Here is a 57548-nt window from a genome sequence, read left to right as displayed (position 1 = left end):
TAGAAGCCCTTCAGCCAGTTCACACGGTCCTGATCGCCGGCGGCGATGGCATCCAGCTCGTCTTCCATCGCGGAGGTGAAGTCGTAGTCCACCAGCGCGCCGAAGTTCTGCTCCATCAGGCCGATCACGGCGAAAGCTACCCACGACGGCACCAGCGCGTTTCCGCGGGGCAGCACGTAGCCGCGGTCCTGAATGGTGCGGATGATGGAAGCGTAGGTCGACGGGCGGCCAATGCCCATCTCCTCCATCTTCTTCACCAGCGAGGCCTCCGTGTAGCGGGCCGGCGGGTTCGTCGAGTGGCCGTCGGCGGCCACGTCGCGCGCGTTCAGCTCGTCGCCCTTGGTCAGCTGCGGCAGACGCTTCTCCGCGTTATCGGCCACGTCGCGGCCATCGGCGGTGCGGCTGACCTCCACGTAGGCCTTCAGGAAGCCCGGGAAGGTCAGGGTGCGGCCGGTTGCGGTGAACTCGCAGGTCTCGCCCGACTTCGCGTCGCCGGCGACGGTGACCTTCATGGACTGGCCCTTCGCGTCGGCCATCTGGGAGGCCACGGTGCGCTGCCAGATCAGCTCATATAGCTTGAACTCCTCGGCATCCAGCTGGTTGCTTAGCTGGCCGGGGGTCTGGAAGGTCTCGCCCGCGGGGCGGATGGCCTCGTGGGCCTCCTGCGAGTTCTTGACCTTACGGGAGTACTGGCGCGGTCCGTCAGCCACGAACTTCGCACCGTAGAGCTCCTTGGCCTGCTTACGGGCGGCCTCGATACCGGCGGTCGACAGGGTGGTCGAGTCGGTACGCATATAGGTGATGTGGCCATTTTCGTACAGGCGCTGCGCAATGCGCATCGTGCGCTCCGAGGTGAAGCGGAGCTTGCGGCCGGCCTCCTGCTGCAAGGTGGAGGTCATAAACGGCGGGTACGGGCGGCGGGTGTAAGGCTTTTCTTCCACCGCGGTCACGGCGAACTCCTGACCCTGCAGCCCCTCTGCCAGGGACTCCGCCTTCGCCCCATCCAGCACGAACGTGTCCTTCGCGCTGGCCTTCAGCTTGCCATCATCACCAAAGTCACGTCCCTGAGCCACGCGCTTGCCAGCGACCGTTGCCAGCCGTGCTTCAAAGGAGTCCGGGGCGGCGTCATCAAGAGAAGAAGAAACAGCGTCGATCACACCAAACGTGGCGCTCAAGTCCCAGTACTCGGCGGCGATGAACTTCATGCGTTCGCGCTCGCGCTCGACGATCACGCGGGTGGCGACGGATTGCACGCGACCGGCGGACAGGCGCGGCATGACCTTCTTCCACAGCACCGGCGAGACCTCGTAGCCGTACAGGCGGTCCAGCACGCGGCGGGATTCCTGCGCATCAACCAGGTCGTAGTCGAGTTCGCGGGTGTTCTGCGCGGCTTCGAGGATGGCGTTCTTTGTGATCTCGTGGAACACCATACGGCGCACCGGCACCTTCGGCTTCAGCACCTCAAGCAGGTGCCACGCGATAGCCTCACCCTCACGGTCGGGGTCTGTCGCGAGGTAGAGCTCGTCAACCTGCTTGAGCTTGGCCTTGAGGTCGGAGACCTTCTTTTTCTTGTCCGGGCTGACGACGTAGAGCGCTTCGAAGTCCTTATCGACGTTGACGCCCAGACGCGCCCACGGTTCCTTCTTGTACTTGGCCGGAACGTCTGCAGCGCCCCGGGGAAGATCACGGATGTGCCCGACGGAAGCCTCGACGATGTAGTTCGGCCCCAGGATCGGGGCGATCTTCTTCGCCTTCGTCGCCGACTCAACGATCACTAGACGTTTGACGTCATCGTTTGCCATCGGTTGAACTCACACATCCTTCAAAAATCTAAAGCTTGCCGGGTGCCATTGTTATACAGATTTCCCACAACAGTTGCCCACTTACGCATTTCTAAGCGACACTACGCGGTCTTCGCAATTTATTTGCAACCGGGGTGGGCACCGGCATAATCGGCAAAGCCCCCGCCGGGCGCGAGGTGCACCGGGGGCGGGGGCCTGCTAAAACCCTGCGGGTTTAAAGAGCCGTGACGTTCTGAGCCTGCGGGCCCTTGGCGCCCTCGCCGATCTCGAACTCGACCTTCTGGTTCTCCTCGAGAGTGCGGAAGCCGCTGCCCTGGATCTCAGAGTAGTGGACGAAGACGTCGGAAGATCCGTCGTCCGGGGCGATGAAGCCAAAGCCCTTTTCCGCGTTGAACCACTTAACGGTTCCCTGTGCCATGAATTTACTACCTATCTTGTTGAAACTGACCGGCGCCAGTCTGCTTCGACCATCGAACGCCGAGGTCGGAACGTACGTCGTTTCCAACCCAATCGGCCCAAAACCCAGCGAAACCCGCCCTCACGCACGAGGCGAGCGGAAAAGTGCCGAGGATTTCAATAACCATTCGACAGTCTGCCACGTCACGGGATAAACGATCAGCCGAGAATGAAATATCCCAGACAATAACTTGTATCCACCCCCTAATGGGTCTAGAACAGACGGTGATGTCCGACCCCACGCCCCCTACTCCAGATTCTGCGCCAGGCTCTTCTGCGCGGTCTTTCGGCGAGGAACTCTTGGCCGATCTGACGCCCGAGTTTCCGCGTTCCACCGTCACCCACACACGCACCATTCCCGCCCGCCCGTCGCGGACGGCGCAGTGGCCGGAGTGGGCCGACGAGACTCTGGTGGAATACCTGCATAAACAGGGAATAAGCGCCCCGTGGTCGCACCAGGTAGAGACCGCCAACCACGCACATGCGGGGCGGGATGTGGTGGTTTCGACTGATACGGCGTCCGGAAAGAGCCTCGGCTACCAACTAGCGGCCTTGAGCGACCTGGCTACGGCGAGCACCGCGACGGCCCTTTATATTGCGCCGACGAAGGCGCTGGCGCAGGACCAGCGGACGGCGCTGGCGCGGATGTGCGCAGGCGCGGCGAACCTGCGCGACATCATGGTGGCCACCTACGACGGCGATACCCCGCCCGAGACGCGGCGGGTGATCCGCGACCAGGCGCGGGTGATCGTGACGAACCCGGACATGCTGCACGCCTCGATCCTGGGGAATCCGCAGTCGTGGAGCCGCCTGCTACGCACGCTGCGCTACGTGGTGATCGACGAATGCCACGTTTACCGCGGAGTTTTCGGCGCGCACGTGGCGATGGTGCTGCGGCGACTGCTGCGGCTGTGCGGGACGGCACCGACGATCGTGTTAGCCTCTGCGACCAGCGTGGACCCGGCGGCACACGCGCGCCGACTGACGGGGCGACCGAACGTGGTGGCGGTGACGCAGGACGGCGCACCCGCGGGCGAGCGGACCGTGGCGTTATGGGAGCCGGGTTTCCTACCCGAGGTAGAAGGCGAAAACGGCGCGCCGGTGCGACGGGCGGCGAACTCCGAAGCCGCGGATGTGATGGGGCTGGCGATAGCGCAGGGCGCGCGGACGCTGACCTTCGTGCGCTCCCGGCGCGGCGCGGAAGTCGTGTCCGTCGCCGCTGCGGAAAAGCTGGCGGCCATGGGGCGTAGCGCGGACGCGGTGCGGGTGGCGGCCTATCGCGCGGGCTACACCCCGGAGGATCGCCGCGAGCTGGAGCGTCGCTTCGATAACGGCGAGCTGCTGGGAATCGCCTCGACGAACGCCCTGGAGTTGGGCATCGACGTCGGCGGGCTGGACGTGGTTGTGACCAGCGGTTTCCCCGGCACGATCGCGAGCTTCCGGCAGCAGGCGGGGCGCGCGGGAAGGCGCGGCCAGGGCGCCCTGGTAGTGCTGGTCGGGGCGGATGATCCGATGGATACGTACCTTCTGCACCACCCGGAGGCCCTGCTGGACCGGCCCGTGGAGAACACCGTTTTCGACCCGACGAACCCCTATGTGCTGGCCGACCACGTGGTGTGTGCGGCGGCGGAAAAGCCGCTGTCCGAGGCAGAGGTGGCGCACTGGCGCGCGGAGCGTGTGGTGGAACACCTGCTGTGCCAAGGAGCGCTGAAGCGCAGACCGCGGGGCATTTTTGCTGACCTGAAGGTGGCGGAGCAGGTGCATTCGCAGGTATCGATCCGCGGCGGGGCGGCGGCTCAGGTGGCGATCGTGGAGGCCGATTCCGGCCGCCTTCTGGGCACCGTGGACCAGTCGCGTGCAACGTCGGACGTGCACACCGGGGCGGTGTACATGCACCAGGGCGAAACGTTTGTGGTGCAGTTGCTGGACCTGGAGGAATCCGTGGCGTGGGTGCGGCCTGAGTTCCCCGAGTACACCACCCAGGTGATCCGCGATACCGACATTGCGGTGCGGCGCACGCGGGGGACACGCAAGGTCTGCGACGGGGTGTGGTTGGCGGATGTGGACGTGGAGGTTTCGCATACCGTCAGCGGCTATCGGAAGCGTTTGCCTGGCGGCGAGATCCTGGAGACCGTCCCACTGGAGGTGCCGCCAGAATCGCTGCGCACCCGCGCGGTGGCGTACACCGTGGATCCCGATGTGTTGCTGGATCTGGGGTTGCCGGAGCCGACGTGGCCGGGGACGTTGCATGCCGCGGAGCATGCGGCGATTGGCCTGTTGCCGCTGATCGCGACGTGCGACCGTTGGGATATCGGTGGCGTGTCCACCGCCTTGCATGCCGATACGGGTCTGCCGACGGTGTTTGTGTACGACGGTTACGCAGGTGGTGCGGGCTTTGCGGAGCAGGGCTTCGCCCGCTTTGCCGAGTGGATGGCCGCCACCGCCGAGACCGTTGAGACCTGCGAGTGCGACTCTGGCTGCCCGTCGTGCGTGCAGTCCCCGAAGTGTGGCAACGGCAACGATCCGCTGTTCAAGGCGGGTGCGGTGGTGTTGTTGCGGGCGCTGGCTGATGCGGCGGCGGACGCTGGTTCTCGCTAACCCGGTCGGTGGGGCTCGCTGTTTTTCTTTTTATGACGCCTCCCGCCACAACCGGTGAAGGCATATACTTCCCCACATGAGGTCGTTTGTTGGAGAAAAGTATTTTGCTCGCCGGAGAGTCATAGCGGCAACCGCAGCTGCCTCCCTGTCGCTAGCAACACTGTCCGGCGTGGCTGGCGTGACTGACGGGGCCGGCGTGGCCGGCGTGGCCGCCGCGCAGTCCAGCGCCCCGAGCCTGCAGTCCAGCACCCCGAGCGTGCAGTCCAGCGCCCCGAGCGTGCAGTCCAGCGCCCCGAGCGTGGTGAACCGGGGTGTGCCGATGCGCACCCCGGCACCCTACGCAGGAAAGCCGGTGGATAGTGGGCTAAAGATTGGCGCTACTCCTGCCACGGCGGGCGTCCTGATGAACTCGGTTCCGCTGGATCCGTCGGTGGGATTGTCCGCAGCGGGGCAGCAGTTCCGCTTTAGTTACTCCACCACCAATCAACATGGAACCGTGTCCCCATCGACGGGTGCGGTGTTCTTCCCAAAGGGCAAGCTACCAGTCGGTGGTTGGCCTGTTTTGGCGTGGGCGCATGGAACGGTGGGGTTGGCTGATCAGTGCACTCCGTCGATGAACCCCCGTTCGCCGCGCGATGCGGATTATCTGAATCACTGGCTGAAGCAGGGTTATGCGATTGTGGCTAGCGACTATGCGGGCATGGGCACGGAAGGGCTGATGAGTTACCTCAACGGCAAGTCCACCGCCGCGAATGTGGTTGATTCCGTTATCGCAGCTCAGAGCCTTCCAGCCGTGAAACAGGGCGGGCAGGCACTGTCCAAGAAGTGGGCCGTCATCGGCCAGTCGCAAGGCGGTGGCGCTGCCTTGCACGTGGCGCTACGGGCAACGCAGCGCAGCAAGCAGGCTGGACTCAACTTCCTGGGCACGGTGGCGACCGGCGCTCCTGCCTATGTGGAGGAGATTGTTTTGGCGGGAAGCCCCTCGTTCCCACCCGTCCCTCTCCCCGCCGGGTTGAACACCTATGCGTTGTACATCCTGGCCGGGTTCCGCGAGGCTAACCCGAACGTAGATGTGGATTCCGCCCTCACCCCGGAGGGTAAGCGCATGGTGAAGGCCGCCGAGGAGTCCTGCCTCCCCGAGCTTTCGGAAAGCCTGAAAGGCACCAACGTAGCCCGGGCTTTCTCCAAGCCGTTGCGCACGGTTCCTGGCCTGGAGCCCGCTTTGCGCGCCTACATGCAAACCCCGGCCACGGGCTATGACAAGCCCGTGTTCCTGGGGCACGGTCTGCTAGATAAGGATGTTCCCACTCCCATCGGCATCATTTTGAATTCGGACATGTGGATTCACCAGTTCATCGGCGACATGCAGAAGCGAAACAAGCGGGTCGAGGTTCACTGGTACCCCACCGACCATGGCGGTACGGTGCCAGCATCCCAGCGGGATTCAACACCTTTCCTGGCTAACCTTTTCCGCCAGGGATAGCCTCTTCCTGTGCTACTCCGCAGGCCCCGCCGTGGCCTGCGCCTTCTGCGGAAGGATGCGCGAGTTTGATCCCATGCGAGTTGTGACGTTTACCGTCACAAACTCGCCCTTGACCTCGCAGTTCTCCACATCAGCACCGTTGGCAGCGGCGATACTTCGGGCAGTGCCGCAGGGCTCCCCCTCACCGGTTTGCAATACCATCGCCGCCGATAGTGCGGCCAGATCCGCGGCCGTACTGGCCTGCTCTTTGTGCCCCAGCATCGCGCTCCCCAGCGCCAGCAGAGACACCACCGACAGGATGCCTAGCGTGATCATCGCCCCGTAGACGGTGCTCATTAGCCAACCTCCACCTTCCCCATCCCTCTACTGTCTCTATTCCCCGTCCGGCTCCACCATCGTCACGGCCTCGCCGTGAACGTCAAAAAGAGCCCCGTCCTTGGTAACTTTCACCCGCACAAGAGGTGCATCCGCACCGCCTTCGTGGGAGGTAGAGACGGCGGCGGTGGCGTCAATTTCCCTGGCTAGCGCCACCCCATCGCCACCGCGCGCCTCGGCTCGGGCGACGGTCCGCGCCAGCGACTGCGCTGCGGCAGCCTGTGACATGGTGATCAATCCCGTGGCGGCTCCGCCGGCGACGAGGGTCATAGCGGTGAGGACGATGGCACCTTCGACTGTGTTCATGTTCGTTCCTGATTGCTGTTTTTTATTGACGTCCCCACGCGCCCGAACCGGGAAAGGTCAGGCGCGCGGAGCGCGGTGTGCAGTGGGCGTGGGACGTCCTGAGTCCCGGCCAGTTACTTGGTGTTCAGTGCCTTTTCGAAGATTCCACTGAGCGCCTGCTCTACGGTGTCCGAGGTGACGACCGTGTACAACAGTGCGCCGAGGGCCGCCGCCGCGACGCACCCTAGTGCGTATTCGATAGTGGACATTCCCCTATCGTCTGCATAACGACTGTAAATTGCTCCAATAATCTGATTCCACCAACAAGCAATTGGATGCTGGTCAGCGTATGTTTCTTCCGCTACACCGGAGGCCGGATCCGTCTCTATCGGGGCCGCCTTGAGTTGAATGTTTGCCATGGTCTGTGCGCAGGGCTCGTAGCTAGGCTGCGGGCTAACCGGCGCAGTCGTGATCGGTGCAGCCGTGGTCGGTGCAGCCGTGGTCGGTGCGGTCATAGTTGAAGTGGTCATGGTCAGAGTCCTTCCCGGGGCGCGAAGAGCGCGCCGCCGTGTCGTGTGAGTGATGAATAGATGTCGTGCGAAACTGCTCCGCCTCTGCTTCCTCTACCGTGTTCCGCGTGCCTCTACGGCGAGACCCCTACAGCGAGGCCATACCAATGGCCAGCGGAATCAAACCCACGAATACGAAGGCTGGGAGGAAGCAGAGGGTCAGCGGTGCAGCCAAAGCGATGAGAACCTTTTCGGCTCCCGCGGTTGCCTTATCAGCAGCGACCCGGCGCAGGTGCTCAGCTTGCTGGCGCATCCCATCGGCGAGCGATGTTCCGGCGCGGGTTTGCTGAGCTGCCTGGCGGGCGATGGGACCAAACAGTGGATGATCGGCTAATGCGAGCCAGGCCTGCTCTCCCCCACCTAAATGCAGAAGAGCGAGCGAGTGTTGAAGCAGATCCTGACCTTCGCTGGCTTCACTCCGATTACCCCGTGCTAACTGCCCTACCCCCAGTTCCCATGCAGGTAGCAGTGCCTTTCCGGCGTGCAGGGCTGCAGCAGTGACGTCGAGGGCACGGGCTGCGTCCAGAGGCCCCATGGGCGTGGGTGTGGCCGGACCGGCCCGCACGCCCACTCCTCCCAGCGGAGACGTAGTTAGAGACTCGCTGAGGTACTCCGTCCACAGAGTTCCCGCGCACACCAGGCCAACCCCGGCGAGGAAGAGCAGCACCCCGAGCACGTTGGTTATCAGAAAGTTTAGTGTCCCTAGCCCGCTGGCCTGCCCCAGCGCCACCGCGCCCACAGGTAGCGCCAGCAAAACCGTCACCGTCAGGCGTGCGCCCGCCGTCGCGGAGGTGGATTTCGAAATATGCGCCAGCTGCGCATCAATATCCGTCACATGCGCCCTCGCCAACCCAGCTAACCCCACGCCGTGACGGTGGGAAATGCCCCAGATCTGGAATAGGTGGGACAGGAGGCTAGGGGCGTCGCTGCTTTCCTCGTTTACGGGGCCAGCAGCCCCCGCACCAGCGCCAGCGCCGACAGCCCCTGCACCTGCGCCAGCGCCGACAGACCCTGCACCCGGCGCGGCGCCGAGGCGCACTCTTGCACACTCCACGTTCAGGGCACGGCGCAGCGCCTCAGTTTTCAGCCCCTCGGACGCACGCTCGACGGCGTCCAGGGAACGCCCACCGGCCATCACCTCGCGGGCAATGGCATCCACCACATCGCGCACCTCGCCCAGGAACTTCATCCGTCGACGAGTTTTCAGCACCCGACCAACCACGATCTTCAGGGTGAAAGTGACCATCAGAGCGGCAGCGGCGACCGCCAGTACGGAAATCATCAGCTCCCCATCAGCCCAGTTCATCACAGAACTCCTCGAACGCTTCGCGGTCCTCGGCAACCTCGCCACCCCCGCTGTCAATTCCGCCGCGCCACTGCCACAGCACTTCGATGCGAGCCCGCTCGTCTCCGACCAAGCGCCCGATATGGGTTAACCGTCGCCCCTGGTCTGTGCGCGAAACGTGCAACACCACGTCGATGCCGTCGATCACCTGGCGCGCCAGCGCCATCCGATCCAGGCCAGCCATTGCTCCGAGTGCTTCCAACCTCCCCGGCACACTCGCCGGATCGTTCGCATGGATCGTCCCTGCACTGCCCGCATGCCCGGTGTTGAGCGCAACCAGCAGATCGGCCACCTCTGGCCCGCGGATCTCCCCCACCACGATGCGGTCCGGTCGCATGCGCAGACTCTGCTTCACCAGCGTTGTCATGGTGATTGCGCCTGCTCCCTCCGCATTGCCTTCGCGGGTCGCCATCGAAACGACGTGAGGGTGGTCGATCAGCAGCTCCGGGGTATCCTCCACCACAATTAACCGCTGGTCGCGGGCCACTTCCGCCAGCAACGCAGCCAACAGCGTTGTCTTGCCCGCGCCCGTCCCACCACTGATCAGAATGTTTCGCCGCGCCCGCACTATTCGCCGCAGCACTTCGGCCATCTCCCTACTAGCCAGCCCGCCGGCCACCAGTGCGTCCAAAGAGTTCCTCTGCCCGGTAATCGCCCGCAGGCTTATGCAACTGCCGCCTGCCGCCGGGGGCGCCAGCAGCGTGTGCACACGAATCGCCTGCGCTGCTACGTCCGGAGGCAAATCGCGTAACACTCCGTCTGCGAAAGGGCGAGCCTCGTCCAATCTCTCGCCGCACATCGTCGCCATGCGCACCGCCAGATCCCGCGCGCTCTCGGCGCTGATCTTCACGCTATCCACGCGCTGCATCCCCGCACCCCGGTCCGCCCACACGTCGCCATCACCGTTGAGCACCACATCTGTCACCTGCGGATCCAGCAGCGGCCCGGCTAGCGGCCCCAGCCCGCTGAATTCCCTCTGCAGCGTGCGCACATTCTCCACGCTCGCCTCTCCAAGGAGGTGCAGGCTGCGCGAAAGATCGTGCTCATCCGGCCGACTGATCCCCTGTTCTGCCAGGTCGTCGCGCACAAGAGCCAGCAGCCCACGCTCTGGTTCCGGTTGGCTGCGCTCGGCCTTTTTTCTTCTTGACGCCACCACGGTCTCCCCCCTACTCCCAATTCCCTAGTTGCATCCCTTGTCAGTGCCCTATCCAGTCCCCGGACCCAGCCCCGGACCAAGCCCCTAGCTCGCCAGCGGAAGCGCGCAGTTGCCGATGATCCCCTGGATCTTCTCCCACACCTCACGCACCGGTTCGCGAGCGCGGTCATGTTTCAGCGAACTCTCGATCCAATACTCGGCTTCACCCCGGTCTAAGGCGGACGCGCACTGGGCATCGTGGCGGATCACTGTCACTGGAGCCTCGTCCAACATCAGCGCCGCGACGGCCACGGACGTTGATGCCCCGGGGGTTTCCCGCAGCACGATCAGTGGTTTTGCACGGTCGTTTTCTAACATTCGATTGCGCAATGCGCTGGCGGCCGTCACCCCTTGGATGGTTAAGGGCGCGACCAGGATGTGCACGTCTGGTTCCGCCTCGCCCCACTGTTCCGCCCATCCGGCGCTGGCGCTATCGGCCACCGGCAGGCTGCGCCCGCAATCCACCACCATGTCGTCCGCGTGCATCAGGTGGGCCAGCTGCCCCACGTCCAAGCCTCTGCCGCCGCTGTGTGCGCCGAACGTCGGATAGCGGTCCGCGTAAATCACGGGCACGGCCCCTCCATCGGCGCCGATTTTCTTGCCTCCCGCGCTGTCGAAGCCCAACATCAGCAGGTGGCTGCGCAGCTGCTCGAAGTCGCAGTCGGCGGGGATCTGGTTTCGGGTTAGTCCGGGCCGCCTTTCCTTGCCCAGTACTAGATCCAGGCCACAGGAATGCGGGTCGGCGTCCACAAGAACCGCGGGCCTTCCCTCGCAGGACATGTAATAGGCCAGTTGAGCCGCAAACAGGCTGGACCCGGCGCCGCCCACCGCGGAGCTCACCGCGATGCGTACCACGTCGTTCGCCCCGATCATCTCCGCCAGCACCATCGCCCCGCCCGCGTCCAGGGAGGGCTCCAGTTGGTCCACGCGGATCGCACGCACCAAGCGGTGGCGGGTAAGTTCGCTATCCCTATCGCTCAGTACGATGGCCGAGTTTTGGCACGTAAATCCGTCTTTCCGATCCAGGTCACGCAGCAGCTCTGCGGTGGGTTCCTCCGCCCCGTCGTGCACCACCATGGGGCGCCTGGTCACGGCCGCCACCATGCGCGCCTCGTTATTCCACAGCGGGTCGGCGATGTCGATAATCACCGGCCTCAGCTTCCCCGCTGGGGCTGTCGCTGCTGCCTTCCGCGCTGTTGCCTTCTTTGCTGCTGTCTTTTTCCGCTTGCCTGACTTCCCTGCTCCCATGAAACAAAGGCTGTCAGTTGAGCGGTCGTAAAAGTACCCCTGATTTTTTGGCTGTGGAAAAGTCGGGTTGGCGTCACAAAAAAGGGTCTAGAGCCTGTGGATAACCAGAAACGGGAGAAGATAAGAGTGACATAAGGGACGGGATGTAATTAGAATGACGAATGTGAATCAGCACCAGGAGCCAGCACGCGCATCGGGCGACGGGCGGATTTTGGCTATTTTCGACCTCGACAAGACGATTATCGATACGTCGGCGTCCCTGGCCTACCGCCGCCCTATGGCCGAACGCGGCCTGCTGAACACCAGTGAGGTGCTGAAGATGATGGCGATGCTGGGCAACTACATGCTCTCCACCCATTCCGAGGACAACCTGGAATCCACCAAAGACGCGCTGACCAGCATCATTAAGGATCGTGAATCCGAACCGCTGCGCCAAGTCGCCCAAGACGCGCTGCAGGAAGTCATCACCCCGTTCATCTATACCGAAGCGCGCGAGCTCATCGAATGGCACCGCAAAATGGGTCATCGCATCGCCATCGTGACGGCCTCGGCCTCCATCATGGTGCAGCCGATCGCCAAAGAACTCGGCGTTGACCACCTGTTAGCCACAGAACTAGAAGAAAAGGACGGGCGCTTCACCGGCGCCGTCACGCACTTCAACAAGGGCCACGCCAAGGTCGAACGGATCCTGCAGCTCGTCGCGGAACACGGCTACGACCTGGACGAAAGCTACGCTTATTCCGACGCCGCCACCGACATCCCCATGCTGGAGCTGGTGGGCAACCCGGTTGCCGTGAACCCGGACCGTCCCCTCAAAAAGCGGGCGACCGAATCCGACTGGCCGATCCGGCAGTTCAGCCGCCCCGAACCGCTATTCCCCCAGGCAGCGGTGCTGGCCGGGGCGGGCGCCACACTCGCACTGCTCGGCATCGCCGCTACTGGGCTGGCGATGTGGCTGCGCGGGCGCGACGAAGGGGTCTAGCCCCGCGCCCGCACTACTTCGCGTCCGCGATCGACTTGCCTTCCAGCGACCCCTCCGACAGACCCGTGGCGTGGAAAATAATCCACTCGGCCACGCCCTCCGGGGTGCCGCTGGCGAAAGCCTCTGCCTTCGCCATGTAATCCTCGCGCTTGCGGTTCCACCACACCTCCGGCACACCCAAACCGCGCGGATCCAGGCCAGTGGCAATGGTCGCCAGACGGGAGCACGCGCGGGCGGTCACGCCGGTGGCGTCCGCAAAAGGCTGCAAAGCCAACAGTTCGCCGTGGATCACCGCAGACAGCACCGTCGCATTCACCTTCGTCCCACCAGCGATGAACTTGCCCAGCAGCTGCAGGCGCGCATCCGTCGAACGGCGCGGGCGGCCCGGCACCAGGAACTCTGCGTCGCCCGCGGCCTTCTGGCGAAACGCTGGGTCGGACATCTGCGGGCTGGCCACCGCATTAATACGGGCGATGATCTGCAATGGGGCGCGGCGCCACGTGGTTACCGTGTCCGTAATCCCGTCCGGCGCCAGCAGCTCGGCGGCGCGCAGCGCACCGGCCAGGATCGGATCTTCCACCTGGCCGTCCTCGGGCAGTCGCGGACTACCGCCGTCCAGCTGTGCCGAAGCCCGCGCCCCGCGCAGCACAGCCTCCGCGCCCGTGACATCCCATCCACGCAGGTTCGCGGGGTGGCGGTGCAGTCGCGCGAGATGGTCGTTGGCTTGGGCCACAGCCTCCGGCACGCCGGGCAGTTCGGCCAGTCCGGCGAGCGGATCGTGCACAGAATTGTCAGACATATTTAAGACAATAATGCACCCGCCCGCGCAAACTTCCCCGTGGTCTGGCAAACTAGGGGAAGTCAATTAGGTGTAACCCCCAGGAGTTTTACAGTGAGCAACAAAGATCGCGCAGGCATGTTCACCGACCGCGATAGCTTTAACCCGCAGGTCAACGCTATTCCACTGTCGGATGTGGATACCCACGCCAAGGGTCAGGCCAGCATCAGCGATCTGGTGAAGGACGCTTCCGCACAGGTCTCCTCCCTCGTCCGTTCTGAGGTCGAGCTGGCGAAGACCGAGATCGCTGCCTCCGCCAAGAAGGCCGGCATCGGTGTGGGTCTGTTCGGCGCCGCCGCCATCATCCTGGCCCACAGCTCCTTCTTCCTCTTCTTCACCATCGCCGAGGCTCTGGATACCTTCCTGCCGCGCTGGCTGGCATTCCTGATCGTCTTCCTGTTCATGCTGCTGCTGGTCATCATCCTGGCTCTGGTTGGTGTGAAGCAGGTCAAGGGTGTGAAGAAGCCGGAGAAGACCATCGAGTCCGTCAGCGAGCTAAAGACCGTCATCCCGCAGGGTGGCAAGAACTCTGCGTCTGGCCGCAAGTCGGGAATGTACACCTAAATTCCTTAAGCTCTTTACATGACGTCCGAAGACCCCCACGCTTCAGATCCGCACACCCCGCATGCCACTTTTGTGCATTCGCGGGGTGTGCGCCTTCGTGTAGACGTACAAGGCCCCCGCTACGCACCGTTGGTGTTGTTCATCCACGGTTTCGGCGGTGGCGCCTTCGACTGGCACCCGCTGATGCAGCAGCTGGCTGGCGAGGATCTGCGCCTGGCCGCCGTCGACCTTCGTGGCTATGGGCGCTCGGACAAAACGCCGCGCGGCTACGACCTGACCACCGCAGCCAGCGACATGGCCGGGGTGATTCGGGGTCTGGGCTACACGACCGCCATGGTGGTCGGTCACGGCTACGGCGGCATGGTTGCCTGGACGTTGGTGGCTCACCACCCGGATCGCGTCCGCCGCTTCATCACTTTGTCTTCGGTTAACCCGCTGTTGCGCTTCCGCGGCATTCTGGCGCAGCCTTTTTCCCAGCCGCACTTCGCCCGTCGCATTCTTTCCGCCCAGCTGCCGCGCCTTCCGGAGCGCAAGTTGCTGGCGGACAACGCTGCGGCCGCCGAAAAGATCTTTAGGGCTGGTGTGGCCCCAGGTTTTAGGGATACGGACGCCTACTTCCGCAACGCCGCACTTCGCCGCGAAGCTATGCAGGTGGATAAGGTCGCACATCTTTCCTGCGAATACCTACGTTGGCCCTTCCGCAGCCGCTTCCGCCCGGAGGGCACTAGGTTCGAGCGGACTTTCCCCGACCACGTTGAGGTGCCGCTGCTAGCCATCGACGGCAGCATGGATCCCGTTTTCGACGAAGCCTTGGCGGAGAAGTCCGCTCGGCGCGCCGCAACGGCCGACCGGCGGGTGCTGTTCGGCGTGGGGCACTATCCGCACGTCGAAGATCCCCACTGCATTGCAGAGATCATCCGCGAACAGGCGAACGCACGCTAGGCGGCACTACTCCGCCACGCAGGCCCCGGTGTCGGCACTGTCGTGGTGCTTGTTCACGTCCCCGACATGGCTGAGGACTTCCTGTTTCGTCAAAGCGTAGCCCGTGTCCTTCTCATTCACGTCCGCACCGAAGACCAACCCCAGCACGTGCCCGTTCGTGTCAATCAGCGGACCGCCGGAGTTCCCCTGCACCACGGATCCGCGCAGCGAGTAGCTTTCGCGCTCCACGCGGGCATTGGCATAGATATTCGGGCCACTGACCACGAACTTCTCGCGGATACGCGCGGGCGATGCCTGGAACGGTCCGCCGTGCGGGTACCCCATGACGATTGCGTCCTGCCCTTGCTTACCCTCGTCCTCGGCCCACTTCATCGGCACGAAGGGCAGGTCGGCGCTGTGCAGCAGCGCGATATCCTGCTGCGGGTTGTAGTAGACAACCTTGGCCTCGTGCGGCCCGTCCTTGGTGGCCAGCGTGACCTTGTCGGTACCGGCAACGACGTGGGCGTTCGTCATCACCATATCCTTGTCGATCACCCATCCACTGCCCTGCAGGATGCGGCTGCACTGTTCCGCCTCTCCCACAACGCGCACCACGCTTTCGCGTGTGTTCTTGACCGCCGGGGATCGCATTAAGGCGTTGTCAGGCGGGTCGACTTCCGTGGTCGGGAGGTTCTCCATCGGATCCGCGATCATCGGGAAGCCCGAGTCGTTGATCAGCTGGGAGGTCTGCGCCGGTAGCTGCTTAAACCAGGCTGGGGCGGAATTGCCGACCGCACCGAGGATCTTGCTGCCCTTAATCGCTTTGCCGAACCCGCCGACGTTTCCGGTGGCAATTGGCACCAACACTAGCCACACGATCAGCAGCGTCGTAAAAACCTGCACGATCGCGCCGACGACCGATTCCAATCGCAGCAGCTCGCGGGTGCGGATCTTATCCCGCAGGTTCGCGCCGATGCTGGAGCCAATGGCGTAGCCCACGACCACGACCACCGTCACCGTGATCAGCGCTGCAAAGAAGCGGGCGCTGTGGTTATCGCTGAAGTTTTCCTCCGCCACTCGCACCGCGATCGGCACCAGTTTCACGCCGAAGAAGCCGCCGAGGATCACGCCCACAAAGCTCAGCGCAGCGCTAAACCCGCCCTGGCGGTACCCGGAGGTCGACGCGCCGAGGCACACGAACACCAGCACGATGTCGAGGATCGTTGCTCCCGTCATCCCGGTCATGGTGCGCCTCCGTTTCTGCCTTGTTCTTCTGTTCTGTCGAACTCTTCTCTCATCTCCCCTAGCGCCTCGCCGTTGGCGGAGCTGGCCAGGGTTGTAAAGAGGTTATGCGGCTCTTCGGCACCATCTTCGCCTCCGCCGCTGGACCAGGGTTCCTCCCAGCCTGCGCGGCGTAAGAGCGCGTTGATCACGCCTCCGGTGAAGCCCCACAGCACCAGCGGTTTCTCCTCACCGATGGGCAGCGTCCAGGCGGGGCCACGCCAGCCGTACACCCCGACCTCGAAGCGCTGTTGAGGGTTGACCAGCTCGGGCAGCGGGTAGGGCTCTACCCAATCGTTTTCGGTCGTGGGGCACTCTACCCGATGGGGATGACGCCACCACGCCACCACCGGCACCACCGCGAAGTTCGTGCGATCAATGTAGATCGGCTGCAGCACTGCAAACGGCTCCACCGTGTCCGGGTTCAGCCCTGTTTCCTCTTCGGCCTCCCGCAGGGCAGTGTCGATCGGCCCAGCGTCGGCTTCCTCCACGCCTCCTCCAGGGAAGGCCACTTGTCCGCTGTGGTTGCGCATCGTCGGCGCGCGGTGGGTCAGCAGCATGGTTGCGTCGGCGGGGATGGCCTGCCTTCCTGTGGCACCGGCGGGGCGGATGAAGGTGGCGTCACCAGAAAGAAGAATCAGCACCGCAGAGTAGCGCGGCGGCCGGCCGTGCTCGTCGGTCTCCGGGACGATGCGGGCGGAGTCGTTGAGGTATTGGTGGATGCCCACTTCGCGGCAGTCGCGGGCGAAGTCGCGCAGCCATTCGGGCAGGTCGACGGGTAGTTCCGGCTGGGCCTGCGCATGGGCAAGCCACTGGGCTAGGTGCGAACTCGGGCGGGTCATAGGGCTTCCTTCACCGCCTTTTCCATCTCCTCTGCACTGCGGAAGGTCTGCGCGTACAGGCGCGCCCGGGTGCCGTCGGGGCGGTAGACCACGGTCAGCGGCACGACCTTCGGCAGCTTCGCCGCGGAGTCGAAGGCGTGGTTGGAATCCTGGAAGCTCGGCAGGCCATCCACGCCCAGATCCCGCAGCATGTCGGCACCGGCCTGGCCCTTCGCATCCAGGTGCACGCCCACGACGTTCCACTCGGGGTGGTCGGCGGCGAGCTGCTGAATCATCGGCAGTTCCTTGCGGCACGGCGCGCACCACCAGGCCCACACGTTCACGACGGCGGGCTTGCCGGCCAGGCGCTCGGCCAGGGAGGTACTCGCCTTCGCGTCGGCGCTGCCCTCCGTCAGGCACGGCAGGCGCACGTCCTGCAGCTCGGCGTGAGGGCTCACGGAGGCCTCTCCCGCGCCTTCCGGGCAGCGGACCTTGTGCGTGACCTCGACAGGACCTTCGGCGGCGGAGGCCGAGGGGGCGTCCTCCTCCACAGAAGAACTAGCCCCACCCGCATTGTCCGCAGAATCCCCGCGCAACGCCATGACCAGCGGCACGCAAGCAATCGCAATACCGACGACCAGCGTGACGGCGATGATGATCGCGCGCGTGCGAGCGGAGTGTTCGACAGGTGCAGACATAACAGGAAATCAGTCTACCTGGCCACTCGGGCCGAACCCCGCCATATCCAGGAGGTGCTCGCGGTCGTCCGACTTAATCATTGTTGACGCCACCTCGGGGTCAGCCGGCCCCGCGACCCCGAAGCTAGGGCACTGGTGTGCCAGGAAGCAGGCTCCACAGGCTGCCCGGCGGGAGTGGCAAATGCGGCGGCCGTGGAAGATCGCCCGGTGGGAAAAGAGGGTCCATTCTTTTCGCTCGATGAGCTCCATGAGGTCGCGTTCGACCTGCACGGGGTCTTCGTGCTCCGTCAGCTTCCAGCGACGAGCCAAACGCCCCAGGTGCGTATCCACGGTGATGCCCGGGGTGTCGAAAGCGTTGCCGAGCACCACGTTTGCGGTTTTGCGCCCCACACCGGGGAGCTTCACCAGTTGCTCCAACGTGTCCGGGACTTCGCCTTCGTAGTTGTCCTCGATTGCCTGGCCGAGGCCAACGATGCTCTTAGCCTTGGAGCGATAAAAGCCAGTGGACTTGATGATCTGTTCAACCTCCTCGAGGTTGGCCTCCGCATAGTCGGCCGCGGTGCGATAGCGACGGAACAGCGCCGGGGTCACAGCATTCACGCGCTTGTCCGTGCACTGGGCGGACAGAACGGTGGCTACCAGCAGCTCCAGGGGATTGCTAAAGTCCAGCTCACAGAATGCATTCGGGTAGGCCACGGCGAGGGTGCGGTTGATTTTCCGGGCGCGACGCTTGCGCCCAAGAGGGGTTTCCTTTCCCTTCGCCGCGATGTGCGAGCCAATGCGGGGTAGCGTCGGGGGCGTGGGCTGAGCAGACATGGAACCTTCAGCGGACATGCAACCTGTGGAACCTTCAGAATCGGCAGAACTGATCGATAATATTCCTAATGTACCCGGGCTCGGATTAGGTCTGTGACATAGTTGGGTATGGTTTAACAAAAGAGACGAACCCTACATTCGAGCGCAACATAGACCAGGTGGTCACCCCAGCCACCGCGACGCCAGAAACGGAAGTGAAACTTAGGATGGCAGAAGTATCCGAGATACTATCAAGGGCAGGCATCTTCCAAGGTGTTGAACCCACCGCGGTGCGTACCCTTATTGACCAGCTGGATACCGTCAAGTTCCCGCGTGGCACCACCATTTTCGAAGAAGGCGAGCCCGGCGACCGTCTGTACATCATCATCAGCGGCAAGGTGAAGCTTGCCCGTCATTCGGCCGATGGGCGCGAAAACCTACTGACGGTCATGGGGCCATCCGACATGTTCGGCGAGCTGTCTATCTTCGATCCGGGCCCGCGCACCTCGTCCGCCGTCTGCGTGACGGAGCTCCACGCAGCGACGATGGATTCCGTCATGCTGCACAACTGGATCAGCGAGCACCCGGAGATCGCCGAGCAGCTGCTGCGCGTGCTGGCTCGCCGCCTGCGCCGCACCAACAACTCCCTGGCGGACCTGATTTTCACGGACGTTCCCGGCCGAGTGGCCAAGGCTTTGCTGCAGCTGGCCAACCGCTTCGGCACGCAGGAGGGCACGGCGCTGCGCGTGCACCACGACCTGACGCAGGAAGAGATCGCCCAGCTGGTGGGCGCTTCGCGCGAGACGGTGAACAAGGCGCTGGCAGAGTTCGCCCACCGCGGTTGGATCCGCCTGGAGGGCAAGTCGGTGCTGATCTCCGACACTGAGCGCCTGGCTAAGCGCGCTCGCTAAGCAGCGCCAGCGCTAAACCGGGGGTTAAGCGCTGGGGGTAGCGCGCGCTAGTTTTCGTCGCCGCGCAGGAAGCGCAGCGTCACGCGAGTGGACTGTGCGGCAGCGTTACGCAGAACCGGGTCGACATCCGTGTAGATCTCATCCACAATGTCGTTCACCGAGGCATCGTCGCCCAGCTTCTTCAGAGCTTCCTTGACCTGCTCCAGGCGCTGCTCGCGACGGTCGATGTACTTCTGTGCCACCTCGGCCAGGTTCGGCTGATCCGGACCGTGGCCCGGCAGCAGTGGCTTGTCCTGTCCGCGCTCGCGCAGCTTAGCCAGCGTCTCCAGGTAAGCCCCCAGGTCGCCGTCGGTCTCGGAGATCATGGTGGTGTGGCGACCGGCCAGAGTATCGCCGGTGATGATGCCCTCCACGTCGGAATCATCGGTACCACCGTTGGAGTGGATGAAGAAGGCCACGCAGTCGGAGGTGTGGCCAGGGCAGTGCACAACCTCAATAGTCGGGGTCAGGCCTTCGAAGGAGATGATCTCCCCGTCCTTAAGCTCGTCAGCGGCAATGCAGTACTGCTTGTCGAAGGCGCGGATCGGTGCGCCGGAGATCTGTCGGAAGCGCTGGGCACCATTAGCGTGATCCGCATGGCGGTGCGTCAGCAGCACAACTCCGATACTTGCACCACCTTCGGTGGCCTTGGTGTTCAGCACGTTCAGGTGACCTTCGTCTTGCGGACCCGGATCCACCACAACGGATACTGTGTCGTTTTCCCCTCGAATCACCCAGGAGTTCGTACCTTCCAGGGCAGCGTAGCTGGGGTTCGGCGCAAGTACGACGCCGACGTTCGGGGTTACTGGGCGTAGTTGGCTATAAGCTGGGTGCTCCATGCCTCCCAGTGTAGATCGAACCGCCAAATTATGCGCTGATCTGCGCGATGATTTCTACCTCTACGGGGGCATTCAGTGGCAGTGCGGCCACGCCGACTGCGGCGCGGGCGTGCACACCGGCCTCGCCGAAAATCTGGCCTAACAGTTCCGAAGCCCCGTTAATCACTCCCGGCTGGCCGCCGAAGTCGGCCGTAGAGGCTACAAATCCGTTGACCTTCAGGATCCGCTCGATGTTATCGATCCCCACCAGGTCGTCGATGGCGGCAATGGCGTTCAGCGCGGCGGTACGGGCGGCGTCATAAGCCTGCTCCTCTGTCACATCGGCGCCTACCAGACCCGTGACGGGCAATGCACCGTCGACGAAGGGCAGCTGGCCGGAGGTGTAGACGATATTGCCGCTGCGCACGGCGGGAACATAGGCGGCCACTGGTGCGGCCACCGGCGGTAGTTGCAGCCCCAGTTCCTCGAGCTTTGCGCGGAAGTTGTTCTGTGCCATGTGTTTTCGTGTGCTTGAGCTTGTGGTTTCTAGCTTTTAGTTTTTACTGCTCCAGCGGGCGCTTCATGTATGCCACGTGCTGCTCGCCGGTCGGGCCAGGCAGGACTGATACAAGCTCCCAGCCATCCTGGCCCCAGTTGTCCAGGATCTGCTTAGTGGCGTGGGTGAGCAGCGGTACGGTTACGTATTCCCAGTTAGTCATGGCCACCACTGTAGCGCGTACGGAAGTTCTAACTGCTGTTATTACTGCTTTGCTGCCTGGCCAGCCTCCAGCTGGCCTGCGAAGAAGTCCGCCCAGCTGGTGATTTCGGGGTGCTTGCGCAGAAGTGCACGACGCTGGCGCTCGGTCATGCCACCCCACACGCCGAATTCCACCTTGTTATCCAGAGCGTCGGCACGGCACTGCAGCACCACTGGGCAGTGGCGGCAGATCGCTACGGCCTTGCGCTGCGCTGCACCCTTTACAAATAGCTCGTCCGGATCCACGTTGCGGCAGTGCGCCTGCGTAATCCACTCACCGCGGTTGTTGAAGGACTCGCGGGTCGTGATTTGTTCGGCTGGCTGGCAGGTCGGCTTGGCGCCACTGTTGGCCGTCGTGCGGGCAAGCGATGCAGTCATTCTCTTCCTCCGAAACGTGCCCCTGACAGTGTGGCTGTGGCGCCTTGTGCGCCGGCTGGTTTCTGTTGCCGCCAACTGCCTTGGAGGCTTGCTCTACTGGTAATTTTATTCACAAGTTTTTAGAAGTGTCGAATGCGTCACATTTTGGGGGTAATTGATATCCACATGACATTTCGCTGTAAGCATTCAGGGAGCCACCTTCAGCCATACGCCTAACTTCCTGCGTTTTCGCTCTTCTTTTTGACGCCCTCACAATCCCGCTGGTCACACCACCAAACAAAGTGGCGTAAATCACATGGCTGGTTGGATCCAGCCCTGTAGCCCGAACAGGCGTTGCCTACTTATATGCGCATACCCCGTCGGGGGGACGCAGCACCCCCAGCGGTGGGGAAGGAGGGCGTCCTAAAGAAAGGGCAAAGGGTTGTCCGGGGCGTGGGTTAAGGTGTTACGCGTGGACGCACCGAAGCCATTTCTTAAACTCTTCCTCGCCATCCTGGCCGGTGGCGTGCTGCTCGCTGCCGCAATCCTGCCTTTCGCGGGCGCAAGCGGATGGGTGGTAAACGCCAGCACGGACACCATGAACTCCAACGTTCAGGACATCTCGGAGAACAACACTGTGCCGCTGCGCTCGCGGATCACCGACCGGGATGGCCAGACGATTGCCTGGATATACAACCAAAACAGGACGGAGGTGCCGTCGAAGAAGATCTCTCGGGCCATGAAGGACAGCATCGTGGCCATCGAGGATCGACGGTTCTACGACCACAAGGGCGTGGATATCCGTGGCACCATGCGTGCGGCTCTGGCGAACCTTTCCAGCGGCGGGGTCTCGGAGGGCGCCTCGACGATTAACCAGCAGTATGTGAAGAACTACCTGTGGTTGATTGATGCGGAGAACGAGGACGAGGCAGCGCAGGCCATCGAGACCTCCCTGCCCCGCAAGCTGCGCGAGATGAAGATGGCGAGAGACCTGGACAGGGAGCTATCTAAGGATGAAATCCTGACCCGGTACCTCAACCTGGTCTCTTTCGGCAATAGCGCGTTCGGTGTGCAGGCGGCTGCGCAGACATATTTCGGTGTCAACGCAGAGGACCTGGATGATAACCAGTCGGCCTTCCTGGCCGGCATTGTGCAATCGACCAGCGCGCTAGACCCGTACACCAACCCGGAAGGCGCCAAGAAACGCCGCAACGCCGTTCTGCAGGCGCGCGTGACGGCGAAGACGTTGCCCCAGAGCAAGGCCGATGAGCTAGCCGCCAAGCCTTTGGGCGTGTTGGAAGAGCCAGCGATACCAACCAACGGCTGCATCGGCGCTGGCCGTTCCGGATTCTTCTGCGACTACGTCCTGCAGTACCTGGAAGGAAAGGGAATCTCCAAGGACGAGATCACGAAGGGCGGATACACCATCCGCACCACCCTCGATTCGAAGGCGCAGAGGAGCGCGGAGAACGCTGCCCGCGGTAAGGTCGCCCCCGATCAGGACGGTGTAGCGGCCGCGACCGACTATCTGGCCCCGATCGATGGAAAACACCAGGTGTTGGCCATGGCATCGTCGCGCACGTACGGGCTGAACCAGAAGAAGCGGGAATCCGTGTTGCCGCTGACGCACTCCCTGCAGGGCCACGGCGCGGGCTCTGTTTTCAAGATCTTCGCCGCGGCCGCCGCAATGGAAGAAGGAATGGGACTGAATACCAACCTTGCCGTGCCCACCCGTGCCGAGGTTGAGGGCATGGGCGCCGGCGGCGCGCGAGGTTGCCCCGCAAACAAGTACTGCGTGGAAAACGCGGGCGCTTACAAGCCAAATATGACATTGAAGGAGGCCCTGGCTACCAGCCCGAACACCCCCTTCATCGAAATGGCTGAGAAGATCGGCATGAAGCGCATCGTGGATATCGCCATCAAGCTGGGTCTGCGCTCCTACAAGGACAAGGGCAGCTTCGACGGTGAAAACTCCGTGGAAAGCTACGTGAAAGACAACAACTTGGGATCCTTCGTGCTGGGGCCGACCGCAGTCGACCCGCTGGAGCTATCCAACGTGGCAGCCAGCCTGGCCGACCACGGGCGCTGGTGCGAGCCCCTGCCCGTTCTGTCCATTAGGGATCGCAACGGCGAGGACGTTGAGTTGGAGGAGGCCGACTGCGAGCAGGCCATCGACAAGTCCATCGCCGACGCGCTGGCCAACGGCATGGGCAGCGATGCACAAAGCGGCACGGCCGCAGCCGCCGCGCGGGCGGAAGGCTGGAGTGCCTCGGTATCCGCCAAAACCGGTACGACGGAAACCAGCTTCTCTGCCGCATTCCTGGGCTTCACGCCTGGCTGGGCTGGCTCCACCTACATCTTCAACGATGGTGGAACTCCCCAGAACCTGTGTACCTCCCCGGTGCGCCAGTGTGGCTCTGGCAACCTCTACGGCGGTAACGAGCCCGCCCGGATCTTCTTCGAAGCCTCCAAGCCGATGATCGACAAGTACGGTGGCGGGAAGCTACCTAGCTACGACAAGAAGTACGACGCGGGCACAGATCACGGCAAGTGGGGCTCGTCATCCAATTCGGGAAATGACTCCGGTGGAGGGGAGGGCACAACCCGCCCACAGTCAGCGGATAGCCCGCCGCCGGAACTTAACCTGCCGCCGGAAGTCCAGCGGGGACTGGAAGACCTCGACGATTTCCTGCGCCAGTTCCAGTAGCCGCCACCCGGCGCACACTCCCCGCCGGCGCAGGAAGCGATACGCTGGGGGCGTGAAGAATCAACGCCGAACCTCCCAACCCCAGTCCCGCACACGCCTGCTCACCCCCGCCAACGTGCTGAAATGCGCGCTCGGAATTGGGGCGGCCGGCGCCGCTGTCGCTGCGGCGTCATATAGAGAAACCCTCAAGTTCCAGCTACACGAGGTAACGGTGCCACTGCTAGAACCCGGCACGCTACCCGACGATTGGGACAGCTTCCGAGTGCTGCACGTCAGCGACCTGCACATGCTGGACAGCCAGCGACAAAAGCAGGAGTGGGTCGCTGCGCTGGACCGCCTGGACCCGGACCTGGTGGTCAACACGGGCGACAACCTCGGCGAGAAGGAAGGCGTGCCGGGGGTACTGCGCGCGCTCGGGCCACTGCTGGAGCGCCCCGGCGTATTCGTCTTCGGCAGCAACGACTACTTCGCGCCACGGCCGGTGAATCCGTTCATCTACCTGCTCGGAAAGAAGCGCAAGCCCTCCAAGGAGGAGCTGCCATGGAAGGGCATGCGCGCGGCCTTCATCGAACGGGGCTGGCGTGATGCCTCGAACGCCACCGTCGAGTTCGCCATCGACCCCGCCGCCACGGGATCCCTCGCCAGCCCATCGAAGATCAAGCTGGCCATCGCGGGTGTGGACGACCCTCACCACGATCTGGACGATTACTCGCGGATCGCTGGTCGCCCTAATAATGACGCCAACCTGGCCATCGGGCTAAGCCACTCCCCGGAACCGCGCGTTCTGGATAGCTTTGCCGCCGATGGATACCAGCTGGTGCTGAGCGGTCACACACACGGCGGGCAGCTATGCCTGCCGGGTGGGCGCGCCATTGTGACGAATTGCGGCATCGACAGGAGTCGGGCGCGCGGGCTTTCCCGCTGGACCGAGCGCATGTGGCTGCACGTGACCAACGGGCTGGGCAGCTCTAAGTACGTGCCTTTCCGCATTTTCTGCCGACCGTCGGCGACGTTGATCCACATTGTGGAGAAACCGGCAGAGTAGCCCAAAAGACCCGGTACGCTGCTATTTTGAAAAATGCCCCCTGTGCGGGCTATAGTAATTCGAGTTGCAGCCGTTGGCTTTGCACAATTCGCAAAACTAACGTGCCGCTCCAGACCGGGATATGGCGCAGTTTGGTAGCGCACCTCGTTCGGGACGAGGGGGTCGCAGGTTCAAATCCTGTTATCCCGACCATTAGAACCCGCTGGCACCGAAAGGTGCTGGCGGGTTTCGTCGTTGAGGGAGCTCTCTAGAATTCGCCCCTAGAACCCGCCTCAGTGTGCACACATTCTGCTACTTATCTGGGCGCCAATGTCGCTAGAACGAGAATGCGTTGCCGGGCGCCACCGCCCATACCCCTCCGCTGGCCCCAAATGTCGCTAGAACGGGAATACGTTAATGACATTGATTTGCAAGTTCCCAAAAGCGCAGGTCAGAGCGTTTTCATTTTTCGCTGCTTACCAACCTCTTGAACGTATTCCCGCTCTAACGACATTTCATCGCCGTCGGGAGCCTTTTGAGCCCGGCGCGACCCTATTTGAACCACCGCAGACCACGTATTCCCGTTCTAACGACATTTCACCTCATTCAGCACGCCGCACAGCACCTCCCCGGCAAATCCCCTGCACACGCGGGCACCAGGCCGAGCACCCCGAACAGCCCTAAGGGGCGCCTGATAAACTGTGACTGTCGTATAACTATTCCGATCACGTCGCGTCGTGATGGACCGGAATTATTTTGCCGGCACCCCAGTGGATCACTTGAATAACTTTGACACCTTCAGGCCTCATTGGGCCCGCGATCTAGTTCGGCTCAGCACGACCTTCTGATGTCGGGGCTCAGCACGACTCCGCGAGGTCGTCGCTTTGCGACGGCACCGTGATGTCGTACGTGGTTATTCAGTGAATATTCAAGGTGATCGAACAACTATAGAAACATTGGGGTGTTGAAGCAACGTGGCTCTCCTTGCCATCCCCGTCACCGTCGCGGTGGCGCTCATCCTCGTTCCCTTGCTGGTCAAAACACTTGATCGAAACGCCGGCTGGCCATTAGGTCTAACCTTCCTGGGACTCGCAGGATATGTGATCAAGCACGCCGACCCGATACTCAACGGCGAGACAGCCACCTGGTCCGTCACCTGGATCAAAGGCTTCCTCACCGGCGCGGGTGGCGCGGATGGCGCGGGCGCAGCGGGCGGTGCTGCAGGCACGGGCGCAGCCAGCGAAGGAGGCCTGGATCTGGCCCTGAAGATGGATTCCCTGGGCCTGTTCTTCACCCTCCTGGCGCTGCTCATCGGCGCGGTTGTTTTCATCTACTCCGCCGCTTACCTGCACAAGGGCGACAAGATCATGAGCTTCTACGTGCTCATGACCTCCTTCATGCTGGCAGTCCTCCTGCTGGTCCTGGCCGACGACGTGGCCCTGCTGTTCATCGGCTGGGAGCTAGTCTCCCTGGCCTCGTTCTTCCTCATCGCCCGCTCGGGCTCGGGCGGCGAGGCCGGCTCGATCCGCACCCTCCTCCTCACCTTCGTCGGCGGCCTGTTCCTGCTGGCCGCCCTGGGTATTGGCGTGATCACCACGGGCACGACGAACCTCACGGCCATGCTGCACTCCCCCGCCTGGGAGGGGCAGGATGTCCGCCTGGCTATCGTTGCCGTCCTCATCGCCCTGGCGGCGTTCTCCAAGGCCGCACAGATTCCCTTTCACTTCTGGCTGCCGGAGGCAATGGCCGCGGACACTCCGGTCTCCGCCTTCCTGCACGCCGCCGCTGTGGTCAAGGCGGGCGTTTACCTGCTGCTTCGCTTCTCCGGCCTGTTCGAGGGCGTGATGGCCTGGCACACACTACTTATCGTCATCGGCATGACGACCGCCATCATGGCCGCCGTGTTCGCCGTGCAGAAGACGGACTTGAAGAAGCTCACGGCGTATTCCACGGTCTCCCAACTGGGCTGGATCGTCGCCACCATCGGCGTGGGCACCCCCTTCGCCATCAGTGCTGCGCTGGTCCACACGGCCGCCCACGCGCTGTTTAAGTCCTCCCTGTTCATGATCGCCGGTGTCGTTGACCACCAGGCCGGGTCGCGAGACATTCGTCGCCTCGGCCCGCTGTGGCGCCAGATGCCTTTTACTTTTGTTTCCGCTGTGATCGCGGCGGCGTCAATGGCTGCGATTCCCCCGACCTTCGGCTTCGTGTCGAAGGAAGGCATGCTCACCGCGTTCGAAGAAGCGCCGTTTAGCAACGTCGGCGTAGTTACCCTGCTGGTCGCGGCGGGTATCGGCGCGCTGGCGACGTTCGTGTACTCCGCCCGCTATGTATTCGGCGCGTTTATCGACGGCCCGAAGGATATGTCGCACGTCAAGGAGGCGCCGGTGAGCCTGTGGCTGCCCGCGGTCCTGCCTGGCGTGCTGTCGCTGCCGGTTGTCGCGTTCATGGGCATCTTCGACGAGACGATTGATCACGTGGTTGATGCCACGGATCTTGGCCACGCGCACACGCACTTGGCGCTGTGGCACGGCCTGACGGTGCCGTTGGGTATTTCTGTCGCGGTGCTGGTCGCGGGCGTTATTGTTGTTATTTATCGACGCCCCCTGCTCCAGCCGCTGGAGGGCAAGCGACTCGGGGTGGCAACCGGCGCGGAGATCATCACCGCGTTCATCGCGCGGTCGACGAAAATCGGCCGCATGTTTGGCCGCCTGGCGAATTCTGTGAACCCCAACCGGCACGTGGTGTGGATCTTCGCCATGTTGATTCTGCTGGCGGGATTCTCCCTGATGGGGCCGGGGCGCCTGGAGGGCGTGGCAGACCTGAACCCGCGGGTCGAGGGCATCGACAGCATCGTGGACTTGGTAGGGCTCGTGATTGTGGGCCTGGGTGTGCTGGTGATGATCGGCACCCGCTCGCGACTGGCCTCCGTGGTGCTGGTCGGTGTGGTCGGTGTGGGTGTTTCCTGGGTCATGCTGACTTTGGGCGCGCCCGATGTGGCGACAACTCAGCTTCTGGTCGAGTTCTGCGTGGTGGTCATCATGATGCTGGTGATCCGCCACCAGCCTCGCCTGTACCTACGCGAGGGGGCGAACCGCTCCCGCTTCGCCACAGTGCTGGCGGTGCTGGTCGGCCTGATCACCTTCCTGGGCGTGTGGTTGCTCATCGGCCGCCACGACAAGCCTGCGATCTCGCAGTGGTACCTGGAAAACACCCCAGAGATCTCCGGCGGCAACAACGTGGTGGCCGTGATCTTGGTGGAGTTCCGTGCATTCGATACCTTGGGCGAGCTGTCGGTTCTGGGCATGGCGGGCATCGTGATCGCCGCGCTGATCAAGTCCATCCCCCGCTCGCCGGTTCCGGGTTACGGTCCGGGTTCCACCGCGGAGCTGTTCCGTGCGCCCGGCTCCACCCGCTTCCCGGATGTCCACAAGGTGCCGGAGCTGGCACCGTTCTACTCCAAGTACCTGCGTTCCACGCACTTGAACTCGATTAACTCGCGGATGACGATGTATCCGGTGATCCCGATTCTGGCGCTACTGTCCGCCGCGACTTTCTGGCGCGGGCACCAGGCACCCGGCGGCGGCTTCGTCGCCGCACTGATCGCGGCCTGCGGCATTTTCATGTACTACCTGGGGCAGTCCCGCGCGAAGAAACTGTTCTCCGACCAGGTGGCTTATTCCCTCGTCGGGTCGGGCATGGTTATGGCTCTCCTCGCCGGATTGGTCGGCTACGCCAAGGACGGCTTCCTGTCCCCCATCCATGGGGAGATTCTGGGGCAGCACATGACCACCTCCCTGATCTTCGACGGTGGCGTGTACCTGGCCGTGTTCGGCCTGGTGGTTATCGTCATCAACCAGATGGGTGGCCGCGACCGCCCAGGTACGGATCCGGCAACGCTGAAGTCGAAGTTCCGCGCCCCGGAAGCGAAGCAAAAAATGGGTCTGAACTCGAAGGGCAAGCGCCCCACCCCCATCGAGGCCAAGGCGGATCCCGCCAAGAGGCGCTCCCCGGTGGCAATCACTGCCGGCGGCAGCGACATTCTGCTCAACCCCTCCCAGGTCTCCGCGGCGGCGAAGGCAGAGGAGGAAGCCCACCGGGCAGAGCGCGAAGCGGCCCGCGCGCCGGTTTCCCCCGACAAGAAAAAGCTGGAGGCCGAGTCTGCTGAGACTGAGGGCGTCGACAAGAAGGGAGAGCACCAGTGATCATCGCAGCTATCATCGCCATCCTGGTGGCGGGCGGAGTGTACCTGGTGATGCAGCGCGGAATGCTGCGCATCATCATGGGCATCACGCTGCTGGGTCACGGCGTGAACCTGCTCATCCTCGCCGCGGGCATCGGTGCGTGGCGCATGGATCCGCTCATGGACCGCGCCACGCCCGAACAGGCGGCTGACCCGCTCCCCCAGGCGTTTGTGCTGACGGCGATTGTGATTTCCATGGCCTCCACGGCCGTGATGCTCGCGATGGCCGCACTGGGTCGCGACGACGACACGGTCGGCAGCGACGACGTGGAGACCGCCTCCCGGCGCCTGCGCACCCTGCAGACCATGGGGTGGAAGAACTACGAGGAGGCCAAGGCCCAGGGTGGCGTGGTCGAGGAAAACAAGGCCACCAAGCTCGGCGCGAACGACTACACCGAGGTGCACTCGTCCGCCGATGAGGACGGAGCCAAGGCCTCCAGCAAGAAGGGAGCGCAGAAGTAATGCCCGGAAGTTCCCTGCTTAGCCTGTTCATCGTCGTTCCGCTGCTGGCTGCCGCCATCGCGGCAATGGCTCCGTGGAGCAGCGTACGCCGCATTCTTGGGCTGCTGGTTCCCGCCTTCGGCATCGTCGCCAGCATCTGGGTGCTGGCGAAGGTCAGCGCCCCACACACCGTGATGGTCGATAACGTCGGCGGGTTCGTCGGCGGCATCTCCATCCCGCTGGCTGCGGACAACCTGGCGGGCATCATGATCCTCACGACCTCCGTAGTCGCGCTGGCCGCCAACTGGTTTGCCGACGTGGTGGGCGAAACGCGCGCCCGCTTCTACCCCGCCCTCACGCTAATGCTGATCGGCGGCGTGTGGGGCGCGCTGCTGACCGCGGATCTGTTTAACCTGTTCGTGTTCATCGAGGTCATGCTCATGCCTTCGTTCGGCCTGCTGGCGATGACCGGCACCTGGGCGCGCCTGGCCGCGGGCAGGATGTTCATCGTGGTGAACCTGGTGACCTCCCTGCTGCTGCTCAGTGGCGTGGTGCTGGTCTACGCCGTCGTCGGCACCACCAACCTGGCAGCCCTGGCAGGCGCAGCCGGCCCGCGCGGCACCGAGTTCGCCGAGGGCGTGTTCGGAAACCAGTGGCAGCTGGTGGTTCCGCTTGGCATGGTGCTGTTGGCGCTGGCCGTGAAGGCCGGCGTGGCACCGATCCACACGTGGCTGCCGCGCGCCTATCCTTCGACCTCCCCGGCCGTGATGGCTCTGTTCTCTGGCTTGCACACCAAGGTCGGTATTTACGCGATCTTCCGCGTATACCTGACCGTCTTCGAGGGCGACCCCACCTGGTCCTGGGGCATCCTGGTGATCGTGGTGCTGGGCATGTTGATCGGCGGCTTTGCCGGCCTAGGCGAAACCACGATGCGCAGCGTGATCGCCTACCAGATGGTCAACGGCATTCCGTTTATGCTGATCGGCCTGGCTTTCCTCGGCGACAACGCACGGCTGATGCTCAGCGCGGCACTGTTCTACATGCTGCACCACATGATCGTCGCCGGGTCGCTGATCATGGCCTCCGGCGCGATCGAGGAGACCTACGGCTCCGGTCGCCTGCGCAAGCTGTCCGGCCTGATGCGCCGCGACCGTTTCGTCGCCATCGTCTTCGCCGCGGGCGCGCTGGCGATTGTCGGCCTGCCGCCGTTCTCCGGCCTCTGGGGAAAGCTCGCGCTGGTATTCGGTGTGGCTCAAGACGGCACGTGGAAAACCTGGCTGGCGATCGGCGCGATCATCGTCTCCTCCATCGGAGCCTTGGTCTCCATGATCTACGTGTGGCGCGAGGTGTTCTGGGGGCGTCAGATGAACTCCAACGAGACCGACCCAGACTTGCGGGTCCCGCACCGCTACGTGTGGCCATCCGCAGTCATGATGTTGATTTCCGTCGGCATGTTCATCGGCGCCGGCCCGATCTTCCAGCAGGTCAACAAAGCCGCCGACAACCTGACCGATACGACGGCCTATGTCGAAGCGGTGCTCGGCGATCCGGATCAGGCCATTGGCGCGGTGCTGCCGCCCGGGCCGAGCGGATTGGACAACGTCCCCGCTGGTGCGCGTAGTACGACGAATGATGACGCCCTCCGGGAGCGCACCGAACGGGACAACGCGGAGCAACCGGCTCAGCACGGGAAGGAGAACTAAGCCATGGCGAGGTTCAATGTCGTCCAGGCACTAAAGTCCACCGGCCACGCGCTGGGATACGCCGTGTGGCTGACCGGGCAGATCATCAAGGAATCCGTCGTGATGGCGATCGATACCCTGGGCACCGGCCGCAACATCGCGCCGGTGGTGATCTACTACCCGCTGCGCGTGACCAGCGAGCGGGACATCGCGGCTTTCATCGCCTCGATCACCATGACCCCCGGCACGCTCTCCCTGGGCGTGACCGGCCCGAAGGAAGTCGATTACGACGCAGCTGCGGGCGAGCGCAGTTCGAAGGACGCCTTCGCCGTGGCCCGCTCGGAGTTCAATACCCACGGGCTGAACCACGTGCAGCGCTTCCTAGCCGTCCACGCCATGTACGGCGCGAACCCGGAGGAGCTGCTGGCCAGCCTGGCGGACATGGAGGAGCACCTCGCCCCCTCGGTGAAGGACAAGCCGCTGAACTTCGACGTGCAGTACCTGGTGGAGAAGGGCCGCCCCGGCCCGCGCGGTTTCCGCGGCTCCCGCGGCGGTCGTGCGTCGGACGAGACTGTCTTCGATGTGGAGAAGGTGGATTCCACCCCGCACGCCGCCGCGTTCGTCGCCGCGATCCTCCAGTCCGACGAGGAGGAAAAGAACCCCAACGACGTCCGCGACATGGATCGTAAGGAGCGCTACGAGATCGCCCGCCGAAACGCGGAACGCGCCAAGGCCCGGATCTCTAACGCAACCCCCGATATTGATACGTTCCGCGGGGACAACCTGGGGGCGTCCCAACCCGACCAGGAAGGGCGCACCAAACCTGGAGAGACCTTGTACGATCCGCTCTACCCGAGAGAAAACCCGGATAGAGCCAAGAAGCGAGCGAAGAAAACCCCGAGAAAGAAAGGCAAGTAGATGGAGCCCAAGGACCTACTCAACATCCTGGTGGGCATCGCCGCCGCCATCGTGGTCATCGCGCTGTTTACGGTGCTGTGGCGCGCGGTATCTACTCACAATGACGCCCGCCGCGCCGTACTTTCCGACATGGTATTCATGGCGATGGCAGGGCTGTTCCTGTGCTATTCGATCTTCCACCGCACATCCATCACCTACGAGGTCGCGCTGTTCGCCGGGCTTTTCGGCGCGCTGTCGACGATCGCTTACGCCCGCATCATTTCCCGAGGGAGGCGCTAAATGTCCACAACAATCCTCGCCGCCGCTGGCGACATGGTCGAGTTCAGCGAACCCGGGTGGCTCGGCGCGATTACCGCAGGTGTGCTCGCCATTCTCGGGGCGGTCTTTATCTTTGTTTCTGCCCGCGCGATGTATCTTGCTCCGGACGCCCTCAGTCAGGTCAACATGGTGGGCCCAGCCATCGGCGTGGGACTTCCACTGCTGATTAGCGCCAACCTGGTGTATTCCTGGTCGACGGAAGGGTTCATCCTGGGCGAGCTGATCCGCGCCATCGTCGCCATCACCGCTTTGCTGGTGATCGGCGCCACCGGCTCCTACGTGATGGGCCGTGCGCTGCACGCAACGCACTGGGATCACACGGTACCTCTGTCCGGCGGACAGAAGGCGAAGGAACCGAAGTAGCACCCAGCGCACACAAAAACGAGCCCGCCCCCACGAACTTGGTGGGACGGGCTCGTTTTTCGCTGTGTATCGAGACTAGCCGACGGTGGCGACGGCCTCCACGTCGATCTCGCCGCGCATTGCCTTGGAGTAGGGGCAGAATGCGTGAGCATCCGCGACCAGCTCGTCGGCCTTGGCCTGGTCAACGCCGAAAACGGTGGCGGTGATCTTCGCGGACAGGCGGAAGCCCTCCGGAACCTTGTTCAGTGCGGTCTCGACGGTGACCTCCGGGGACTGGGTCATCTCCACACCAGCCTCCTTGATGGTCTTTTGCAGAGCACCGTTGAAGCAGGCTGCCCAGCCGGCAGAAACCAGCTGCTCTGGGTTCGTGCCCTCGCCAGAGCCACCCAGTGCCTTCGGCGGGCGAACATCCAAGTCGATCTGACGGTCGTCGGTGGCGACGTGGCCATCGCGGCCACCGCCGGTAGAAATTGCCTTTGCTGTGTACAGTGCGTCGCTCATGTGAAGAACAATCCTTTCTTCAAACTGATCTTTGTAACCATCGGTCGGCGCCCAGCCTACGTGAACCCGCAGGCTTAGTTGCCGGTGAAGATTTCCTTCACCCGGTCGCGCAGGTTCTCGTCGACCTTGCCCCAGTAGGTCCAGCACTGCTCTGCGACCTGGTCAGAGACCCCCTCCATCGCGCCCGCGATGTTGTTGGCCAGGCGCTCCCGGGCGGCGTCATCCAGAACCTCACGCACAAGCTGGCCGGCCTGGATGAAGTCGTCGTCCTCGGGGTGGCGGACGTAGGCGCCGCGGGTTAGGTCGGTGCCGTGCAGGTCGTCGAATAGTCCAAGTTCCTCCGCCGCGGTCACGGCAGATTCCTGGCCACGGCCGAAGCCGTACTGCGATTCACCGACGGCCACGCCCTGTTCGACGGCACCGGAGCCATCGTTGACGTCGTTGGCGCCCTCCCCACGCTCGAAGCGGTTCGGGGAGTACACCGGGGTACCTGCCGGTGGGAACTCCTGGTTACCCGCGCCGTCCTTGGCGGTGTAGTAGTTCTTCTCCGGAACCACGGAACGGTTGGAAGGCAGCTGGTGGAAGTTCACGCCCAGTCGGTAGCGCTGCGTGTCGGCGTAGGCGAAGGAACGGGCCAGCAGCATCTTGTCCGGGGACAGGCCAATGCCCGGCACCAGGTTCGACGGCGCGAAGGCGGCCTGCTCGATCTGGGCGAAGAAGTTCTGGGGGTTCTCGTTCAGTGTGAAGTGGCCGACCGGGATCAGCGGATAATCCTTCTGCGACCAGGTCTTCGTCAGATCGAAGGGATTCCAACGGTAATCCTCCGCCTCAGCGACCGGCATGATCTGCACCTTCACATCCCACGTCGGGTAATCGCCGCGCTCAATGGCGTCATAAAGATCCTGACGGGAGGAATCGAAGTTGCCCGAAGCAATGACCTTAGCGGCCTCGTCGTCAGTGTAGAACTTCCAGCCCTGGCGGGTCTTGAAGTGGTACTTCACCCAGAAACGCTCGTCGGCGGCGTTGATCCACTGATAGGTGTGGGAGCCGAAGCCGTCCATGTGGCGGAAGTCGCACGGGATGCCGCGGTCGCCCATCAGGTAGGTCACCTGGTGTGCGGTCTCCGGGGAGCGGGTCCAAAAGTCCCACTGCATGTCCGCGGAGCGCAGGCCGGAATCCGCCAGGCGCTTCTGGGAGCGGATGAAGTCCGGGAACTTAATGCCGTCGCGCAGGAAGAACACCGGGGTGTTGTTGCCCACGATGTCGTAGTTGCCCTGCTGGGTGTAGAACTTCAGCGAAAATCCGCGCACGTCCCGCACCGCATCGGGGAAGCCCTGTTCGCCCGCGACGGTGGAGAAGCGGGCCAACATCGGGGTCACGCGCCCCGGCTGGAACAGATCCGCCTTGGTGTACTTGGACACATCCTCGGTGATGGTCAGCTCGCCGAAGGCGCCGGAGCCCTTCGCGTGGACGTTTCGCTCGGGAATGCGCTCGCGGTTGAAGTGCGCGTGCTTTTCCACCAGGTGCACGTCGGACAGCAGCAGCGGGCCTTGGTCGCCCACGGTCGCGGAGTGCTCCTCGGTGCTGACCGGGGAGCCGTTGACGTTCGTCGAATTCCCGGAGTACGGGCACACTCCACGGGAGGCGACGTCCTTAGCTGTGGCGATTGGGTCGTCGTTGGTCATTGGTACCTCCTTGATACCTGGCCTTGATACAGAGCCTGATACCTGGCCTCTAGTGCCGCACTAGAACCCGTGTGGCTCTAGTGGTTCTAGCACCCCACCTTGCCAGAATTTCGCGCCCTGCGTGTTAGGCTTTTTTCATGACCAGCCAGGCAACTGACAGCCAGGCACGTGATGCCGCTGTGACCGACCTCGCCCTGCGCGCCGCCAGTGGCGACCGCCGAGCCCTCACGGAGTTCATCTCCGCCACGCACGATGACGTGTGGCGCCTGCTGGCTCACTTGGCCGATACCGACCGCGCGGACGACCTCACGCAGGAGACCTACCTGCGAGTGTTGAGCGCCCTGCCTCGCTTCGCCGCCCGCTCCACCGCGCGCACCTGGATCCTTTCCCTCGCCCACCGCGTGTGGGTGGATAGCGTGCGCCACGACATGGCCCGCCCCCGCAGCTCCTCCACGGAGATCGAGGACGCCACCAGCTCCACCCCCGCCGCCGAGACGACCGGTGGGCAGAGCTGGGCCGAGTGGGTAGATACCCGCGCCCTCATCGACCAGCTGGAGGCCGACCGCCGCGAGGCTCTGATCCTCACGCAGGTTCTGGGTTACACCTACGCCGAGGCTGCGAAGATCGCAAACGTCCGCGTAGGCACGATCCGCTCCCGCGTCGCCCGCGCGCGTGCCGACCTGGTTGAGATGGCCGCCGGTGGGAAAGGTGGCGTCACAAAGAAGAACAACAAGCGCCGCTTCGGTGTGGCCTAAATCGGGTACAGCCACGACCCCGCCACGTTTAAAGAACTGCGGGGTCAACGGGCTAGGCTGGTGAATATGAGCACGAGCCCCAGCAACCCGTCCATCGCCGCCGACTCCGCCCTGCTACTGCTATCTTTCGGCGGCCCGGAGAAGTCCGAGGACGTGGTCCCCTTCCTGGAAAACGTCACGCGCGGCCGCGGCATCCCCCGCGCGCGTTTGGAGAAGGTGGGCGAGCACTACTTCGCCCTCGGTGGCCGCTCCCCCATCAACGACCAGAACAAGCAGCTGATCAGCAACATTGAGGCCGAGCTTTCCCGCCGGGGCATCGACATGCCGGTGTACTTCGGCAACCGCAACTGGGAGCCCTACGTGGAGGACGCACTGCAGCAGATGTCCCGCGATGGCATCCGCCACGTCTACGTCTTCGCCACCAGCGCCTGGGGCGGCTACTCGGGTTGCTCGCAGTACCAAGAGGACCTGCGCCGCGCCATCGCCGCCTGCGAGGAGGCCGGCCTGGATGTACCGACGGTGGAACGACTGCCGCAGTTCCACTCCCACCCGACCTTCATCGCGGAGTTCGCCCAGGCAGTGGATGCTGCCCGCGAAGAGCTGCGTGCCGAGCATGGCGAGGAAGCCGCGGCGGAGGCCGACCTGGTCTTCACTGCCCACTCCGTGCCGACGGTGGCGGATAAGGCAGCAGGTCCGCACAAGTTCGGCGGGAACCTGTACTCCCAGCAGGTTCTGGATGCCTCCCGCCTGATCCAGCAGGCCAGCAGCTTCGCCGATACCCCCGGCAGCGGCGCGGACTATGCCTGGACTGGCCGCCTTTCCCGTCACGAAAACGTTGGAGGCCGTGGCGACGGACCCGCCCACACTGGTGAGAAGGTGGGGGTTGATGTTGGCGTCGGCACCGCACTCGACGTCGAGCTCGTGTGGCAGTCACGGTCGGGCTCCCCGCATGTGCCGTGGCTAGAGCCGGACGTATGCGACCACATCGAGGCGCGCGCGAAGGCCGGCAACAAACGCGCGATCGTGCTGTGCCCGGTGGGCTTCATCACCGACCATATGGAGGTCAAGTGGGACCTGGACACGGAGGCTCGCAAGGCCGCCGCAGAGGCGGGCATCCCCTTCGCGCGCGTTGCTACCCCGGGTTTGACCGCCGGTTTCGCGGAGATGGTGGTCGATCTTGTTGTTGCTGATGACGCCCCGCTCCCCGGCCTAACCGAAGATCAGCACGCCGCGCGAGCTCTGGCGGCGAAGGTGGTGGGCGACCTGGCGACGGTGCCGGACTTCGGCCACACGTTCAACGGCAAGCCGTGTGCCCCGGGTTGCTGCGGCAGCGAGGCCTAGAGGCCGGGCGAGCTACCCGGCGCGACGCGGCGCAACGCTAGACCAGCAGCTCCGCGATCTGGATGGTGTTCAGCGCCGCGCCCTTGCGCAGGTTATCTCCGGCGACGACCAGCACTAGGCCGCGGTTGCCGTCGACGGTCTGATCCTGGCGGATGCGACCGACCAGGCTTTCGTCGATTCCCGTGGCGGCCAGCGGGGTGGGCACGTCCACGACCTTCACACCTGGGGTGTCGGCCAGTAGCTGGCGGGCGGTATCCGGGGTGATCTCCCGGTCGAACTCCGCGTGGATGGTCATGGTGTGGCCGGTGAAGACGGGCACGCGCACGCAGGTGCCGGCCACGCGCAGCTCTGGGATTCCCAGGATCTTGCGGGATTCGTTGCGCAGCTTCTGCTCCTCGTCGGTCTCCTCGGAGCCATCATCGACGAGGTTGCCTGCCATCGGCAGGGCGTTAAAGGCGATGGGGGCGACGTAGGGGCCCAGGTCCTCTGCCTTCAGCGCGGAGCCGTCGTGCACCAGCTTGCGCAGGGCGTCGGCCGCGGCGCCACTCTCGGTACCAGCTTCGCCACCGTCAGCGCCACCCAGGTTGTCCAGCACCTGGCGCACCAGCGCGTCCACGCCAGCCAGCCCGGAGCCGGAAACTGCCTGGTAGGAGCTCACGTGCATGCGGTTCAGCCCCGCCGCCTTGTGCAGCGCACCCATCACCGGCATGGCGGCCATGGTGGTGCAGTTTGGGTTGGCGATGATGCCCTTGGGGGTGTTCTTGACGTCCTGCGGGTTTACCTCGGAGACGACGAGCGGGACCTCCGGATCCTTGCGGAAGGCCGAGGAGTTGTCCACGACGATCGCCCCGGCCTCTGCGAAGCGCGGGGAGTGCTCGCGGGAAGTTCCGCCGCCTGCGGAGAACAGCGCGATGTCGATACCACGCAGATCCTCGGTGGCGGTGGCGGCGACGTCCTCGATGACGATCTGCTCGCCGCGGAACTCCAGCGTCTTACCTGCAGAACGTGCGGAGGCGAAGAAGCGCACCTTGTCCGCCGGGAAGTTCCGCTCGACGAGGATGTCGCGCATTACGCGACCTACTTGGCCGGTTGCTCCGACGACGGCGATGGTGGTCATACGGGGATCTACCTCTTCTATCTGCTTAAGCCGCTGGTTTAGCGTCCCGTTCCAGCGTACACGGTGGCTTCTTCGTCGCCGCCCAACTGGAAACGGTCGTGGATGGCGCGCACGGCCTTATCCACGTCCGTGTCGCGGATCAGCACGGAGATGCGGATCTCGGAGGTGCTGATCAGTTCAATGTTCACGCCTGCGTCGCGCAGGGCCTCGCAGAAGTCGGCGGTCACGCCGGGGTGGGACTTCATGCCAGCGCCGACCAGGGAGACCTTGCCCACGTGGTCGTCAAAGATGATGTCCTGCCAGTCGTTTTGCTCCTTGATGCCCTTCAGCAGCTGCATTGCGCGGGTGGCGTCGGTACGCGGGCAGGTGAAGGTAATGTCGGTGCGGTTGTTGTCGATCTTGCTGATGTTCTGCACAACCATGTCGATGTTGATCTCGGCATCGGCGACGGCGCGGAAGACCTTGGCCGCCTCCCCCGGGGAGTCCGGGATGCCGAGGACGGCGATCTTGGCCTCGGAGCGGTCGTGAGCCACGCCGGTGAGTACTGCTTCTTCCATGGGAATATCCTCCATTGATCCAGAGACGAGGGTGCCGATATCGGTGCTGTACGAGGAACGGACGCGCAGTGGCACGTCGAATGCGCGGGCGTACTCCACGCTGCGCAGCATCAGCACTTTCGCGCCGACGGCCGCCATCTCCAGCATTTCTTCGAAAGAGATCGTGTCGAGCTTCTTGGCATTCGACACGATGCGCGGGTCCGCGGTGTACACGCCGTCGACGTCGGAGTAGATCTCGCACACGTCGGCGTTCAGCGCGGCGGCCAGGGCTACGGCGGTGGCGTCCGAGCCGCCGCGGCCGAGGGTGGTCACGTCCCGCGTTTCGCGGTTCACGCCCTGGAATCCGGCGACCAGGCAGATCTTGCCTTCGCCCAGAGCCTCCTGCACGCGGCCGGGGGTGACGTCCACGATGCGTGCGTTGCCGTGCCGCTCGGTAGTCAGCACGCCTGCCTGCGAGCCGGTGAAGGACTGCGCCTCCGCGCCGAAGGAGGCGATAGCCATGGCCACCAGTGCGTTGGAGATGCGCTCACCAGCGGTCAGCAGCATGTCCATCTCGCGCGCGGGCGGCACGGGGTTGACCTGCTCGGCCAGTTCCAGCAGGTCGTCGGTGGTATCTCCCATGGCGGAGCAGACGACAACCACGTCGTTGCCCTGTTTCTTTGTTTCCACGATTCGCTCGGCTACGCGCCGGATCCTCTCCGCGCTTTCCAGCGAGGAGCCGCCGTATTTCTGAACGATGAGCGCCACTGGTTGTTGCCACCTTCCGGTTCTAGTCTTAACAAGTCCTTAGACTACTCGGTCTGTTTCCCTGGGGCTAGGTTTCGGGTAACTCTTTTTTACTTTATGACGCCACCTCTTCCGCAAACCACATTCGTCACATACGTAACACGCGCACCGCAGACTAATGATCGGTGCAGCCCTTGGCGTCCGATAAAGTACCCAGAGACCGACCCGGCGAACTGGACCAGAAAATCTACACAGAAGTGAGGGGGCACAATGCTCGAAAACAACGCTGTCGCAGTTGTTTTCGCTTTGGGCTCCGCACTCACCATCGCCTGGGGGACGGTGGTGCGCCACCGCATCGCCGTCGCCTCCGGCGAGAATCGCAGCGGCGCTATCTGGGATGCCATCAAGCAGCCCACGTGGTGGGTCGGCGTGGCCAGCGCCCTGTTCGGATACCTGCTGCAGATCGTGGCGCTGGCGTTCGGAACGCTGCTGGTGGTACAGCCGATCCTCGTACTCTCCCTAATGTTCACACTGCCACTGTCGGCAAAGTACGACGGGCGGCGGATATCGGCGTCCGAAACAGCATGGGCAGGGCTTTTGACGGCCGCAGTAGCCATCCTCGTTGTGCGCGGCAACCCGGCGCCCGGGCACCGCGAGCCAGACCTGAGCGTGTGGCTGGTGTGCCTGGGCATCGGCGCGGTGATTCTGCTGGCGTTCTTCGTGTATGCACTGCAGCAGGCGGCGGCGCTGCGCGCGCTGGTGCTGGGGTCGATCACCGGCGCGATCATGGGATACGTCGCCGTGCTTTCGAAGGCCGTGGTGGATGTTTTCAGCGATGCCGGGACGGCCGCACTGCTGGCTTCATGGGAACTGTGGACACTCATCGCCTTCGCAGCCATTGGCACGGCGGTGCAGCAGGCCTCCTTTAATGCGGGACCGCTAAAGAACTCCCTGCCCGCGATGACGGTGGTGGAGCCGCTGGTGGCATTCGTGCTGGGCTACATCGTGCTGGGCGAGAAGTTCCAGATCGAAGGCTGGGAGTATGCCTACATGGCGGCCGCCATTGCAGTGATGACGATCTCGACGGTGATCCTGAGTCGTAAGTCGATCGACGAGGAAGAGGCCTCAGCCGCAGGCGGGGCGAACCATACAGACACGGAAGCGGCACCGAATGCTGGAGCCACAGGGGCGGAGACGGCGGCGTCATAAAGAAGACACCATAAAGAAAACAGCAACAAACACCCCACAATGAGGGACAGATTTCCCAATATGTGGGATTTGGGGCGCGTTTGTCTCGTTTTCCTGTGACGCAGCTAATACTCGGGCTATAGTCGGAGCCATGACAACGCTAGCGCGCAACCTGCTTCTGTGACGCGGCGGGGCTCAAAGGTTTAAGCGATTGTGGGCTAACAGCTCACCCACCGACCGGCACCCCGTCGCGGAGTTTGGCGTTGCCGGTCGGGAAATACAAACAAGAACACCCACTTCTTTCCCAGGAGCCCCCGCACCCATGTCCAACGACACTTTCATCTCCGCACCCGCCCGCATCAACACCCCGAACGGTGAGATCCCCGCAGACCAGCCCGCCTGGAACAAGCAGCGCAACTCCACCATGCCGCACGCGCGCTACCAGCCGTTCTTCGAAGAGGTAGAGGAAATCACCCTGCCGGATCGCACTTGGCCGGACAAGGTCATCGACCGCGCGCCGCAGTGGTGCGCCGTGGATCTGCGCGACGGCAACCAGGCACTGATCGACCCGATGAGCCCAGAGCGTAAGCGCCGCATGTTCCAGCTGCTGGTCGACATGGGCTACAAGGAGATCGAGGTCGGCTTCCCCTCGGCCTCCCAGACCGACTTCAACTTCGTCCGCGAGATCATCGAGAACAACAAGATCCCCGACGACGTCACCATCCAGGTGCTGGTCCAGGCGCGCGAGCACCTGATCCGCCGCACCTTCGAAGCCTGTGAGGGCGCGAAGAATGTCATCGTCCACTTCTACAACTCCACCTCGAAGCTGCAGCGCAAGGTCGTGTTCCGCAAGGACAAGGAAGCCATCAAGAAGCTGGCCACCGACGCAGCCGAGCTGATCAAGACCATCGCCAAGGACTACCCGGACACCAACTGGCGCTGGGAGTACTCCCCCGAGTCCTTCACCGGCACCGAGGTCGCCTACGCCAAGGAAGTCTGCGACGCAGTCGTCGAGGTAATGGACCCGACGCCGGAGAACCCGATCATCCTGAACCTGCCCTCCACCGTCGAGATGATCACCCCGAACGTGTACGCGGACTCCATCGAGTGGATGCACCGCAACCTGAACCGCCGCGACTCCATCATCCTGTCGCTGCACCCGCACAACGACCGCGGCACCGGCGTGGCAGCCGCCGAGCTGGGCTACATGGCCGGCGCCGACCGCATCGAAGGCTGCCTGTTCGGCAACGGCGAGCGCACCGGCAACGTCTGCCTGGTCACCCTGGGTCTGAACATGCTGACCCAGGGCGTGGACCCGCAGATCGACTTCTCCGACATCGACCAGGTGCGCCGCACCGTGGAGTACTGCAACCAGCTGCGCGTGCCGGAGCGCCACCCTTACGGCGGCGACCTGGTGTTCACCGCGTTCTCCGGCTCCCACCAGGATGCAATTAACAAGGGCCTGGACGCTCTCGAGGAGGAGACCTGGGAGGTTCCGTACCTGCCGATCGACCCGAAGGACGTGGGCCGTTCCTATGAGGCCGTGATCCGCGTGAACTCCCAGTCCGGCAAGGGCGGCGTGGCCTACATCATGAAGACCGACCACAACCTGCAGCTGCCGCGCCCGATGCAGGTGGAGTTCTCTTCCGTCGTGCAAGCCGTCACCGATGCCGAGGGCGGCGAGGTGAACCCGAAGGCCATGTGGGACATTTTCTCCGGCGAGTACCTGGACCGTATCGCTCCGATCGAGACGATCTCCCTGACCGTCGACGGCGGCCAAAACGAAGGCGAAGAGGCCAAGGTCACCGGCCAGATCGAGTACAACGGCGAAGGCAGGACGGTGCAGGGCCGGGGCAACGGTCCGATCAGTGCATACTGCAACGCGCTGGAGGAACTGGGCTACGACGTGGAGGTTCAAGAGTACAGCCAGCACGCCCGCACCTCGGGCGACGACGCGGAGGCCGCCGCCTACGTCCTGGCCGAGGTCAACGGGGCGAAGTACTGGGGAGTGGGCATCGCCAGCTCCATTACCTACGCGTCGCTGAAGGCCATCACCTCTGCGGTGAACCGTTCGCAGGATGCCGCGGCTGGGGCACCGCAGGGCGCGTAGGCGCTGCGGCCTGGCTTAGCCCGTCGCAGCCTGGCTTAGCCCGTCGCGGCCTGTAGCCCCGTCGCAGCCTGGCAGCGGGGCGCCCAACCCCGCTGGGTAGTATGTAATCCATGAATGAGAACGATCACTCGGCCACCCCCGGCTCCGAGCACACCGGCTCAGGGCACACCGGCGCGCGCCGTCGCAGGCGCCCGCGCCGCAGGGTGACTCGCCCTGCAGGTTCTCTTGCTGTTTCTTTTTCTGACGGTACTTTTTCGGACGCCCACACCCCCGCCCCTCACCACTCCCCCGAAGGCGCCGAGGCTCATGCCGAGCCGGTGGCAACTCCGGCAACAACCTCGGTACCAACCCCCGAGTTCCAATCCGCCGCGGCCACCAACGACAATTCCGACGGTTCCCCCGGCGATAACTCCAACGGCGACCCCAGCGGTGCCCCCGGCGGTAACTCCAATGGCGACTCCAGCGGTGCCTCCAACGACAACAGTGAGACCACCGACCAGTCCAGCCCGCGCGAAGAGCTGGAGTCCGCCCTGCACGAACTCCCCTCCCCAGAGGAGGCTCCCTTCGCCGCAGTGAGCATCTCCACCTCCGGCATCCACCCGAAAACCTCCCGCCTGGTGGCACTTTCCGTGGTGTTCTTCGGCTCCGGCGCAGGCACTCCCGCCAGCGCCGAGGAGCTGCCGACCATCAACATCGGCGACGAAGTCGGCGCCCTGACCCGCCACCTCAACCCCGGCGAAGATGCGGGTCCTTGGCACCTCCACGGCTACCAAGTCACCGAATTGTCCCAGGCCCTGGGTTTCAACTCCAGCGCGCAGCTGATTCACCGGACTCTGGATGGGCGCACGCTCATCATGCACGAGTCCGACTACGTGTGGGGCTTCCTCACCCACGAGTTCAAACTGTCCCAGCGCTCGGCGAACCGCGGCCGTCGCAGCCGCGGCCGCGGGCGCGCCGGTCGCCGCTTGCCAACCCCCGCACCGGTCTCCATCATCGACACTCTCGCCACCGCCCGTCGCCAGGCCGCCAACGCCACCGACCCGCGCCTCCGCGCCATCGTCGCCAGCTACGGCCTCGCCCCCAACTCCGCTCACACCGACCCCGCCCCCGACTCCGCCCCAACCACTGAGGCTCACACCAGCGCAAACGTCCCCGCAAACGCCAGCCGGTCCGCCGTGCGAGCCTCTGCGGCGGCGCTGCCAGAGGTGGGAGCGGTGGCGTCAATAAGTAACAAAGACATCGACCCCGACACTCTGCTCGAGGCGAACGCGCGCCTCACCGCCGCACTCGCCCTCGCGCAGCAGCGCAGCGGCGAGCTGACCGTGCTGGATCCCGAGGACCTCGCGGCCGATCAATTTGGGCTGCGCCGTAGCGGACTTCGTATTGACGCCGCAAACTCCCCCCGGCCCTACGTGAACCCCGGGGCGTGGAAGCGCGGGGAACCGCTGGTCGAAGGTATGGAATTCGTGGTCAGCCCGGATGTGGCGATCGACCCGGACGTGCTGATCGGGCAGGGTGTTGCGGCCGGGCTGGCGTATAGCGAGAAGTTGAATCGGCGCAGCTCGCTGGTGGTGTGCAACGAAAACTACGAGCTGCGAGGCAAGGCCATGCACGCCGATCGGAAGGGGATTCCCCTGATCCGGGATGAGGATTTCCTGGCTCTGCTGGACGATGTGCAGCCCGGCGAGAAGGAGGCCGTTCCGACGAAGCCGGGTGCGGACGCGCGCCCGCGAACCAGCGGTTTGGCCGGCCCTCAGGGCGGTTCCGGTAAATCTGGCAGCTCTTCCGGCAATTCCGGCAGCTCTTCCGGCGGATCCGGCCACTCCGGCAGCTCCTCTAATGCTGGTAACTCTGGAACCTCTGCCCACAATTCCAGTAACTCCGGCAACTCTGGCCCCAATTCCGGAGGTCACAGAGGACATATCCCTGGCCCCAACAAGAAGCGAAATCGTCGGAGGCGCCGGCGCCGCAAGGGCTCCAGAGGATCCAATGGATCCGGCGGGTCCGGCGGCAAGAGTGGATCCGGTGGTTCCGGTGGCAAAAACAGTAGTAGCGGCAAGAATGGCAGCCAAGGCGGCGGTAAGCGTGGCAAGAACATCAACCACAGCGGCAGCGGTGGCCGTGGAAGCAATTCCCACTAGCCCCACGGGTCTCACTGACCCCGCCAGCACCACGCCGGAGCGCCCCGGCTGGCCTGCAAAATTACGGATGTCCCAAATCTTCGAGTTATTGAAAGTAGCGAACATGAAGTCCAAAAATACAACCCCCTGACCTGCGCAAACAGAATAGTTATGTTTTAAGACGTGGAATTTAGGACACTGAACACCTTGAGTGTCGGAAATGTTGCAAAACTCGCGGCAAACCTACGACGTCCGTCAGGCCGATTCGCACGCACCCGGCCCCGCGGGCGCCAATAAAACCGCTTAAACGGGATTAGGGACTATCCGCTCCAACCGTCGAGCAGTTCGGCAACGAGAGTCTGCACACGGGCGTCGATATGATCACGGATCAGCCGCATGCGCTCCATACCCTCTACCCCACGCGCGGAAGGCTCGTCAGTAACCCACCGCTGAAGACTGCCTCGCGCTTCATCTGGAAGCTCTAGCTGCGCATCCTTTCCGAGAATGATCACGCGATCAGCCTCCCGCAACAATGTTGAATCAACTTCCTTCGGGTGGCCGCCGGACATATCAGCGCCAACTTCACTTACAGCTTCCACCGATTCAGCGTTTAGGTTTTCGGCTGGTTTGGTGCCAGCGGAAAATATCTCAATCATCTCACCAGCATGCTTTTCGGCTAGGGCAGCAGCCATCTGTGACTTCCCGCCGTTGCCTACACAGACAAAGAGAACTTTAGGTTTCGCACTCATTTTGATTTGCTCCCTCATTAACCGGATCGTGTGGGGCTACCGGGCTGAGCGGGCAGCGTAGGATCCCCAGCAAAAAGTTTTGGCCCCATCGAGAGCATGACATAAACCAGTCCAACCAGCACCGGAATCTCAATAAGCGGGCCAATCGTTCCGGCCAATGCCTGCGCAGAAGTCGCTCCAAAAGTTCCGATTGACACAGCGATAGCAAGCTCGAAGTTATTTCCCGCAGCAGTGAAGGAAACCGATGCAGACTGCGCGTAGCTCAATCCCGTTACCTTTGAAACGACCAAGCTAATCGCGAACATGCCAGCGAAGTATGCGACCAGTGGAACAGCCGTACGCGCCACCGCCCATGGGTGTTCGGAGATCTGCTCCCCCTGCAGTGAAAACAAGAGCACGATCGTGTACAGCAGCCCAACCAATGCAAGTGGAGAAATTGCTGGCAGAAACTTGGTTTCGTACCACTCCCGCCCCTTGATCTTCTCACCAAACACGCGAGAAGCCAGACCAGCCGCCAATGGGATACCCAGAAATACTAAGACAGAAATCACAATTGACCAGAACGAGAAGTCGGCCGAGGTTGTAGGCAGCCCCAACCAACCCGGGAGTACCTGCAGGTAGAACCACCCCAACACGCCAAACATAAGCACTTGGAACACGGAGTTAACTGCCACCAGTACCGCAGTTAACTCCCTATCACCGCAAGAAAGCTCCGACCAGACCAGAACCATGGCTATGCACCGTGCCAAGCCAACGACAATCAAACCGGTGCGCAGTTCAGGCTCATCTGGCAAACACAGCCACGCCAAGACAAACATTAATGCCGGCCCCACGATCCAGTTCAAGACAATGGAAACTGTCATCAAGCGTCTATCAGAAGCGATCTGGCGAGTCTTGTCATACTGAACCTTTGCCAGAGGCGGATACATCATTACCAATAAGCCGAGTGCAATAGGAAACGAAATGCCCCCGACTTCTAGAGCTCCGAGCTTCTCCCCAATTCCCGGAACTACATGGTTCACTAACAGCCCCGCGACCATTGCGAAGATAATCCAAACAGGTAAGAACCGATCCAAAAAAGACATACGAGAGCGCGAGGAAGCTACCATGAGATCTTCTCCATATATTGATTAGTATCAATATTAAACTAGGTGCCGTATCGACATGTGTCAATATATGATTGTTGGCATGGCCACTCCACAGATTCTTCCGCTTTCCGACCTCTCAACATGTTGTTCACTTGGTAGCGGACCATTGTCGGACTTCGAGGCCACCAGGTATGCCATCTTGTTCAAAGTCCTAGCCGACCCTGCCCGCCTGCAAATACTCTCCCACCTGGCAGCCGAGGGCTGCGAGCCTATCAGTGTAAACCGGCTGGCAGATATCACTGGACTGAGCCAGCCTACTGTCTCCCATCATTTAAAGCGGCTCACCCAGGCAGGCCTGCTCCGCAAGATACGAACCGGTCGCACAGTCACACACCAGATACAACCCCAACTTTTTGCCGAACTCCGCACGGTTCTCCAGATGGACTAATGATCATCAGGCCCGGCGCGCCAGCCTCCAATTTCCAGCACACCCCGGCGGGTACACTTAGTCCCCATGGATAACTCTGATCAAACCGGCACTCAGCCTGCGGGGGCACAAGCCGCAGGTGCCCAGCAGAGCCAGGGCGCTCAAGCCGCAGCCGCACAAGCCGCAGGCGCTCAGCCTGCAGCCGCTCAGCCCGCCGGCACTCAGCCCGCCGGCACACGCCGCTCCGCGCTGCAGCGGCTCCGCAGCTCCGTTGCGATTCGCATGGCGCAGCTGGCGACGTGGGCGTCCAGAAAAGCAGGGCGAGGGGCCGGCGGCATGATCGGCGGCCTGATCGGCGGGGCAATCGACCCACAGCTAATGGCAAGCCTCGGCGCCGGCAAGGATGGCAAGAAGCGTCCAACGGTGCTGGTCACAGGCACAAACGGCAAGTCCACAACCACCCGCATGCTGGCCGGCGCCGTCCGCACAGCCGCGACCGTCTGCACTAACGAGGGCGGCGACAACATGGACGCGGGCGTGATCAGCGCGCTGCTTGCCGGCCGCGACGCTGACACAGTCGTGCTGGAAGTCGATGAGCTGCACGTCCCCAAAATCGCCGAGAAACTCGACGCGGACGTGCTGGTACTGCTGAACCTCTCGCGCGACCAGCTGGACCGCGTGGGCGAGATCAACAAGATCGAGCGCACCCTCCGCGCGTGCATAGAGGCTCGCCCCGACATGCAGGTCATCGCGAACTGCGACGATGTTTCCGTAACCTCCGCCGCTTGGGATTCCCCGAATGTCCAGTGGGTCAGCGCCGGCTTCGGCTGGGCCGGCGATTCCACCAGCTGCCCGCGCACCGAAGGCGCGATCATCCACCGCACTGGCGAAGACGGCGTGGTGGACTGGTACGCCGCAAAGAAGCTCCCCGATGGCCGGGAATTCCGCAGGCCAACCCCCGATTGGCGCATCACGGACGACGGCCTGATCGACCGCGAGGGCAACCTGCACCCGATGAACCTGACCCTCCCGGGCAACGCAAACCGCGGCAACGCCACCCAGGCCGTCGCCGCCGCCGTGGCTTTGAGCGAGCTTCTCCCTCAGCGCATCTCCACCGAGCAGGCGATCACCGCCGCGGAGAAGGTGGATAACGTCGCGGGCCGCTACTCCGTGGTGCACTTCGGTAACCACGAGGTCCGCCTGATGCTGGCGAAGAATCCAGCCGGCTGGCAGGAGGCCCTGTCGATGGTGGATCGCACCGCCGATAGCCTCGTGATCAGCGTAAATGGCCAGGTCGCCGACGGCCAGGACCTGTCGTGGCTGTGGGACGTGCGCTTCGAGAACTTCGAGGGCGTGCACGTGGTGGCCGCGGGCGAGCGTGGCACGGATCTGGCGGTCCGCCTCGGATACGCAGCGGTCGAGCACAATCTGATCAAGGATACGGTCGCGGCGATCCGTTCCTGCCCGCCGGGCCGCGTGGAGGTTCTGGCGAATTACACGGCATTCCGCGATTTGAAGCGGGTGCTGGACAAGGAAGGGGAAGCGTAAATGACCGCAGAGCTAAACATCGGCCTGATCCTGCCGGACGTTCTGGGCACGTATGGCGACGATGGCAACGCCCTGGTGCTGCGCCAGCGCGCCCGCATGCGCGGCATTTCCGCAGAGATTCACCCGATCCACCTGGGCGAGCCCGTCCCGGAGTCCCTGGACGTTTACACCGTCGGCGGCGGCGAGGATACCGCGCAGATACTGGCGGCAGAGCACCTGATCAGCGATGGCGGCATTTCCCGCGCGGTCGCCGCTGGCCGCCCGGTTCTGGCCATATGCGCAGGTCTGCAGGTGTTTGGCCGGTCCTTCACCAGCCATGGTCGCACGGTTGAGGGTTTGGGGCTTATAGACGCCACCACGTCCCAACTCGCCGAACGCATGATCGGCGAGATCGCCTCCACCCCGGCGGCCTCCGCCGTGACCGGCGGGGCGGCGGCAGCACAGGCTGGCGCTGGCGGCGGGGCAGGCCTGACCGAACCGCTGACGGGATTCGCTAACCACATGGGTGCCACTATCCTGGGCGCGGATGCCGAGCCGCTGGGACGCCTTACCCGGGGCACGGGCAACACCGATAACCACGGCGCGGAGGCCGCTGGGCTTTCCGGCGAGGATGCCCACCGGCAGACGCGCGCCGAAGGCGCCGTGCAGGGCTCCGTGGTGGCAACGTACATGCACGGCCCCGCGTTGGCCAGGAATCCCCAGTTGGCGGACTGGCTGCTCGCCCGCGCGATGGGGGTTGCGCTAAACGAGCTCCCCGAGTTCCAGGGTGAGCTGGCGGAGCAGTTGGAGCGCGAGGTGGCGTCGCTAAGAAAGGAACGCCTCTAAGCGCCGAGCTTGGCCACGCTAAGGATCATCGGCAGCTGAAGTGGGACGCGCGCGAAGGCGATGGCGCGCGCGGGCTGCGGTTTGGCACGCCAGTCCCAGGCCATCTTGATGTTGCCGGGGAGCACGCCTACTAGGAAGATCGCGGCGGCGGGAGCGATTGTACTGCGCAGCGCGCCACGCCATTCGGGCTTCAGGCTGCACGCCACGATGGTGGTGCCGAGGGCGATTTCCATGGCTCCTGAGCCGAGCGTCCAGGCGCGCGGGGTGCCGGGGAGTTCCTCCGGAACGATTCTGTCGAAGCCCTCCGGCTTAACAAGGTGCAGCACGCCTGCAGTGCTGAAGACGGTTCCCCATACGGCGGAGCGAATGCCGGCCGCACGGGAAAGGTGGTGCGGACGGAGGGCGTTGCGCAAAGGGTTTTTACTCATGGGCGCCACTGTAGTCCCGCCACCGTAGTCCCGCCGTTATAGTCCCGTCGTGCTACAGGGGCTACAGAAACTACAGCGCGGTGCGGCCGGCGAACGCGCGGGACAGGGTGAGCTCGTCGACGAACTCCAAGTCCCCGCCCATCGGGATCCCCGAGGCCAGGCGCGTGACCGTCAGCCCGGGGAAGTCGCGCAGCAGGCGGCCGAGGTAGGAGGCCGTCGCCTCGCCTTCCGTGTTCGGGTCGGTGGCGATGATGACTTCGGTGATGTCGGGGGCTTCGTCGTATTCAACGTCCGCGCTCTTAACGTCGCCCGTTCCCGCGCTGCCGGGGTCGCCACCGGCGGGTGTGTCGGCGTCGCCAAGAGAAGCACCGCCACCCTTCGCACCGAGCGCTACGTCCGGCAGCGCCCCGCCGATGCGCTGCACCAGGGGCGTGACGTTCAGTTCCTTCGGCCCAATCCCGTTGAGTGGGTCGAGTGCCCCGCCGAGCACGTGGTAGCGCCCGCGGTATTCCGCGGTGCGTTCGATCACCTGAATGTCTTTGGACTCCTCAACCACGCAGATGATGCTTTTGTCGCGGTTGGAGTCCGCGCAGATCCGGCACACATCTTCTTGGGAGATGTTGTGGCAGATGCGGCAGAACGTCACGCCGCGCTGCAGGCGGCCGAGTGCGCTTTGGAAGCGCTCGATGTCCTCCGGCTCTTCGTTCAGCAGGTGCAGCGCGATGCGTTGCGCGCTTTTCGGCCCGATGCCGGGCAGCCGGGAGAATTCGTCGATGACGTCCTGTAGTGGTCCTTCGAACAACTAGGTCTCTCTTTGGAGTTCTTAGAAGGCTTAGAAGCCCAGGCCGCTCATGCCCTGGGACAGCGGGCCCATCTTCTCCTCGGCGAGGGTCTGCAGCTTCTGGTTAGCGTCCTTGAATGCGCCGAGCAGCAGGTCCTTCAGGGTGTCGATGTCCTCGGGGTCGACGATCTTCGGGTCGATCTCCATGTCGGTGACCTCGCCGGTGCCTGCGACGGAAATGGTGACCAGGCCGTTGCCTGCCTCGCCCTTGACGGTGGAAGCGGCGATTTCGCGCTGTGCTTCCTGCAGCTGCGCCTGCATCTGCTGGGCCTGCTGCATCAGCTGGTTCATGTCTGGCTGGCTCATTTTGTTTACCTTTCGTCGAGGTTTCTCGTGCTTGGTTTTGTTCTTCCACAACTGTACCGGTCGGCTCGCACAGGCGTGTCAGGCACCTTCGCGTGTGCGGATGGTTGTGTTCACGCTTAGCGAACTCTCTCCGCGCCGAGACTCTTTTCGATCAGTTCACCTGCGATTTCCAGCGGCGTGCGGTGGTCGCGCTCGCCAGGTGCGGCCTCGAGGTCGGCGAGTAGCTCGTCGCGTTCTCTTTGTTCTGTTCTTTGTGACGCCCCCTCGTCCTCAGCAGCACCCGCCCCCGCGTGGGGCTGGCGGTTCGCGGCTCGGGATTGGGGGCCTTCCGCCCGCGCGGACGGTCCAGATGCCGCAGGCAGCACGGTGGGCCCAGGCTGTCCAAACTGTGCTGGCTGTCCCGGCTGATCGGAAGCCGACGGGTCGGAGGGCTCAGGCGGCAGAGGCGCGTCGGCGGCTGGGTCGGCTGCCGCGGGGTTCGCGAGGGGATCTGCGGCGTTGGCCGCCGCCCCGCCGCCCCAGTTGTCGACAGGGCTGTCTCCGTAGGCATCAACTGGCGGCTCGTCAGGCAGGGGAACGCCGTTGAAGCCGTTTTCCATGTTGTATTTCTTGCGGGCCTTGGCTCGTTCGGCGCGGGCGCGCCAGCCGGAGTTCGGGTCTTCCTGCGCGGCGGCTTCACTCGAATTGGCTGCAGTTCCAGCCCCCGCGCCGGCCGCGCCCCGGCTGCCAGCAGCGGCACCCGTTGCACCGGCCGCTCCAGCGGTGCCCGCCGCTGCGCCTGCGTTGCGGTGGGAGTGCGAGGCCTTGCGCATCGCTTCTTCCATCGCGCGGGCGCGCTCCAGGGCGCTGCTAGCAGCGCTGCGGGAGGCCGCTGCGTCCATTGGGGTTTCCGCTGGCACAGGGTTCACCGGTGTGGAGGCTGGTGTTTGTCCCTCACCGGCGGAGGGCTGTGCCGCCGCCGGTTCAGCTTTTCCCGGCTCATCGCCTCCTGCATGCTCGGCAGCTCCAGTAGCTCCGTCGCTTCCGGCGGCTCCGGCGCCGACAACTTCGTCGCCGACATAGACGACGATGCGGGCGGGACTTCCCGTGACGTTCTGGATAGCCTGCGAATAGGCTTCCGCGTTCTTCGCCCCGTTGACCAGCCGTGCTAGTGAGCCGGTGTGGTGGTCAACGTGAATCTCGCCCGGAGTGGGCTGGGATGCGCGCGGTGCGGCGCCTCGGAGGGCGATCCAAGCGCTGAGATCCAATTCGTGGACGGCATCCATGATGCGCGCCCAAGAACCCGAATCGATCGCAGCGGGTGCTTTCGCCGAAGCTTCCACCAAAGCCTCCGCCGAAGTCTCCGCCGGTTCAGAATCTGCCGGCGCTGCCTCCGCAGCGCTGGCCCGACGGTGGCGCTGCATGATGTCGCGCGCCCGGCGCGCTTCGGCGATGGCCGGAGATTCCTGCGCGGTTTGCTGTGCCGACTCATGCTCCACCTCAGCCGGTGTCTCCGGTACTGCCTCCTTTGTGGTCTCCTGCGGTGCCTTCGGCGCCGGGGAGGCTTCCACCGCTACCGGTTCGGAGGACTCGGCGGGCTGCTCCGCAGCCTTTCTGCGCCGGGCGAACATCTCCGCCCGGCTGCCGCGCACGCCCGTGCCAGTGCCTGTCCCAGCACCCGAACCAGCTCCAGCACCCGCGCCCGCACTCGAGCCGGCACCGCTACCGCCAGTCCCGCCATGCCCCTTCTCCAGGGCCTCCACACGCTGCGCCAGGGCCTCCACCGTCATGCCCGCGGCGGGCAGCGCCATGCGCGCGCACAGAATCTCCAGCAACAGTCGCGGTGCCGTGGCGCCGCGCATCTGCGCCAGCCCCTCGTTCACCAGGGATGCGCAGCGGGTCAGCGTCGCCTGCCCCATCTTCTCCGCCTGCTCGCGCAGCACGTCACGGGACTCCTCCGGCGCGTTCACCAGCCCACGTTCGAACGCATCCGGCACGGCCTGCACTACCAGCAGGTCGCGGAAGCGGTCCAGCAGATCCTCGCTGAAGCGGCGCGGGTCGTACCCCGCATCAATCACCTCGTCGACCACGGCAAACAGTGCGGCGGAGTCGTGTTCCGCCAGCGCATCCACAGCCCGGTCGATCAGGGTGGAATCCGTTACACCCAGCAAAGCCAGCGCGCGGTTGTAGGTCACGCCCTCCGGCCCTGCACCGGCCAGCAGCTGATCCATGATCGACAGCGAGTCACGCGGCGAACCGCCACCCGCCCGGATGACCAGCGGATACACCGCTCCCTCCACCGGCACGCCTTCGCCGGAGACCACCGACTCCAACAGTCCCCGCATATCCGGCGGCGCCAGCAGGCGGAACGGGTAGTTGTGAGTTCGGGAGCGAATCGTCTGCAGCAGCTTCTCCGGCTCCGTCGTGGCGAAGATGAAGATCAGGTGCTCCGGCGGCTCCTCCACGATCTTCAGCAGGGCGTTGAAGCCCGCCGTGGAGATCATGTGCGCCTCGTCAATAATGAATACCCGGTAGCTCGATTCCGCAGGCGCGTAGAAGGCACGTTCGCGCAGCTCACGCATGTCGTCTACGCCGTTGTGCGTGGCGGCGTCCAGCTCCGTCACATCTAGGTTCCCCGGCCCGCCGGGCGCCAGCGATACGCAGGATTCGCACTTTCCGCAGGGCGTGGACGTCGGCCCTTCCACGCAGTTCAGCGAACGAGCCAGGATGCGCGCCGACGATGTCTTGCCGCAACCGCGCGGCCCGGAAAACAGGTATGCGTGGTTGATCCGCCCACTATCCAGCGCCACCGACAACGGCTCGGTCACGTGGGATTGCCCCACGACCTCGGCAAACGTCGCCGGACGATATTTCCTATAAAGTGCCACGAACCTACCCTACATTCCGCTGAGGACGACCAGTTGCGGTTGCCTTAGCGCCAGATGTTGTTGATATTGACGCCCTCACGCACCAACCGCTCCTGCACCGCAGCCACACCGGCCGTCTGCGCTAGTTCAGCTTCCTCGTCGGTGAGCATCACCAGTTGCGCGACGATCGTCAGCCGGCCGGGGTGGGTGAACTCCACGTCCGTGTCGCCTTCCTTCGAGTGGCGGCTCGCGCCGCCGGAGGTGACTTCGTGGACGTGCGGCACGCCGTCATCCCATACATAGGGAACCACCAGCAGGCCGTTGCGGGCGGTGATCTTCCGCTCGGAATCCGCATCCATCTGCTGTACCACGTCCGGCAGCAAGGTGCCCGGCTGCGGTGGCCAGTGGCCGGGGTCCTGGGAGATCATCGACGCGGCATGTGCCAGCAGGTCGGCGGCGGTATCGTTGTGCCCGCTGACCACTGTCAGCAGCTCAACGCGCAGGTCGGAGCCATCTTCTGTTTCCAGTCCCGATTCCAATCGCCCCGCGTCGATGGTCATGGCCACCGTCTCCGCTAGCACGGCTTCATCGCCGCTCTCCGCGGATCCAGCGCCACCCTCCTGGGGTGTGTGGTTCTGGCCCGTGGGGGCGTCACCAAGAAACACCTCGGCGACAGCGAACTCGGGGAAGGAATCGCCGATCCTGCGACGCGCGATGGTCGGCTCGCCGGGCAGTAAGCCCTGGACCCAGACGAATGTTTCCTCGGTGTTGATGGCGACCTCCTCCCGTGTCTAGCGCTGGCCCGCGGCGTGCTCGACCATCTCGATCGCGGCGTAGAGCACGCAGGTGGCAAAGCCCTCCATGGCGATCTCCAGCTGCTCGATCGTCGGCATAGACGGCGCCAGGCGCAGGTTACGGTCGTTCGGATCCTGCTTCAGCGGGTAGGTGGAGCCCGCGGCGGTCAGAGCTACGCCGGCCTTCTTCGCCAGTTCCACAACACGGGAGGCAGTGCCGTCCAGCAGATTCACGGAGATGAAGTAGCCGCCTTCCGGGACGGTCCACTCGGCAACGTTGGCCTCGCCCAGGCGGCGCTCCAGGATCTCCACCACACGGGTGAACTTCGGCCCCAGGGAACCCGCGTGCTTGCGCATGAGGTCGCGCACACCCTCGGCATCCTTCAGGTACTGCAGGTGGGCCAGCTGGTTGACCTTGTTCGGACCAATGCCACGGACGTTGGCGATCTTCTTGTACCACTCCAGGTTCTCCGTGGAGGAAGCGAAGAAGGCCAGGCCCGCGCCCGCGAAAGTGATCTTGGAGGTGGAAGACATGGCCCAGAAACGGTTCGGGTTGCCCGCCTTTTCGGCGACGTCGAGGATGTTGATGATCTCCGGGAACTCGCCGGTCAGCGTGTGTACCACGTAGGCGTTATCCCAGACGATGCGGAAGTCCGGGGCGCCGGTTTCCATCGCAGCCAGCGCCTCGGCGGTCTGCTGCGAGTACGTCACGCCCGTCGGGTTGGCGAACATCGGCACGGCCCACATGCCCTTCACTGCCGGGTCCTTCGCCAACTCGCGAACCTGGTCCATGTCGGGACCTTCGTCGGTCATGTCGACGGTCAGCATCTCGAAGCCAAACAGCTCGGTGATGGAGTGGTGGCGGTCGTAGCCCGGCACGGGGCAGATCCACTTCAGCTTCTCCTCGGCCGACCACGGGCGCTCGGAATCGTTGGTGCCGAAAGTGTAGGCCCAGCTGATCAGGTCGAACATGATGTTCAGGCTGGAGGCATCGCCGGCGATGACGTTATCCACCGGCAGGCCCAGGACGTCCGCCCACAGCTGACGGACCTCCGTCAGGCCAACGCCACCGCCGTAGTTGCGCACGTCAACCCCGGAGGGCGAGGTGAAGTTCTCCCCCGGCAGGCTCAGCAGATCCACCGAGAAATCCAGCTGCTCCGCCGACGGCTTGCCGCGGGTGAGGTCCAGGTTCAGCCCCTTGGAGTGGAGCTCTTCATAAGCCTGACGGACATCCTCCTTCATGCTGAGGAGGAGTTCGGCGTTGACGTTATCGATATTCATATGCAGTCTCTCCCGCTTGTGGCGTGCTGGGCTAGCCATCGGTGTGGCTTTCTTTCTGCAAGTCTAACCGAAGCGTCGGACAGCGCGCCCCGGCGATCCGCACCACCGCTACCTGCAGGCAGCACTGCCGAGCGCTAGGATATCGACGAGCTGAAACGCGCAAGCGCCCGCGCGCGCCGCCCAAGCCCGCCCGTCGGATTGAGTTGGAAAGGATCCACCATGGCACACACACCACCCAACCGAATCCGGGTACCCGTCGAACGCGCCATCCGTGAATGTCGCCTTTACGTGCAGGGCAAGCAGTACCCAGGCCAGGCGAACTACGCCACGGCGCTGAAAGACATTGAAGCGCTGTCGGACGGCACCAGCAAGGACTTCGTCCTGGTCGACCTGGAGGAACCCTCCGAGGAGCAGATGACGAAGGTGGCCCAGCGCTACGACGTCGACGAGCTCATCGTCGAGGATGCCGTTAACGCCCACCAGCGCGCCAAGCTGGAGCGCTACGAAGATCAGCTGTTCACCGTCGTCCGTTCCGTCCGCTACGCGGGCAACAAGGACCTGGTCGACCGGCGCGACATCATTCAGACCGGCGAGGTGCAGATGGTCATCGGCCGGAAGTTCATCATCGTCGTGTCCCACGGCACGGATCTGCCCAACCCGGAAAGGCGTCTAGAGCAGGCGCCGGAGCTGCGCAGCAAGGGGCCGCTGTCGATTGCCTGGGCGATCACCGACTACCTCGTCGACGAATACACGCGCATTGCGGAGGCTCTGGAAGACCGAGTTGATGGACTGGAAGAGGAAGTCTTCACCCTCGGCGCGGAGTTCGACATCGAGAATATCTACGTCCTCAAGCGCGAGATCCTGGAGATGCGCCACGCCATCGACCCCCTGATCCCCGCCCTGCGCGCGCTGATCGACAACCACAAGGATCTCACGTCGAAGCAGATCAGAGCCTTCTTCCGCGATGTTTTGGACCACGCCATGCTGGCCAAGGACAAGGTCGACTCTTTCGACGAGCGCCTGACTTCCCTTATTCACGCGGGTTCGGCGATCATTTCTTTGCGTCAAAACCAAGATATGCGCACGATTTCCGCGGTCGTCGGCATGGCCGCCGCCCCCACGATGATTGCGGGTGTGTACGGCATGAACTTCGAAAACATGCCGGAGCTGCAGTGGCACTACGCCTACTACGTCTGCTTGGCCGCGATGGTCGGCGTGGTTGTGCTGATGTGGTGGTGGTTCAAGCGCAATAACTGGCTGTAGCGCGGGCACCGAAGCGGGCACAGTGCGGGCATAAAAAAGGGGACCCCGCGCACCCGTCAGAGCTCGTTGACCCTTGCTGCATTCCTGCCCTGGGGGAGTTCACAAGATACACGCCGCGCGGAATCCGCTGCCCATACTAACTCACGCGCACTCGTTGTTCCAAAGGCTCGTTCTTTCTTGTGTATGGACGCCCACTTTCCAACCCCTAGCACCGGATT

The 57548-nt window shown here is 63.8% G+C and carries 52 protein-coding genes, 1 tRNA gene and 1 other RNA gene (1 of these 54 running past the window's edge); 24 read left to right on the top strand and 30 right to left on the bottom strand.

Annotated features, from left to right (window positions below; all coding sequences use genetic code 11):
• Together topA and cspE are read right to left on the bottom strand one after the other, a co-directional pair.
• Positions 1-1802 carry the 5' portion of a type I DNA topoisomerase gene (topA, locus tag L8U58_RS03755; protein ID WP_269954721.1) on the bottom strand. The gene continues 1204 nt to the left of window position 1, outside the view, so 1802 of the gene's 3006 nt are visible here — the first part of the coding sequence; it begins with the start codon at positions 1800-1802; its stop codon lies off the left edge, out of view.
• Between the two features lie 214 nt (positions 1803-2016).
• Complete coding sequence (gene cspE, locus L8U58_RS03750; protein ID WP_005292238.1) at positions 2017-2220, bottom strand: transcription antiterminator/RNA stability regulator CspE; 204 nt, start codon at positions 2218-2220, stop codon at positions 2017-2019.
• A 266-nt stretch (positions 2221-2486) separates the two neighbouring features.
• Here cspE and L8U58_RS03745 point away from each other — a divergent pair, with 266 nt between their 5' ends.
• Positions 2487-4856 (top strand): DEAD/DEAH box helicase, encoded by a 2370-nt coding sequence (locus L8U58_RS03745; RefSeq protein WP_269954807.1) that lies wholly within the window; start codon positions 2487-2489, stop codon positions 4854-4856.
• Positions 4857-5034: 178 nt separating this feature from the next.
• Positions 5035-6339, top strand: coding sequence for an alpha/beta hydrolase family protein (locus tag L8U58_RS03740; RefSeq protein WP_420839831.1), 1305 nt, complete (start codon positions 5035-5037; stop codon positions 6337-6339).
• Positions 6340-6351: 12 nt separating this feature from the next.
• On the opposite strand, the gene L8U58_RS03735 is transcribed toward L8U58_RS03740, so the two are convergent.
• The 6 genes from L8U58_RS03735 to L8U58_RS03710 all read right to left on the bottom strand — a co-directional run bounded on the left by L8U58_RS03735 (position 6352) and on the right by L8U58_RS03710 (position 11356).
• Complete coding sequence (locus L8U58_RS03735) at positions 6352-6675, bottom strand: Rv3654c family TadE-like protein (RefSeq protein WP_043014650.1); 324 nt, start codon at positions 6673-6675, stop codon at positions 6352-6354.
• A 36-nt stretch (positions 6676-6711) separates the two neighbouring features.
• Positions 6712-7020, bottom strand: coding sequence for a hypothetical protein (locus L8U58_RS03730; RefSeq protein WP_034971924.1), 309 nt, complete (start codon positions 7018-7020; stop codon positions 6712-6714).
• A gap of 113 nt (positions 7021-7133) precedes the next feature.
• Positions 7134-7529 carry a DUF4244 domain-containing protein gene (locus L8U58_RS10180; RefSeq protein ID WP_274706474.1) on the bottom strand — a complete coding sequence of 132 codons (396 nt, stop codon included), beginning with the start codon at positions 7527-7529 and terminating at the stop codon, positions 7134-7136.
• Positions 7530-7656: 127 nt separating this feature from the next.
• The gene (locus L8U58_RS03720) at positions 7657-8874 is read right to left on the bottom strand and encodes a type II secretion system F family protein (RefSeq protein ID WP_269954720.1); all 1218 of its coding nucleotides are present in this window, start codon (positions 8872-8874) and stop codon (positions 7657-7659) included.
• Positions 8861-10066 (bottom strand): TadA family conjugal transfer-associated ATPase, encoded by a 1206-nt coding sequence (locus L8U58_RS03715; protein ID WP_269954719.1) that lies wholly within the window; start codon positions 10064-10066, stop codon positions 8861-8863. Before L8U58_RS03715 ends, L8U58_RS03720 begins: the two co-directional genes overlap by 14 nt.
• An 87-nt stretch (positions 10067-10153) precedes the next feature.
• Entirely contained in the window at positions 10154-11356 is a 1203-nt protein-coding gene (locus L8U58_RS03710; RefSeq protein WP_269954718.1) for a CpaE-like family protein, read from the bottom strand.
• A gap of 154 nt (positions 11357-11510) precedes the next feature.
• Here L8U58_RS03710 and L8U58_RS03705 point away from each other — a divergent pair, with 154 nt between their 5' ends.
• Complete coding sequence (locus tag L8U58_RS03705; RefSeq protein ID WP_034977854.1) at positions 11511-12338, top strand: HAD family hydrolase; 828 nt, start codon at positions 11511-11513, stop codon at positions 12336-12338.
• A gap of 13 nt (positions 12339-12351) precedes the next feature.
• Here L8U58_RS03705 and L8U58_RS03700 read toward each other — a convergent pair whose 3' ends face one another.
• Positions 12352-13137: a Fic family protein gene (locus tag L8U58_RS03700; protein WP_034971931.1), complete on the bottom strand. Its 786-nt coding sequence runs from the start codon at positions 13135-13137 to the stop codon at positions 12352-12354.
• A 93-nt stretch (positions 13138-13230) separates the two neighbouring features.
• Between L8U58_RS03700 and L8U58_RS03695 the strand changes: the two genes are divergently transcribed.
• Together L8U58_RS03695 and L8U58_RS03690 are read left to right on the top strand one after the other, a co-directional pair.
• Positions 13231-13740: a phage holin family protein gene (locus L8U58_RS03695; RefSeq protein ID WP_269954717.1), complete on the top strand. Its 510-nt coding sequence runs from the start codon at positions 13231-13233 to the stop codon at positions 13738-13740.
• An 18-nt stretch (positions 13741-13758) separates the two neighbouring features.
• Entirely contained in the window at positions 13759-14682 is a 924-nt protein-coding gene (locus tag L8U58_RS03690) for an alpha/beta fold hydrolase (protein ID WP_035007764.1), read from the top strand.
• Positions 14683-14688: 6 nt separating this feature from the next.
• Here the strand turns inward: L8U58_RS03690 and L8U58_RS03685 are convergent, their stop codons facing one another.
• The 4 genes from L8U58_RS03685 to nth are packed head-to-tail and all read right to left on the bottom strand — an operon-like array spanning position 14689 to position 18295.
• On the bottom strand, positions 14689-15906 hold the full coding sequence (locus L8U58_RS03685; RefSeq protein ID WP_043012391.1) for a MarP family serine protease: 1218 nt from the start codon (positions 15904-15906) through the stop codon (positions 14689-14691).
• Complete coding sequence (locus L8U58_RS03680; RefSeq protein ID WP_043012392.1) at positions 15903-16784, bottom strand: NUDIX hydrolase; 882 nt, start codon at positions 16782-16784, stop codon at positions 15903-15905. Before L8U58_RS03680 ends, L8U58_RS03685 begins: the two co-directional genes overlap by 4 nt.
• Positions 16781-17461: a TlpA family protein disulfide reductase gene (locus tag L8U58_RS03675; RefSeq protein WP_269954716.1), complete on the bottom strand. Its 681-nt coding sequence runs from the start codon at positions 17459-17461 to the stop codon at positions 16781-16783. The genes L8U58_RS03680 and L8U58_RS03675 overlap by 4 nt, the downstream gene beginning before the upstream one ends.
• Positions 17462-17470: 9 nt before the next feature.
• The gene (gene nth / locus L8U58_RS03670) at positions 17471-18295 is read right to left on the bottom strand and encodes an endonuclease III (RefSeq protein WP_034980080.1); all 825 of its coding nucleotides are present in this window, start codon (positions 18293-18295) and stop codon (positions 17471-17473) included.
• Positions 18296-18483: 188 nt separating this feature from the next.
• On the opposite strand from nth, the gene glxR reads away from it, so the two are divergent.
• Positions 18484-19167, top strand: a complete 684-nt coding sequence (glxR, locus tag L8U58_RS03665) for a CRP-like cAMP-activated global transcriptional regulator GlxR (protein WP_269954715.1) — start codon at positions 18484-18486, stop codon at positions 19165-19167.
• 47 nt (positions 19168-19214) lie between these two features.
• On the opposite strand, the gene L8U58_RS03660 is transcribed toward glxR, so the two are convergent.
• From L8U58_RS03660 to L8U58_RS03645, 4 genes are read right to left on the bottom strand one after another with little or no spacing between them, the layout of a single operon-like run.
• Positions 19215-20045: an MBL fold metallo-hydrolase gene (locus L8U58_RS03660; protein ID WP_034971939.1), complete on the bottom strand. Its 831-nt coding sequence runs from the start codon at positions 20043-20045 to the stop codon at positions 19215-19217.
• 28 nt (positions 20046-20073) lie between these two features.
• Positions 20074-20541, bottom strand: coding sequence for a RidA family protein (locus L8U58_RS03655; RefSeq protein ID WP_034968765.1), 468 nt, complete (start codon positions 20539-20541; stop codon positions 20074-20076).
• A gap of 43 nt (positions 20542-20584) precedes the next feature.
• Positions 20585-20743 carry a Sp36 family protein gene (locus L8U58_RS03650; RefSeq protein ID WP_011274258.1) on the bottom strand — a complete coding sequence of 53 codons (159 nt, stop codon included), beginning with the start codon at positions 20741-20743 and terminating at the stop codon, positions 20585-20587.
• Positions 20744-20784: 41 nt separating this feature from the next.
• Positions 20785-21159 carry a WhiB family transcriptional regulator gene (locus L8U58_RS03645; protein ID WP_269954714.1) on the bottom strand — a complete coding sequence of 125 codons (375 nt, stop codon included), beginning with the start codon at positions 21157-21159 and terminating at the stop codon, positions 20785-20787.
• A gap of 451 nt (positions 21160-21610) precedes the next feature.
• Between L8U58_RS03645 and L8U58_RS03640 the strand changes: the two genes are divergently transcribed.
• The 9 genes from L8U58_RS03640 (at position 21611) to L8U58_RS03600 (ending at position 32834) form a co-directional block, all read left to right on the top strand.
• Positions 21611-23845: a transglycosylase domain-containing protein gene (locus tag L8U58_RS03640; RefSeq protein WP_420839825.1), complete on the top strand. Its 2235-nt coding sequence runs from the start codon at positions 21611-21613 to the stop codon at positions 23843-23845.
• A 115-nt stretch (positions 23846-23960) separates the two neighbouring features.
• Complete coding sequence (locus L8U58_RS03635; RefSeq protein WP_420839830.1) at positions 23961-24890, top strand: metallophosphoesterase; 930 nt, start codon at positions 23961-23963, stop codon at positions 24888-24890.
• A gap of 115 nt (positions 24891-25005) precedes the next feature.
• Positions 25006-25082 (top strand) — tRNA-Pro (locus tag L8U58_RS03630).
• A 761-nt stretch (positions 25083-25843) separates the two neighbouring features.
• Positions 25844-29074 carry a DUF4040 family protein gene (locus tag L8U58_RS03625; protein ID WP_269954712.1) on the top strand — a complete coding sequence of 1077 codons (3231 nt, stop codon included), beginning with the start codon at positions 25844-25846 and terminating at the stop codon, positions 29072-29074.
• On the top strand, positions 29071-29574 hold the full coding sequence (locus L8U58_RS03620; RefSeq protein ID WP_035002473.1) for a cation:proton antiporter subunit C: 504 nt from the start codon (positions 29071-29073) through the stop codon (positions 29572-29574). Before L8U58_RS03625 ends, L8U58_RS03620 begins: the two co-directional genes overlap by 4 nt.
• Positions 29574-31256, top strand: a complete 1683-nt coding sequence (locus L8U58_RS03615) for a monovalent cation/H+ antiporter subunit D family protein (RefSeq protein WP_035007751.1) — start codon at positions 29574-29576, stop codon at positions 31254-31256. The genes L8U58_RS03620 and L8U58_RS03615 overlap by 1 nt, the downstream gene beginning before the upstream one ends.
• 3 nt (positions 31257-31259) lie before the next feature.
• Positions 31260-32153 carry a Na+/H+ antiporter subunit E gene (locus L8U58_RS03610; protein ID WP_269954711.1) on the top strand — a complete coding sequence of 298 codons (894 nt, stop codon included), beginning with the start codon at positions 31260-31262 and terminating at the stop codon, positions 32151-32153.
• Complete coding sequence (locus L8U58_RS03605) at positions 32154-32432, top strand: monovalent cation/H+ antiporter complex subunit F (protein ID WP_034975626.1); 279 nt, start codon at positions 32154-32156, stop codon at positions 32430-32432.
• A complete protein-coding gene (locus L8U58_RS03600; protein ID WP_034968740.1) occupies positions 32433-32834 on the top strand; it encodes a Na+/H+ antiporter subunit G in 402 nt (133 codons plus the stop codon).
• 75 nt (positions 32835-32909) lie between these two features.
• On the opposite strand, the gene L8U58_RS03595 is transcribed toward L8U58_RS03600, so the two are convergent.
• Positions 32910-33335: an organic hydroperoxide resistance protein gene (locus tag L8U58_RS03595; RefSeq protein WP_034971955.1), complete on the bottom strand. Its 426-nt coding sequence runs from the start codon at positions 33333-33335 to the stop codon at positions 32910-32912.
• A gap of 74 nt (positions 33336-33409) precedes the next feature.
• Positions 33410-35020 (bottom strand): catalase, encoded by a 1611-nt coding sequence (locus tag L8U58_RS03590; protein WP_070550897.1) that lies wholly within the window; start codon positions 35018-35020, stop codon positions 33410-33412.
• Positions 35021-35157: 137 nt separating this feature from the next.
• Between L8U58_RS03590 and L8U58_RS03585 the strand changes: the two genes are divergently transcribed.
• Together L8U58_RS03585 and L8U58_RS03580 are read left to right on the top strand one after the other, a co-directional pair.
• Complete coding sequence (locus tag L8U58_RS03585) at positions 35158-35775, top strand: RNA polymerase sigma factor (protein ID WP_070550895.1); 618 nt, start codon at positions 35158-35160, stop codon at positions 35773-35775.
• A gap of 66 nt (positions 35776-35841) precedes the next feature.
• Entirely contained in the window at positions 35842-37116 is a 1275-nt protein-coding gene (locus L8U58_RS03580) for a ferrochelatase (RefSeq protein WP_070550892.1), read from the top strand.
• Positions 37117-37153: 37 nt separating this feature from the next.
• Here L8U58_RS03580 and L8U58_RS03575 read toward each other — a convergent pair whose 3' ends face one another.
• Both L8U58_RS03575 and L8U58_RS03570 read right to left on the bottom strand, forming a co-directional pair.
• Entirely contained in the window at positions 37154-38233 is a 1080-nt protein-coding gene (locus tag L8U58_RS03575; RefSeq protein WP_034980103.1) for an aspartate-semialdehyde dehydrogenase, read from the bottom strand.
• A gap of 38 nt (positions 38234-38271) precedes the next feature.
• Positions 38272-39537 (bottom strand): aspartate kinase, encoded by a 1266-nt coding sequence (locus tag L8U58_RS03570; protein ID WP_043012405.1) that lies wholly within the window; start codon positions 39535-39537, stop codon positions 38272-38274.
• A 249-nt stretch (positions 39538-39786) separates the two neighbouring features.
• On the opposite strand from L8U58_RS03570, the gene L8U58_RS03565 reads away from it, so the two are divergent.
• From L8U58_RS03565 to L8U58_RS03555, 3 genes are all read left to right on the top strand, one after another.
• The gene (locus L8U58_RS03565) at positions 39787-40725 is read left to right on the top strand and encodes a DMT family transporter (RefSeq protein ID WP_269954710.1); all 939 of its coding nucleotides are present in this window, start codon (positions 39787-39789) and stop codon (positions 40723-40725) included.
• A gap of 301 nt (positions 40726-41026) precedes the next feature.
• Positions 41027-42814: a 2-isopropylmalate synthase gene (gene leuA, locus L8U58_RS03560; protein WP_269954709.1), complete on the top strand. Its 1788-nt coding sequence runs from the start codon at positions 41027-41029 to the stop codon at positions 42812-42814.
• Between the two features lie 110 nt (positions 42815-42924).
• Positions 42925-44955, top strand: coding sequence for a DNA polymerase III subunit epsilon (locus L8U58_RS03555; RefSeq protein WP_269954708.1), 2031 nt, complete (start codon positions 42925-42927; stop codon positions 44953-44955).
• A 299-nt stretch (positions 44956-45254) separates the two neighbouring features.
• Here the strand turns inward: L8U58_RS03555 and L8U58_RS03550 are convergent, their stop codons facing one another.
• Complete coding sequence (locus tag L8U58_RS03550) at positions 45255-45683, bottom strand: arsenate-mycothiol transferase ArsC (protein WP_269954707.1); 429 nt, start codon at positions 45681-45683, stop codon at positions 45255-45257.
• Positions 45684-45700: 17 nt separating this feature from the next.
• Positions 45701-46792, bottom strand: a complete 1092-nt coding sequence (arsB, locus tag L8U58_RS03545) for an ACR3 family arsenite efflux transporter (protein WP_187402003.1) — start codon at positions 46790-46792, stop codon at positions 45701-45703.
• A gap of 79 nt (positions 46793-46871) precedes the next feature.
• Here arsB and L8U58_RS03540 point away from each other — a divergent pair, with 79 nt between their 5' ends.
• The 3 genes from L8U58_RS03540 (at position 46872) to L8U58_RS03530 (ending at position 49571) form a co-directional block, all read left to right on the top strand.
• A complete protein-coding gene (locus L8U58_RS03540; protein ID WP_034968915.1) occupies positions 46872-47219 on the top strand; it encodes an ArsR/SmtB family transcription factor in 348 nt (115 codons plus the stop codon).
• A gap of 66 nt (positions 47220-47285) precedes the next feature.
• A complete protein-coding gene (locus L8U58_RS03535) occupies positions 47286-48746 on the top strand; it encodes a Mur ligase family protein (RefSeq protein ID WP_269954706.1) in 1461 nt (486 codons plus the stop codon).
• Positions 48747-49571 carry a type 1 glutamine amidotransferase gene (locus tag L8U58_RS03530; RefSeq protein ID WP_269954705.1) on the top strand — a complete coding sequence of 275 codons (825 nt, stop codon included), beginning with the start codon at positions 48747-48749 and terminating at the stop codon, positions 49569-49571.
• Here the strand turns inward: L8U58_RS03530 and L8U58_RS03525 are convergent.
• From L8U58_RS03525 to L8U58_RS03500, 6 genes are all read right to left on the bottom strand, one after another.
• Complete coding sequence (locus tag L8U58_RS03525; RefSeq protein WP_269954704.1) at positions 49568-49999, bottom strand: DoxX family protein; 432 nt, start codon at positions 49997-49999, stop codon at positions 49568-49570. The two genes, L8U58_RS03530 and L8U58_RS03525, sit on opposite strands and share 4 nt — an antisense overlap.
• Before the next feature lie 70 nt (positions 50000-50069).
• A complete protein-coding gene (recR, locus tag L8U58_RS03520) occupies positions 50070-50801 on the bottom strand; it encodes a recombination mediator RecR (protein WP_269954703.1) in 732 nt (243 codons plus the stop codon).
• 30 nt (positions 50802-50831) lie between these two features.
• Entirely contained in the window at positions 50832-51146 is a 315-nt protein-coding gene (locus L8U58_RS03515) for a YbaB/EbfC family nucleoid-associated protein (RefSeq protein WP_269954702.1), read from the bottom strand.
• 116 nt (positions 51147-51262) lie between these two features.
• Positions 51263-54013: a DNA polymerase III subunit gamma and tau gene (locus L8U58_RS03510; protein ID WP_269954701.1), complete on the bottom strand. Its 2751-nt coding sequence runs from the start codon at positions 54011-54013 to the stop codon at positions 51263-51265.
• Between the two features lie 44 nt (positions 54014-54057).
• Complete coding sequence (locus L8U58_RS03505) at positions 54058-54657, bottom strand: suppressor of fused domain protein (RefSeq protein ID WP_043014878.1); 600 nt, start codon at positions 54655-54657, stop codon at positions 54058-54060.
• A gap of 126 nt (positions 54658-54783) precedes the next feature.
• Positions 54784-56067: an aspartate aminotransferase type Ic gene (locus L8U58_RS03500; RefSeq protein WP_269954700.1), complete on the bottom strand. Its 1284-nt coding sequence runs from the start codon at positions 56065-56067 to the stop codon at positions 54784-54786.
• Between the two features lie 219 nt (positions 56068-56286).
• Here L8U58_RS03500 and L8U58_RS03495 point away from each other — a divergent pair, with 219 nt between their 5' ends.
• On the top strand, positions 56287-57330 hold the full coding sequence (locus L8U58_RS03495) for a magnesium and cobalt transport protein CorA (protein WP_070550878.1): 1044 nt from the start codon (positions 56287-56289) through the stop codon (positions 57328-57330).
• 34 nt (positions 57331-57364) lie between these two features.
• On the opposite strand, the gene ffs is transcribed toward L8U58_RS03495, so the two are convergent.
• Positions 57365-57459, bottom strand: an RNA gene (gene ffs, locus L8U58_RS03490) — signal recognition particle sRNA small type.
• Between the last annotated feature and the right edge of the window lie 89 nt (positions 57460-57548).

The organism is Corynebacterium macclintockiae (assembly GCF_027570165.1).
Taxonomy (GTDB): Bacteria; Actinomycetota; Actinomycetes; order Mycobacteriales; family Mycobacteriaceae; genus Corynebacterium; species Corynebacterium macclintockiae.
Note: the sequence above shows the minus strand (reverse complement) of the source record. Positions and strands in the feature narration are given on the sequence as shown.

Coding starts and splice junctions, on each gene's coding strand:
- L8U58_RS03600 (WP_034968740.1), top strand. CDS start 32,433: ATGTCCACAACAATCCTCGCCGCCGCTGGCGACATGGTCGAGTTCAGC.
- L8U58_RS03585 (WP_070550895.1), top strand. CDS start 35,158: ATGACCAGCCAGGCAACTGACAGCCAGGCACGTGATGCCGCTGTGACC.
- L8U58_RS03675 (WP_269954716.1), bottom strand. CDS start 17,461: ATGTCTGCACCTGTCGAACACTCCGCTCGCACGCGCGCGATCATCATC.
- arsB (WP_187402003.1), bottom strand. CDS start 46,792: ATGGTAGCTTCCTCGCGCTCTCGTATGTCTTTTTTGGATCGGTTCTTA.
- L8U58_RS03645 (WP_269954714.1), bottom strand. CDS start 21,159: ATGACTGCATCGCTTGCCCGCACGACGGCCAACAGTGGCGCCAAGCCG.
- leuA (WP_269954709.1), top strand. CDS start 41,027: ATGTCCAACGACACTTTCATCTCCGCACCCGCCCGCATCAACACCCCG.
- L8U58_RS03650 (WP_011274258.1), bottom strand. CDS start 20,743: ATGACTAACTGGGAATACGTAACCGTACCGCTGCTCACCCACGCCACT.
- L8U58_RS03555 (WP_269954708.1), top strand. CDS start 42,925: ATGAATGAGAACGATCACTCGGCCACCCCCGGCTCCGAGCACACCGGC.
- glxR (WP_269954715.1), top strand. CDS start 18,484: ATGGCAGAAGTATCCGAGATACTATCAAGGGCAGGCATCTTCCAAGGT.
- cspE (WP_005292238.1), bottom strand. CDS start 2,220: ATGGCACAGGGAACCGTTAAGTGGTTCAACGCGGAAAAGGGCTTTGGC.
- L8U58_RS03580 (WP_070550892.1), top strand. CDS start 35,842: ATGAGCACGAGCCCCAGCAACCCGTCCATCGCCGCCGACTCCGCCCTG.
- L8U58_RS03525 (WP_269954704.1), bottom strand. CDS start 49,999: ATGAGTAAAAACCCTTTGCGCAACGCCCTCCGTCCGCACCACCTTTCC.
- L8U58_RS03720 (WP_269954720.1), bottom strand. CDS start 8,874: ATGAACTGGGCTGATGGGGAGCTGATGATTTCCGTACTGGCGGTCGCC.
- L8U58_RS03610 (WP_269954711.1), top strand. CDS start 31,260: ATGGCGAGGTTCAATGTCGTCCAGGCACTAAAGTCCACCGGCCACGCG.
- L8U58_RS03550 (WP_269954707.1), bottom strand. CDS start 45,683: ATGAGTGCGAAACCTAAAGTTCTCTTTGTCTGTGTAGGCAACGGCGGG.
- L8U58_RS03515 (WP_269954702.1), bottom strand. CDS start 51,146: ATGAGCCAGCCAGACATGAACCAGCTGATGCAGCAGGCCCAGCAGATG.
- L8U58_RS03685 (WP_043012391.1), bottom strand. CDS start 15,906: ATGACCGGGATGACGGGAGCAACGATCCTCGACATCGTGCTGGTGTTC.
- L8U58_RS03700 (WP_034971931.1), bottom strand. CDS start 13,137: ATGTCTGACAATTCTGTGCACGATCCGCTCGCCGGACTGGCCGAACTG.
- L8U58_RS03735 (WP_043014650.1), bottom strand. CDS start 6,675: ATGAGCACCGTCTACGGGGCGATGATCACGCTAGGCATCCTGTCGGTG.
- L8U58_RS03500 (WP_269954700.1), bottom strand. CDS start 56,067: ATGAATATCGATAACGTCAACGCCGAACTCCTCCTCAGCATGAAGGAG.
- L8U58_RS03595 (WP_034971955.1), bottom strand. CDS start 33,335: ATGAGCGACGCACTGTACACAGCAAAGGCAATTTCTACCGGCGGTGGC.
- L8U58_RS03590 (WP_070550897.1), bottom strand. CDS start 35,020: ATGACCAACGACGACCCAATCGCCACAGCTAAGGACGTCGCCTCCCGT.
- L8U58_RS03565 (WP_269954710.1), top strand. CDS start 39,787: ATGCTCGAAAACAACGCTGTCGCAGTTGTTTTCGCTTTGGGCTCCGCA.
- L8U58_RS03535 (WP_269954706.1), top strand. CDS start 47,286: ATGGATAACTCTGATCAAACCGGCACTCAGCCTGCGGGGGCACAAGCC.
- L8U58_RS03690 (WP_035007764.1), top strand. CDS start 13,759: ATGACGTCCGAAGACCCCCACGCTTCAGATCCGCACACCCCGCATGCC.
- L8U58_RS03745 (WP_269954807.1), top strand. CDS start 2,487: ATGTCCGACCCCACGCCCCCTACTCCAGATTCTGCGCCAGGCTCTTCT.
- L8U58_RS03710 (WP_269954718.1), bottom strand. CDS start 11,356: ATGGGAGCAGGGAAGTCAGGCAAGCGGAAAAAGACAGCAGCAAAGAAG.
- L8U58_RS03530 (WP_269954705.1), top strand. CDS start 48,747: ATGACCGCAGAGCTAAACATCGGCCTGATCCTGCCGGACGTTCTGGGC.
- L8U58_RS10180 (WP_274706474.1), bottom strand. CDS start 7,529: ATGACCACTTCAACTATGACCGCACCGACCACGGCTGCACCGACCACG.
- L8U58_RS03495 (WP_070550878.1), top strand. CDS start 56,287: ATGGCACACACACCACCCAACCGAATCCGGGTACCCGTCGAACGCGCC.
- L8U58_RS03680 (WP_043012392.1), bottom strand. CDS start 16,784: ATGACCCGCCCGAGTTCGCACCTAGCCCAGTGGCTTGCCCATGCGCAG.
- L8U58_RS03660 (WP_034971939.1), bottom strand. CDS start 20,045: ATGGAGCACCCAGCTTATAGCCAACTACGCCCAGTAACCCCGAACGTC.
- L8U58_RS03705 (WP_034977854.1), top strand. CDS start 11,511: ATGACGAATGTGAATCAGCACCAGGAGCCAGCACGCGCATCGGGCGAC.
- L8U58_RS03655 (WP_034968765.1), bottom strand. CDS start 20,541: ATGGCACAGAACAACTTCCGCGCAAAGCTCGAGGAACTGGGGCTGCAA.
- L8U58_RS03605 (WP_034975626.1), top strand. CDS start 32,154: ATGGAGCCCAAGGACCTACTCAACATCCTGGTGGGCATCGCCGCCGCC.
- L8U58_RS03730 (WP_034971924.1), bottom strand. CDS start 7,020: ATGAACACAGTCGAAGGTGCCATCGTCCTCACCGCTATGACCCTCGTC.
- L8U58_RS03575 (WP_034980103.1), bottom strand. CDS start 38,233: ATGACCACCATCGCCGTCGTCGGAGCAACCGGCCAAGTAGGTCGCGTA.
- L8U58_RS03540 (WP_034968915.1), top strand. CDS start 46,872: ATGGCCACTCCACAGATTCTTCCGCTTTCCGACCTCTCAACATGTTGT.
- L8U58_RS03615 (WP_035007751.1), top strand. CDS start 29,574: ATGCCCGGAAGTTCCCTGCTTAGCCTGTTCATCGTCGTTCCGCTGCTG.
- nth (WP_034980080.1), bottom strand. CDS start 18,295: ATGTCCGCTGAAGGTTCCATGTCTGCTCAGCCCACGCCCCCGACGCTA.